This is a genomic window from Ectothiorhodospira marina (genome assembly GCF_900109495.1).
GTDB classification, from domain to species: Bacteria; Pseudomonadota; Gammaproteobacteria; order Ectothiorhodospirales; family Ectothiorhodospiraceae; genus Ectothiorhodospira; species Ectothiorhodospira marina.
In genome coordinates this window covers 1-45869 of the sequence record NZ_FOAA01000021.1, presented here as the reverse complement: position 1 = coordinate 45869, position 45869 = coordinate 1, and the positions used below count along the sequence as shown (strand labels likewise).

40 protein-coding genes are annotated in these 45869 nt (G+C 62.3%); 17 read left to right on the top strand and 23 right to left on the bottom strand.

Annotated features, from left to right (window positions below):
* Positions 1 to 181: 181 nt before the first annotated feature.
* The 12 genes from BMY52_RS14135 to BMY52_RS14080 all read right to left on the bottom strand — a co-directional run bounded on the left by BMY52_RS14135 (position 182) and on the right by BMY52_RS14080 (position 15160).
* The gene (locus tag BMY52_RS14135) at positions 182 to 556 is read right to left on the bottom strand and encodes a type IV pilin protein (protein ID WP_090255527.1); all 375 of its coding nucleotides are present in this window, start codon (positions 554 to 556) and stop codon (positions 182 to 184) included.
* 77 nt (positions 557 to 633) lie between these two features.
* Positions 634 to 4299: a pilus assembly protein gene (locus BMY52_RS14130; protein ID WP_090255515.1), complete on the bottom strand. Its 3666-nt coding sequence runs from the start codon at positions 4297 to 4299 to the stop codon at positions 634 to 636.
* Between the two features lie 63 nt (positions 4300 to 4362).
* Positions 4363 to 4911, bottom strand: a complete 549-nt coding sequence (locus BMY52_RS14125; protein ID WP_177169982.1) for a pilus assembly PilX family protein — start codon at positions 4909 to 4911, stop codon at positions 4363 to 4365.
* Between the two features lie 44 nt (positions 4912 to 4955).
* Positions 4956 to 5981: a PilW family protein gene (locus BMY52_RS14120; RefSeq protein ID WP_143050497.1), complete on the bottom strand. Its 1026-nt coding sequence runs from the start codon at positions 5979 to 5981 to the stop codon at positions 4956 to 4958.
* A complete protein-coding gene (gene pilV, locus BMY52_RS14115; RefSeq protein ID WP_090255509.1) occupies positions 5978 to 6496 on the bottom strand; it encodes a type IV pilus modification protein PilV in 519 nt (172 codons plus the stop codon). Before pilV ends, BMY52_RS14120 begins: the two co-directional genes overlap by 4 nt.
* Positions 6493 to 6975 carry a GspH/FimT family pseudopilin gene (locus BMY52_RS14110; protein ID WP_245740914.1) on the bottom strand — a complete coding sequence of 161 codons (483 nt, stop codon included), beginning with the start codon at positions 6973 to 6975 and terminating at the stop codon, positions 6493 to 6495. The genes pilV and BMY52_RS14110 overlap by 4 nt, the downstream gene beginning before the upstream one ends.
* 369 nt (positions 6976 to 7344) lie before the next feature.
* The gene (locus BMY52_RS14105) at positions 7345 to 10158 is read right to left on the bottom strand and encodes an Ig-like domain-containing protein (protein ID WP_090255507.1); all 2814 of its coding nucleotides are present in this window, start codon (positions 10156 to 10158) and stop codon (positions 7345 to 7347) included.
* A gap of 73 nt (positions 10159 to 10231) precedes the next feature.
* Complete coding sequence (locus BMY52_RS14100) at positions 10232 to 12358, bottom strand: type IV pilus secretin PilQ (protein WP_090255505.1); 2127 nt, start codon at positions 12356 to 12358, stop codon at positions 10232 to 10234.
* Positions 12359 to 12377: 19 nt separating this feature from the next.
* Positions 12378 to 12926 carry a pilus assembly protein PilP gene (locus BMY52_RS14095; RefSeq protein ID WP_090255502.1) on the bottom strand — a complete coding sequence of 183 codons (549 nt, stop codon included), beginning with the start codon at positions 12924 to 12926 and terminating at the stop codon, positions 12378 to 12380.
* The gene (locus tag BMY52_RS14090) at positions 12919 to 13530 is read right to left on the bottom strand and encodes a type IV pilus inner membrane component PilO (protein ID WP_090255500.1); all 612 of its coding nucleotides are present in this window, start codon (positions 13528 to 13530) and stop codon (positions 12919 to 12921) included. The genes BMY52_RS14095 and BMY52_RS14090 overlap by 8 nt, the downstream gene beginning before the upstream one ends.
* The gene (locus tag BMY52_RS14085; RefSeq protein WP_090255498.1) at positions 13527 to 14099 is read right to left on the bottom strand and encodes a PilN domain-containing protein; all 573 of its coding nucleotides are present in this window, start codon (positions 14097 to 14099) and stop codon (positions 13527 to 13529) included. The genes BMY52_RS14090 and BMY52_RS14085 overlap by 4 nt, the downstream gene beginning before the upstream one ends.
* Positions 14099 to 15160, bottom strand: coding sequence for a pilus assembly protein PilM (locus BMY52_RS14080; protein WP_090255495.1), 1062 nt, complete (start codon positions 15158 to 15160; stop codon positions 14099 to 14101). Before BMY52_RS14080 ends, BMY52_RS14085 begins: the two co-directional genes overlap by 1 nt.
* Before the next feature lie 187 nt (positions 15161 to 15347).
* On the opposite strand from BMY52_RS14080, the gene BMY52_RS14075 reads away from it, so the two are divergent.
* Together BMY52_RS14075 and BMY52_RS14070 are read left to right on the top strand one after the other, a co-directional pair.
* The gene (locus BMY52_RS14075) at positions 15348 to 17786 is read left to right on the top strand and encodes a penicillin-binding protein 1A (protein ID WP_090255494.1); all 2439 of its coding nucleotides are present in this window, start codon (positions 15348 to 15350) and stop codon (positions 17784 to 17786) included.
* Positions 17787 to 17956: 170 nt separating this feature from the next.
* Complete coding sequence (locus BMY52_RS14070) at positions 17957 to 18550, top strand: hypothetical protein (protein WP_090255492.1); 594 nt, start codon at positions 17957 to 17959, stop codon at positions 18548 to 18550.
* Between the two features lie 277 nt (positions 18551 to 18827).
* Here BMY52_RS14070 and hemE read toward each other — a convergent pair whose 3' ends face one another.
* From hemE to rpsU, 3 genes are all read right to left on the bottom strand, one after another.
* Positions 18828 to 19892 (bottom strand): uroporphyrinogen decarboxylase, encoded by a 1065-nt coding sequence (hemE, locus tag BMY52_RS14065; protein WP_090255490.1) that lies wholly within the window; start codon positions 19890 to 19892, stop codon positions 18828 to 18830.
* Between the two features lie 299 nt (positions 19893 to 20191).
* Positions 20192 to 20647: a GatB/YqeY domain-containing protein gene (locus BMY52_RS14060; RefSeq protein WP_090255488.1), complete on the bottom strand. Its 456-nt coding sequence runs from the start codon at positions 20645 to 20647 to the stop codon at positions 20192 to 20194.
* Positions 20648 to 20808: 161 nt separating this feature from the next.
* Positions 20809 to 21024 carry a 30S ribosomal protein S21 gene (rpsU, locus tag BMY52_RS14055; protein WP_025282869.1) on the bottom strand — a complete coding sequence of 72 codons (216 nt, stop codon included), beginning with the start codon at positions 21022 to 21024 and terminating at the stop codon, positions 20809 to 20811.
* A 157-nt stretch (positions 21025 to 21181) separates the two neighbouring features.
* Here rpsU and tsaD point away from each other — a divergent pair, with 157 nt between their 5' ends.
* Entirely contained in the window at positions 21182 to 22189 is a 1008-nt protein-coding gene (gene tsaD, locus BMY52_RS14050; RefSeq protein WP_090255522.1) for a tRNA (adenosine(37)-N6)-threonylcarbamoyltransferase complex transferase subunit TsaD, read from the top strand.
* A gap of 160 nt (positions 22190 to 22349) precedes the next feature.
* On the opposite strand, the gene plsY is transcribed toward tsaD, so the two are convergent.
* Positions 22350 to 22946, bottom strand: coding sequence for a glycerol-3-phosphate 1-O-acyltransferase PlsY (gene plsY / locus BMY52_RS14045; RefSeq protein WP_090255486.1), 597 nt, complete (start codon positions 22944 to 22946; stop codon positions 22350 to 22352).
* A gap of 162 nt (positions 22947 to 23108) precedes the next feature.
* On the opposite strand from plsY, the gene bioH reads away from it, so the two are divergent.
* The 11 genes from bioH to BMY52_RS15465 all read left to right on the top strand — a co-directional run bounded on the left by bioH (position 23109) and on the right by BMY52_RS15465 (position 33966).
* The gene (bioH, locus tag BMY52_RS14040; RefSeq protein ID WP_090255483.1) at positions 23109 to 23873 is read left to right on the top strand and encodes a pimeloyl-ACP methyl ester esterase BioH; all 765 of its coding nucleotides are present in this window, start codon (positions 23109 to 23111) and stop codon (positions 23871 to 23873) included.
* Entirely contained in the window at positions 23866 to 24726 is an 861-nt protein-coding gene (bioC, locus tag BMY52_RS14035; RefSeq protein WP_090255481.1) for a malonyl-ACP O-methyltransferase BioC, read from the top strand. Before bioH ends, bioC begins: the two co-directional genes overlap by 8 nt.
* Positions 24727 to 24990: 264 nt before the next feature.
* Positions 24991 to 26484 (top strand): cytochrome-c oxidase, cbb3-type subunit I, encoded by a 1494-nt coding sequence (gene ccoN, locus BMY52_RS14030; protein WP_090255479.1) that lies wholly within the window; start codon positions 24991 to 24993, stop codon positions 26482 to 26484.
* Between the two features lie 26 nt (positions 26485 to 26510).
* Entirely contained in the window at positions 26511 to 27245 is a 735-nt protein-coding gene (ccoO, locus tag BMY52_RS14025) for a cytochrome-c oxidase, cbb3-type subunit II (protein ID WP_090255520.1), read from the top strand.
* Between the two features lie 12 nt (positions 27246 to 27257).
* Positions 27258 to 27461 (top strand): cbb3-type cytochrome oxidase subunit 3, encoded by a 204-nt coding sequence (locus tag BMY52_RS14020; RefSeq protein ID WP_090255478.1) that lies wholly within the window; start codon positions 27258 to 27260, stop codon positions 27459 to 27461.
* Positions 27458 to 28393 carry a cytochrome-c oxidase, cbb3-type subunit III gene (gene ccoP / locus BMY52_RS14015; RefSeq protein WP_090255476.1) on the top strand — a complete coding sequence of 312 codons (936 nt, stop codon included), beginning with the start codon at positions 27458 to 27460 and terminating at the stop codon, positions 28391 to 28393. The genes BMY52_RS14020 and ccoP overlap by 4 nt, the downstream gene beginning before the upstream one ends.
* 5 nt (positions 28394 to 28398) lie before the next feature.
* A complete protein-coding gene (gene ccoG / locus BMY52_RS14010) occupies positions 28399 to 29793 on the top strand; it encodes a cytochrome c oxidase accessory protein CcoG (RefSeq protein ID WP_090255474.1) in 1395 nt (464 codons plus the stop codon).
* Between the two features lie 219 nt (positions 29794 to 30012).
* Positions 30013 to 30837 (top strand): FixH family protein, encoded by an 825-nt coding sequence (locus BMY52_RS14005; RefSeq protein WP_090255471.1) that lies wholly within the window; start codon positions 30013 to 30015, stop codon positions 30835 to 30837.
* The gene (locus BMY52_RS14000; RefSeq protein WP_090255469.1) at positions 30834 to 33617 is read left to right on the top strand and encodes a heavy metal translocating P-type ATPase; all 2784 of its coding nucleotides are present in this window, start codon (positions 30834 to 30836) and stop codon (positions 33615 to 33617) included. Before BMY52_RS14005 ends, BMY52_RS14000 begins: the two co-directional genes overlap by 4 nt.
* Positions 33614 to 33814: a cbb3-type cytochrome oxidase assembly protein CcoS gene (ccoS, locus tag BMY52_RS13995; protein WP_090255467.1), complete on the top strand. Its 201-nt coding sequence runs from the start codon at positions 33614 to 33616 to the stop codon at positions 33812 to 33814. Before BMY52_RS14000 ends, ccoS begins: the two co-directional genes overlap by 4 nt.
* Positions 33811 to 33966 carry a hypothetical protein gene (locus tag BMY52_RS15465; RefSeq protein ID WP_177169980.1) on the top strand — a complete coding sequence of 52 codons (156 nt, stop codon included), beginning with the start codon at positions 33811 to 33813 and terminating at the stop codon, positions 33964 to 33966. The genes ccoS and BMY52_RS15465 overlap by 4 nt, the downstream gene beginning before the upstream one ends.
* Positions 33967 to 34052: 86 nt before the next feature.
* On the opposite strand, the gene rpoH is transcribed toward BMY52_RS15465, so the two are convergent.
* From rpoH to ftsY, 5 genes are all read right to left on the bottom strand, one after another.
* Positions 34053 to 34910 (bottom strand): RNA polymerase sigma factor RpoH, encoded by an 858-nt coding sequence (gene rpoH / locus BMY52_RS13990; protein WP_090255466.1) that lies wholly within the window; start codon positions 34908 to 34910, stop codon positions 34053 to 34055.
* A gap of 169 nt (positions 34911 to 35079) precedes the next feature.
* Positions 35080 to 35472: a DUF6858 family protein gene (locus BMY52_RS13985; protein ID WP_090255518.1), complete on the bottom strand. Its 393-nt coding sequence runs from the start codon at positions 35470 to 35472 to the stop codon at positions 35080 to 35082.
* 255 nt (positions 35473 to 35727) lie between these two features.
* The gene (gene ftsX / locus BMY52_RS13980; protein WP_090255464.1) at positions 35728 to 36687 is read right to left on the bottom strand and encodes a permease-like cell division protein FtsX; all 960 of its coding nucleotides are present in this window, start codon (positions 36685 to 36687) and stop codon (positions 35728 to 35730) included.
* Complete coding sequence (gene ftsE / locus BMY52_RS13975) at positions 36684 to 37358, bottom strand: cell division ATP-binding protein FtsE (RefSeq protein WP_090255462.1); 675 nt, start codon at positions 37356 to 37358, stop codon at positions 36684 to 36686. The genes ftsX and ftsE overlap by 4 nt, the downstream gene beginning before the upstream one ends.
* A 27-nt stretch (positions 37359 to 37385) precedes the next feature.
* Complete coding sequence (gene ftsY / locus BMY52_RS13970; protein ID WP_425429244.1) at positions 37386 to 38642, bottom strand: signal recognition particle-docking protein FtsY; 1257 nt, start codon at positions 38640 to 38642, stop codon at positions 37386 to 37388.
* 191 nt (positions 38643 to 38833) lie between these two features.
* Here ftsY and BMY52_RS13965 point away from each other — a divergent pair, with 191 nt between their 5' ends.
* The 3 genes from BMY52_RS13965 to rsmD all read left to right on the top strand — a co-directional run bounded on the left by BMY52_RS13965 (position 38834) and on the right by rsmD (position 42368).
* Positions 38834 to 40210: a M16 family metallopeptidase gene (locus BMY52_RS13965; RefSeq protein ID WP_090255459.1), complete on the top strand. Its 1377-nt coding sequence runs from the start codon at positions 38834 to 38836 to the stop codon at positions 40208 to 40210.
* 224 nt (positions 40211 to 40434) lie between these two features.
* Positions 40435 to 41730 carry a M16 family metallopeptidase gene (locus BMY52_RS13960; protein WP_090255457.1) on the top strand — a complete coding sequence of 432 codons (1296 nt, stop codon included), beginning with the start codon at positions 40435 to 40437 and terminating at the stop codon, positions 41728 to 41730.
* Positions 41727 to 42368, top strand: a complete 642-nt coding sequence (gene rsmD, locus BMY52_RS13955; protein ID WP_245740904.1) for a 16S rRNA (guanine(966)-N(2))-methyltransferase RsmD — start codon at positions 41727 to 41729, stop codon at positions 42366 to 42368. Before BMY52_RS13960 ends, rsmD begins: the two co-directional genes overlap by 4 nt.
* Here the strand turns inward: rsmD and BMY52_RS13950 are convergent.
* A complete protein-coding gene (locus tag BMY52_RS13950; RefSeq protein ID WP_090255455.1) occupies positions 42292 to 43176 on the bottom strand; it encodes a fructosamine kinase family protein in 885 nt (294 codons plus the stop codon). The two genes, rsmD and BMY52_RS13950, sit on opposite strands and share 77 nt — an antisense overlap.
* Before the next feature lie 366 nt (positions 43177 to 43542).
* Positions 43543 to 45585: a transglycosylase SLT domain-containing protein gene (locus BMY52_RS13945; RefSeq protein ID WP_090255454.1), complete on the bottom strand. Its 2043-nt coding sequence runs from the start codon at positions 45583 to 45585 to the stop codon at positions 43543 to 43545.
* Between the last annotated feature and the right edge of the window lie 284 nt (positions 45586 to 45869).

Genomic DNA, 45869 nt, shown 5'->3' with positions numbered 1-45869 from the left:
CTGGTTGGCCACCGGTCACAGCATCCTTCGCGGGATCGCGCCCCTGCCAGGGCGGATTTCTGGCCGGGCGGGCGAGATTCGCCACGGATTCAGATCTTTTCCCTCAGGAAATGTGATTCTCCCTGTTCTTTGCACCTTTTACTATGTCACGCTGCCCCGTGCATCCTGATCGGTCCAATCCCTACCAGCAACTTCCCGGGGTACGTGCGCCTTGGTGATTGAGTGTAAGGGTGTGGCACTCAGAACTTTCCGCAGCTACTCGTCCGTCTGCGCCGGTGGCGGTGAGGGTGTAGCTAGAGGCGTCAGCCTGAGCTGAAATACTGTAATAGCCTTCGGGAGATTGGTTGGCGATCGTACAGTTGGCGTAAGTCATTTCGCTCGTGTAACAACGCTCCATGCGTTGAGCTGCCTCGGAGAGGGCCACCTTGCCGTCTGAGACCTGGGTGCGCTCCACATAGCGCGTATAGGACGGGTACGCGATGGAGGCCAGGATGCCAATGATAGCTACTGTGATCATGACCTCTATCAGGGTAAAGCCCTTGGGAGATAGATGCATCAGGTCAGACTCTCTTCTTAAAGTAAATGGTTGGCAGATGGATTTGCTGAAAGCCATGAATGGAGCAGGATTTTTTCTCATGGTGCCCGTAACTCCCGCCAAGATAGGCGGCTACCAAGCGGTTGATCAATTAACCTTCCGTCTACCTCATCCTTAACAATACGCTGGTCCTCCAAGGAGGTGAGCATCCGCGGTTCACCATCTACTCGCACGAAAACCGGTTGGGAGGGGGGCGAGTCAAAACCCACGGCATCATACCCCACCTGTTCGCCATCTGGATCGCGGAGAATAAAGAAGGGCACATCCAAAGCGGCTCCAGAGAAGGGATTGATGGCGTAAACGAACCCGCGACCAGTGGGGCGGCAGGGATCATCCGTGTTGGGCATGCGAGTCGTGCCCACCAGGGCAGGGCCAAAGATCTGGTTAGGGATGATCATACGTTCGCCATCAACAGTATTGTTGAACTTCAAGTCGATATACCAGCCATCTCGGTTACCTAGATCTCCGGCATCTCCGCGTTCCATATTGCGAACCTCACGTTCCGCATTGCCATGGGGCACTACGTTGTGTGCTCCGATACTGCGTTCGAGTAAGTCGAAGCGACCGGGAATCGTGGTTCCCTCATCAATAAGCCCGTACCAACTTTGTACTTGGGTGGTGCCAAGGTCCGTCTCATTGAGATAGCGACCCGTGCCAAAGAATACCCAGGTTTTTTCGTCAATGGCATCATAAGCTGCGATGGGTGCGGCACTGATAGGCTGAGCAACTCCATTGTCGTCTTTGGCCGTAAAAAGGAGCGTGCTGGTGCCACTATTCAGGCCAATCTTCCATAAGTTGCCCTTTAGATCTCCCCCGTAAGCGATGTCATAGTAGCCATCATTATTTGAGTCCCAGACCTCAATTCCCGTGAGTCCATTTTCGCCAGCTTCACCCAGCAATGTGGAATTGGCGGTACCATTGAAAACATCCAGCTGAATCAGGGCGGGTTCGCCGTTCTGCCCATTGGGGCCATTGGCCACAATCACTCGCCAGGTCCCATCTGCGATCGGTGCGATCATGGGCTTACCGAGAACGTTGCCTAGTGCAGATATGTCATTGGCACTCTTTTCCCACAGGAAGGAGATGTTGTCGGGATCGGTCACGTCCAGGGCGAAGATTGCGCGTCCGCCCCGACCCATAGTACCCACCAGAACACTCCGCCAGCCATTGTTCGCGTTGCTGTCGGGCACGTCTGCCACGGTAATTTCACCATCTACAAGGTAACGGTGTTCATAACTCGGCGCGGCCAGAGTTGCCATACCCTGCTCAATGGCGGCTGATGGTACAAAGGCGTAAATTTCCGTTCCGGTATCGACATCGAGGACATGAAGCATCCCGTCATTCGCCCCTACATAAAGGACTTCCCGTCGGCTCGCCAGTGATTGGGCGAAGGCTGGATGTGTATCGGCAGCTGGGAAATCTTCATCGGCGTAGAGTTCAGGGTTGGGTGGTCCCACGAATACAGGTTGCGAATGAACGATGTCCCCCAATGGGTTGACGCGGGTGCGAAGCATGCCATCCTGGCTGGCTTCGTTGCTGTTATCGCCCCGTAAGTATTCGAGAACTGCCTGGCTGCCCAAGGCCGCCTGTTGGTCAGCAGTCAGGTTGCCCCAGAGAAAATCTGTATCCGTACCGCCTGCATTGACACGGATATTACGTTCTCCGTGGTTGGGCAGGCCCAGAGAGGCATACCAGGCTGCGGCAGCTTCGGGTTCACCGGTGGAGGAGTCCAGGTCATAAGCCGCGAGTTCCCCAGACCAGCTCCCGGTGGTATAGGTTACCTGGAAAATCCGCGAACCGTCTTCGGCATCTACGGTGGCACCGTCGATAGCCAGTGCGGCGCTGGAGCCCTCCGTGTCTGCAACAATGCGCCCAAAAGCCTGCTTCAGGGCATCCACCATGGCCTCGGCATCTCCCGCCAGGAAGAAATTGTCGGGCTTCTTGAATGCTGTTTGACCCGCCCCCCTCGAGCCGAAGGGCGTGAGGGTCTCGCCGTTAGTATGCCACCACACTTCAGGCAAGATGTCTGGCAGGTTGTCGGGGTCAAAGCTTTCCGGTACCTTCATGCCGCCGTATTTGGCGGCTAGTGCAAATTGATTACGGGACATCCCTTCAAGTGACCGAGTTTCAAGAACGTCCACCCAGTAGGTCCGTGCCCGGGTTTTGCCTTCCAGGTCCGGGCGTAGGTCACGGACGTTGGCATCCCAGGCCAAGCCGGCCATATAGGCCGAGTTTTGCCGACCGGTAAAGGGTGTTCCGATATTGACTCCTTCCATGCTAGCGACCTGCTGAGTCCAGGCATGGACATCCACTGCGTCGTCGCTGCTCACTTCACTGGGAGAGGCGGGTTCGTCTCCACGGGCGGTGGTACCGGGGAGGTTCTTATCTCGGTGAGTGTAGATGTCCCCGATGCCGAGAATGGCATTTGGCTGGCACCATTGAGCTACGGGATCATCCCAGTTCTCTATGACCGGGAAGCCATCGGCCAGCTCGTATTGTGCCTCCTGGGTTCCCGAGAGGTTGCTATAAGCACTCACGTTACCTTCATTACGCAAATAGCGCAGGGCTGCATAAAAGAGCTCGCTCACTGGGTCGTGACTTTTATGCCTCTTGTCGGTCATCTGTCCGAACTTATTGAGGTAGTTGATAGCTCCGCTGTCTTCTATGTTGGCGGAACCAGCAGTGGCATCTTCGATGTCGGGATTTTGCTTGAGAATGCCCGTGATCGGATCCCACTCGCTGGCTGAATTGTTCTGCCAAGCACCTTGAACGAATTTTTGTGGACCAACCCATTTCTTGCGGGCGCGCATTACCCCGCCATCGCGGTACATGCTGTGGTCATTAAGGTAGCCGAACACTGCCACCTGCATCTTGTCCGCATATTCCTGTAGCAGGCCCTCTGGTTTCCAGTGATAACCTGTAATCTCGTCGCCGTATTGTACGCAAAAATCCTCCAGTCCTGCGTCCGGGTTGCATACCTTAACGCGGACACTCAATCTATAGCCTTGTGCATCAGTGGTTTCTGCAGAGGGATTATAGGCTTGGATGTTTTCACCAGTATTTGTGCCGTTGATGCGAAAGCGCATCTCGTTTCCAAGTCCTTGTATGCGAAACGTTGCAGAGGATCCATTCAGCGGCGTTGCACCCTGGAGGGTGTCGGAATCCAGGCTACGGTTGGGATAAATGCTGGTGGTGCCTTGGCCATCGTGACGAGCTTTCTCCAGCCAGGTTTCGTCCAGCGTGTCCTTTATCCGATAACCTCCGGTGAGCGCCAGGCGGAAAGCATCGATAGTTTGAGTGGCCACCCAGTTGAGAAAATTTCCGCTCCAGTGGGTGTTGTTGCAGTCGCGCCCTGCTGGGTTGCTTACGGGGAAGAAGTGATGCTCTGACTCATCTGTGGAATCATAGTGATAGCCATAGCACTTGTCCGCGTCAAAATAGCCTACATAGGTGGCATTCGGAGAATAGTTACCATCCACGTTAGCCACGCTGTTAATCGTAGGCCACTCCACTGAGGGAGTGAGTACCAGCAGTGGATGGACCTCGTCCACGCTGGCGATCAATGGGATAGGGGAGATATCGACTTCGGTGGCGGTGACCAGCATCGGACAGCCAAAGGTCAACGTGGCGGCTGCGAGGCCGTTGAAGACCTGGTACGGCCAGCGTGCACGGGGTGAATGACGAAGCGTCCGGGCGGGTAACATGGTTCCACTCTCCAGCGGTTCGTGTGGGTGGGCCGAGGACTATCTGGCTTGACCTCTAGGCGCTCAATTCGGTACTTGATAAGTGCTCTGCAGCACAACCAAAGAGCCATCGCTGTTGGCTGGATCATGACTGCGGGCCGTGATGCGATAGTGAGCAAAGGCGCTTTCAATAGTATTGTCACGACCCTCACTGCTGTATTGCATCGATGCGGCGCTGCGAGATCCGCGTTGCGGGTCTTTGGTCGGCAGGTCTACCTCGCCCATGTACTGGAGAGCGTATTGCGGCGTTCTCCCCGTTACCGTTTGGCTAAGAGCCTGGCCTTGGGGTACGTCTTGCCAGATGCTTGCCGTGCCCGTGTAGGTATTTTCGGGAATGGGGCCGCAGATCGTGGTGCCGCCGCAGTCCTCATAATCAGCCAGGTCATCGGGATGTGTATTGATGCCATCAAGCAAGGATTCAGCGACACGCAGCGCTGCCTCTGTATCTTGAAACGCCAGGGCTCTGTCCTGCTGATGGCCGGTGATGCGCTGTTGTAGTGTGACGTTGCCTATTCCAGAAATGGCAACAAGGGTCACCATGACCAGTATGATCAGCGAGACAACCAGCGCCATGCCAGACTGCTGGGAATGGGGGTGTTCGTGTGGCAAAGTTGCGTTCATTTCAGGCGATTTCTCAGTGCAACCACATGGGTGAGTTGGCGTCTCAATCGGCCTTCGGCAGCGTTGGTATCGGTGGACACGTTATCGGCGGCGCTGACCAGGGTAAATTGGATCTGCACAGCCTCCACTCGCTTCCAGTCAGCAGCCGAAGTGATAGCGGATGCAGTCTGCCAGGCGGCCACATCAGGGAGCTTGAAATGGACTTGCATGTCTTCCACGCCTGAGACGATCTCTTCAGTCCCGTACCTCAAACTGTAGCGATAGAGCGAGCGCCCGCCCTCATTTGCACGACCATTATGGCCGATGTACCAAAGGTGGTCCTTGAGGCGAGCGATGATTGAATTAGAGCCATATTCCCAGGGGGTGCCGTTGGTAGTGCATTCCGTGGGATAGCCCAGGCCTTTGGAGCAGTTGCCTGGGGTGACGCTGGAGCCTGTGTTATGAACCACCTCCACGTTCTGGGTGCCGGGGTTATTGGGTCCTGTGACCTGAAAGATGGAGGCGATCTCTAGATCGCAGACCATCAAAATTTCGCCCGGACGGAAATCATTGGTTTCCGAGGTCTTGAACTGTGCTGAGGTTGCTTTGTGTTCCTCAACGGACAAACCAGTCTCGTCCATCCCCTGAACGCGTAGCGCGTCGGTACCGTTGACGCGATCGCTTACGCCCGTGCCAAAGGGTGCATCAGCAGACGCTTGTCCACCATCAAAACCCTGGATGCCGATGGAATCGGTCCATGCGCGGGCGGACTTGTCGGCGAGGACATTCGCCACCTTCTCCATGCGCCCACAGGCCGAAGCACCTGCTTGTCGTACATCCATCGCGATCAGTTCAAAGGCGATGCGCGAACTCTCCTGGATCTGGGAGAGGGCCTCATTGGTACGATAGGCCTGCTGATTCGTCAGAAAGACGGTGCCTGCTCCTGCAATGACCAGCAGGCCCAGCACAATGGCGATCATGAGTTCCACCAAGCTGAAACCAGCCAATCGACAGGGAATGGGCGAAGAGTGGGATCTGTTCATGGCCGAAACTCGATGCGCATCTCTCTCATGCTCATGTCGTCTTCTTCCTCTCCTTGTTCGGCCCTGAGATCTTTCCAGCGTGTGACTATTTCGCAGGTTTGCCCATCGCAGGTGATGGAGCCTGACGCCTCAGGGCCCAGCAGGTTGGTCAGGTTGGCCCGCCATGCGGCAACAGCTGTAGCAGCATAACTGCTGCCACCGGGAGCCGCGTCTGCCATGTCCACGTTGAAATGGCCTGATTCCATGGCAGGGACGTCTGCGCGGATGGCGTCGGCGATGTCGTAGGCCTGCATCACCGCAACCCCTTGCTGGAAGGACCACTGATTTGCTTGCAGGGCGCGGGTTTGCAGGGCTGCCATCCCTAAAAGCCCCAGGGACAGGATCAAGACAGCAACCAGCACTTCGATGAGCCCCACGCCAGCTTGCCAGCGAATGGCCGAGGATGGCTGCAATGTCCCGGCGCCCTTGTGCGCGGGTGATAGACAAGAAAAGGTGAAATCGTATGCGGTGCTCATGAGCACGCTCCGCTTTGGCGCTCCACGGAAATGCGACTGCCTGCCCCCAATCGCAAACAACGGACAGGCTGGCTATTCCCCCCGTCCGCAGCGATGCTGATGTGATGACCCGTTGCCAGGCTTGAACCACTGCGCGCAAGACCATCCGGGCCCAAGGTTAGCGTGTCTGCGTTAAGGTCTGAGGAGACCGTGATCCGCCCTCCAAGGGTATCTACTTCACCAAGACGTGCCACTCCATCCGGGGTCACGACTGCCCAGTGCGTCCAGTTTGCCGAACTACCGGCACAATCTGTGCTGGTTTCAGAGGCAACACGGCAGACACGAACCCGGGCGTTACGACGAATGGCCTCCGAGCGGGCCAAGTTGATGGCCGCCACCAGTTCGTTGCTCTGGGTGGAAAGGGCGTTGCTGACGCGCAAACTCAGAAACCCCGGTATTGCCACTGTCATGAGGATGGCGGCGACCGAGAGGGTGACCATGAGCTCGACGAGTGTGAAGCCACGATTGTTCATGAGGATGAGCTTAGCCCATCTTAGGATGGGGGTATGGGGCAACTGCACGGACGGGCAATCCGGGAGGATGACTGGGAGTCTTCGTTTGATGCCCCCAAACGTTTCGAATCACATAGGCGCGATTGCTCAAGATCGAGCGAGCGGGAGAAATAAGCCTGCAGGATGCCGGAAGGCGATGTGCGCTTAGGGGGTAAGGGAAGTGGGGTGTTTGTCGAGGAAACTCAACGGATTGAGAAGCCCTTAATAACGGTAATTGGCCTGCCCGATCAAGAAGCTCGAGCAGGCCAGTTGTTGAAGTGGATTATTACACAACGATGTTCATCATCGACTTATTTCTTAGCTATCGTCAGCGCAGGTAGCTGACTGCCCAAAGGGGCTGGGATTTCCTGGGGGATTCGAGGAATCAGGGTCAACATCTTCTGCGAAGATCGGCAGCTTGAAGTAAATGGTTTCAGTCGACTCACTCCCTTCTACTGTCGCTCTTGCACGCAGTTCTACATCCACCCACTGAGCAAATTGTTGGAAGTAAACTACGTCAAAGTCGGCGAAACCGCTGCTATCAGTTGTCAGTTCTCGCATGGAGAGAGTGACTATATTGCCCGGGTCCAAGAGATCATTATTATTGGAATCTTCGCCGGGATCCAGGATGCCATCCCGATTGACATCTTCATTGGCACATGGTCCCGCCGTCGTTACCTGTTCCCAGGGAAGCGTGGGAGAAGGCTTTTGCCAGAATCCCTTGAAGTATTGGGTGGGCCAGATCTCTACGGTGACCTCGGCGTTGGGTACTGGCCCACCGGAAACATCTGTCACCAATACACCGTAGGGCTTGGCGTAACGAACCGAGTCTCGCTTTTCCATGACATTGCCAGTGCCGAGTGTAATGAAGAGGGATTTTTCGGCAGTCGTGAGTTTTACCTCCTCTTCCACGCTGGGCTTATCGTCAACCCAAGCGCGAATTACGATGCCATCTTGCTGACTCGGACTGTTACCCGCAGTGTAAGTCGTTGCTGCGCGACCAAAGGCGTCGGTTATAGCGGCAGCAGGTGAGAGCGAGCCGCCCGTGACGTCTGTCAAATTGAAGCGAATCAATTTGTTCTTCACAAGATTGCCAGCGGGATCTCGAATGATCGCTATGATCTCACTTTGTTCCGCGTCCTGATTATCGGGGTTCGTGCCGAGTACTGCGGGGCTTGCTTGTAGCATCATTTTCTCAGCTTCTGCAGCTACAAACAGGATTTCAGACGTGGCCTCAGGTCCATTGTTGGCATTTGCGGTGATGATTGAGGGGCCGGCTGTGGTGGAATCTATTTCGATTGTTGCTTCACCGTCTGCATCGGTCAGTACTTCCCCACTAGCTGGGTTAAAATTGCCTCGCGTAGCGGTGAAACGCACAGTTTGCCCATTAACTGGAGTGCCGGCGCTTTCCCACAACACGCGAATTTCCTGGGGAGTGCCCAATTCCACTTCTGCATCGGTATCCGGTTTGATGAATGCAAGGGTATCGGTAGAGACATTGAAGGTGAATTCCGAGGTGGTGCCAGCACCAGATACGGTAATAGTATCTTGTCCCCCCTGCTGGGCTGTCACGTTGACAATGGCTTGACCGTTAATGTTGGTCGTTGGAGATGGATTATCGATGCTGTTATCCCGGCTCGAGGACACAGCGAGCTCTTCATTAGGCACTCGGCGGTTTGCAGAATCTCTTAACGTAATTGTCAGAGTGAGGGTGTCACCCAGTATCATCGATGAGCTCGACCCTGCTATTGATAGTGTGGTTCCACTGATTTGAACCTGTGTATTGCCTACTCGGCCATCAGCGGTAGCGGAGGCAGTTACCGTGCGGTTAGCACGATTGTCTAATGTGTTTAGTGTTGCCTGAGCAGTACCTGTCTCGTCGGTAATATCGCGAATAACCTGAATTGCAGTTTCGCTATCGGCGGAGAACTGCACGGGAACGTCTTTCATGAGCACATTGTTGGCGTCCCTTATAAAGGCAGTCAAGGTGATGGGGCTGTCAGCAGAAGATGGCAGCTGAGGCGTCGTGCTAAGCAATGTGACGCTGTAGACGCTTGAGTCCGTTTCTTTGGCTGGCTGGGGTAGCGTGAGGGCTGCATCCCATTCGGCTGAGCCTGATATCTCAATGGTATAGTCTCCGGCTTCAAGAAATTGTGCCCAATATAAATCATCTGTGCCGGAGGCGATGGAAAGGGTGTGCACAATATTTCCATTGCTGTCCCGGATTGACGCGTTTAAAATGCCGTTGCCCTGCTGTTGAATCTCTAAAAAAATGGTTCCATTTTCTCGCACACTAAACGTCTCGGTGCCTTCTTTTGTTCCTGAGAAGAAGATTTGGGCTGGGGGATCGAAAGTTTCGTCAGTAACTTGAATCCGAGTGATGGCTGTTTGCTCCCCGGCGGTAGCTCTCACGGTAACAAATCGGTCTGTATTTTGATTGAGATTGATTATCTTGGCTTCGGCTATGCCTGATGCATTGGTTGTGGCGTGGATAATCTCAATGGCAACATCATCATCAGAGGAAGAGAATTGCACGGATGCACCTTCAATAACTGTATTGTTAGCATCCCGTGCTAGAGCGGTGAGAGTGACAGGTACTGTGCCAGATGAGTCCATCTGCTGAGCGCTACTCCTAAGTGAAAGCTGTTTAACAACCGGTGACGGTATGTCAGTACCCACATCCGGTGTGCCTTGACTTGGCGGGGTTATGATAATGCTCCAGTCACCCCCGGCTTCGATATCTAAAAGGTATGAGCCTGCATCGAGGTTTGCGACGCGCCTTACATCTACGTCACCACTATTTATAAGGAGCGACTGGAGTTGTTCGGCCTCCAAATTAAGAATGTCGACGAAAAACACACCAGTGCCAGTGTGTTGAAGGTCAAAATATACTGGCCCATCCTGCTGGGTTGAAAACTCCAGCACATCATCTCCAGAACCTTCAAGCGTAATAGGTGTAGCAGGTTGGCCTGGATTAGTTTGTTTGGTTTTAAGGTCGTCGTCATCAGGGACAAATCCGTCGTCGTCACCACCTCCGCAGGCGCTAACCGCCAAGATGAAGGTCAGTGAGATAAGCCCAAATAAAAGTCTGTGTATCAACGAAAGTTCTTTCATGTTTTTGAGCCCTTTCATCAGGGGGCGTCCTTTTATGGATTGTGTGGCCTGGCTGTTTCCAAGGGATGGCCTTTGTTCATCGGTGCCAGTCTTACTCATTCACCACCGCCTCTTCCACAATCTTGGGCGTTACAAACACCAGCAGTTCGGCCTTGGTTTCTTCGCGTGAGCGTTGCTTGAACAGGTTGCCGAGGATGGGCAGGTCACCCAGGAACGGGGTCTTGGTCAACTGCTCCAGGGTGCTGATCTCGTAGATACCCCCCAGCACCACGGTTTCGCCGTTGCGCACGAACACCTGGGTTTGCACCTCGCGGGTTTCGATGGAGGGGGTGCCAAGCACTTCTCGTGAGCCGGGATTGTCGCGGTTGACCTTGATGTTCAGGATGATGTTGCCGTTGGGTGTGATCTGCGGGGTGACTTCCGTGGAGAGTACGGCATCCACAAATTGCACGCTGGTGGCGCCGGAGGCGGTGGCTTCCTGGTAGGGGATGCTTTCGCCCTGCTTGATGATGGCGGTCTGGCCATTGGCGGTGATCACCCGTGGCGTGGAGATGATTTCGCCCCGACCTTCCACCTGGAGGGCGGTGAGTTCCAGGTCCAGCAGTACATCGGGACGCAGGATGGATACGCCAATACTGCCGGCACCGGAGTCGGTCACCGGGAGGTTGACGTTAAGGCGATCGGTGATGTCGGGGATGTTCCCGGCGAGGGCATCGGCAGCGCCGGAGAGGTTGGCGCTGGTACCGATTTGAGTGCGCCCCGTGCGATCGCGACCGGTAACGCCGAAGCGTACACCCAGGTCACGGGCGAAGTCATCGGTGGCCACCACGATGCGTGTTTCGATCAACACCTGCTGAACGGGCACATCCAGATTGGTGATGAGGCCGCGGATCTCCTGCAGTTTGGACGCGGTGTCCTGCACCAGCAGGGTGTTGGTGCGTGAATCCACCTTGATGCTGCCTCGCTCGGACAGGAAACTGATCCCATCGCTTTCGATGATATTCGCCACATCCTCCGCCCTTGCATAATTCACCTGAATGAACTCGGCTCGCAGGGGGGCCAGCTCGGCCGTTTGCTGTTGGGCTTCCATCTGCTGCCGCTCCCGCGCGGCAATCTCATCCGCCGGGGCCACGTACAGCACGTTGCCGCTCTCGCGCATGTCCAGGCCGCGGGTTTGCAGGATGATGTCCAGGGCCTGGTCCCAGGGCACGTTGCGCAGGCGCAGGGTGATGTTGCCGCCCACGGTGTCGCTGACCACCACGTTCAGGTCGGTGAAGTCGGCGATGAGCTGCAGCACGGAGCGCACTTCGATGTCCTGGAAATTCAGCGACAGGCGCTCGCCGGTGTACTGGAAGCGCTCCCGCTCCAGGGCCTCGCGTTCCTCGCGGGTGAGGGGTTTGACCTCCAGGGTGAACTGTTCGTCGGTCTGGTAGGAGAGGGCGTCGTATTCGCCCTGGGCGGCCACGGTGATGCGCACCCGGTCGCTCTCGCCCACGGCGTCGATGGTTTGCACCGGGGTGGCGAAGTCGGTGACGTCCAGGCGGCGCTCCAGTGCTTCCGGCAGGGCGGTGCGGGCAAAATTCAGTTCGATGCGGCCGTCGCGTTCGCGCACATCCACAGGGGTGTGCGGGTCGGTGAGCTGGATGATCACACGGCCTTCGCCATCGGGGCCGCGTCGGAAGTCCACGTTGGACACTTCCCGGTCGTCCGCGCCGGCGGTACGCCGTTGTTCGTCGCTGATGGGCATGGGGCGCGAGGGGGCGGCGGCCTGGGTGGGGCCGGGGGTGAGGGTGAGCACCAGGTTGTTGCCGTCCATGCGGGTGTCGAAGCGCATCATGCGCACCAGGTTGAAGACCACACGGGTGCGGTTGCGGGCCTCCACGGTGTCCACCGACTGGGTGAGGCCCACGTTGATCTCCTGGCGCCGCTCGCGCACGGCAGAGCGGGTGTTGGGGAAGTCCAGGGCCAGGCGGGCCGGGTTGTCGATGGTGAAGCTCTCCGGGGCGGGTGGCGGCTCGGAGAAGCGCATGATCACCTGCAGGCGGTCACCGGGCAGGGTGTTGTACACAATCTCCTGGAGCGCTCGGTCGGGGCTGGCGGCGGCCGCGTGCCCCCACAGGATGAGCAGGCACAGGACCAGAAAGGCCGTGATGCGCCGGTGGAGAGTCCCGGCGCCGGAAATCCGGGGCGTGGAGCGTCGCTGGGTCGCCAGTGTCATGGGGTGTGTCCTCGTTACCTTATTCTGTGAGCGCGACGGAGCCTTCCCGCTCCTGATAGCCGCCGAAGCCGTCGGGCACGATCTCGGTGATCTCGATGCGCGTGTCCGTGATCTGGTCGATGCGCCCGTGGTTCTGGCCCATGTAGTTGCCTTCCTTCACCCGCTGGATATTGCGTTCAGGGGTGCGGATCAGGGCCCATTGCACCTCGTCCTGCTCCATGGTGCCGACCATGCGCAGGCTGTCCAGGGGGAATTGTTCCAGGAATTCCGGGGGGCGGTTCGGGTCGATGGTCACATCGCTTTCCGGGCCCACATCCTCGGTCACCCGGGTGGCGATCACGGATGAATCGAAGGGATCGCGCTCGTGACCGGGGTAGGTGAAGGTCTCCTGCGGGGGGATTTCCGGGATGGGTTCGATTTCCCCGCCGGGGCGCTGCTTGATGCGCTCCGCGTAGCGTTCCAGGTCGGAGAGGTCGCCGCCGCAGCCGACCATCAACAGGGCGGCTGCCAGGGCGGCTGCCAGGGCGGCGATGAGGCGACCGGGCGCAGAGTGTGTGGGATCAGTCATCGACATCATCCAGGTACCGGTAGGTCTTGGCGGTGGCTTCCATGGTCAGCCGTGAGGTCTCCCCGTCCGGGCGCAGCGTGATGTCGTGGAGGGTGACGATCCGGGGCAGGGCGGCGACACCACTGGTGAACTCGGCCACCTGTTCGTAATCGCCCTTCATGCGCAGCCGGATGGGTTTTTCGGCATAAAAGCCGCGGCGGCGCTCATTCTCGGGGCGGAACAGGTCGATTTCCAGGCCGGCGGAGAGGCCGGTCTGGGAGACGTCCACCAGGAGGTTGGGGATTTCGGTGCGGCTGGGCAGTTGCCGCAGCATGGTGCCGAAGCTGCGTTGCATCTCTTCCAGCTGGGCCTTGTAGTCGTCCAGCAGGGCGGCGCGGCGCTGGCGGGTCTCGAACTGTTGGCGCAGTTGGTTTTCCTGGGCCTGGGTCCGTTCCAGGCGTTCCAACTGGCTCTTGGTGTCGAACCAGTAGCCAACGCCGAGGATGGCGGCGGCCAGGATCACCAGCAGGAAGATGCGCACCGCCAGGGGGGCGCTGCCGACGGTTTTCAGGTCGACGTTATTGAGTTCGTTGAGGTCCTTGAGGTCCAGGCTGCCCAGTTTCATTGCGAGGCCTCCTCGTCATTGTCCGTGTTCGGGTCACGCTGACTCACGGTGAGGCGGAAGTCGCTCAGGCGCACGCCGTCCTGGTCGCGGGTTTCGATCACCTGCAGCACCGGTTCGTTGAACCAAGGGGAGCCTTCCAGGTTACGCATGAAGGCGGACACGCGGGCGTTGGATTCGGCCCGGCCGGTGATCTCCAGGGCCATCTCGCGCTGGGTCATGCCGGTGAGGTAGGTGCCCTGGGGCAGGGTGTTGACCAGTTCGTCGAACAGGCGCACGGCCAGGGGGCGGCTGGCCTGGAGTTCCTGGATGATTTCCATGCGATCGAGCAGGGCCTGGCGGGTGGATTCCAGGTCCCGGATTTCGCGGATCTGGCGGTCCAGGATGCGGATCTCGTTCTGCAGGAAGCTGTTGCGCTGTTCCTGGGCCTGAATCTGGGTGTTGATGGCCACATGGGTGAGGAAGACGACGATCAGGCAACCCAGGCCCACCAAGGCGGCGAGGACGGTGAATTCCTTTTGCTGCTCCTTGCGCCGTTGCTCGCGCCAGGGGAGTAGGTTGATGTGGGACATCAGTCGAAGCTCCTCAAGGCGAGCCCGGCGGCGATCATGAGGGCGGGGGCGTCGTTGCCCAGGCGTTGCGGATTGATGCGGGTGTGCAGCGCCATGCGGCCGAAGGGGTTGGCGATGCTGGTGGGGGTGTTCAGCCGGCTCTCAATGAGTTCGTCCACGCCGGGGATGGCCGCGCAACCGCCGGCCAGGATGACCTGCGAGACCTGATCATGGGGGCTGGCGGCAAAGAAGAATTGCAGGAAGCGGTTTACCTGCTGTGCCATGGTCTCCTTGAAGGGCTCGAGGATTTCGGGCACGTAATTGTCGGGCAGGCCGCCTTCTTTCTTGGCCTGACCGGCCTCTTCGTAGGAGAGGCCGTAGCGGCGCATGATCTCCTCGGTGTGTTGCTTGCCCCCGAAGGACTGCTCGCGGGTGTAAATCAGGTGGTTGTGCAAAAAGATGTTGATGGAGGTCATGGTGGCGCCCACGTCCACCACGGCCACGGGGAGCTCCGTGTCCAGGTCGGGAAGCTGTTCGGTGACCAGCGGGTAACTGTGCTCGATGGCGTAGGCTTCCACGTCCATGACCTTGGGGGTGAGGCCGCCGATCTCGGCGGCGGCCACGCGCATGTCCACGTTCTCCCGGCGGGAGGCGGAAAGCAGCACCTCAACGGTCTCGGGATTCTTGGGGGTGGGGCCGACCACCTCGAAGTCCAGGTTCACTTCTTCCAGGGCGTAGGGGATGTACTGATCGGCCTCGATCTGGATCTGACCTTCCAGCTCGTCCGGTTTGAGGTTGGCCGGCATGTTGATGGTTTTGGTGATCACGGCGGAGGAGGGCACGGCCAGCGCGCAGAAGCGCGTCTTGCTGCCGGTGCGCTTGTAGGCCTTGCGGATGGCTTCGCCTACGGCCTCCACTTCCTGTATGTTCTTTTCCACCACCGCGCTGCCGGGAAGTGGTTCCACGGCGTAGGCTTCCACCCGGAGCTTGCCGGGAGAGCCCGCCAGTTCCACCAGTTTGACGGAGGTGGAGCTGATGTCGATGCCTATCAGCGCGGGGGTTTTGCGGCCGAGTCCTAACACGGTAACCCCTTATCTCATTGCGGCTCGAGGGTTGGGTAGCTTATATTTTTTACCAAATACTAGTCCCAACTCCCGGTAATTACTACCGTAGTCTTCTGCAAAACAGGCCCCCTGTCGGTAAGTGCCCGAGGGGCGGTGGTTTTAGGCGGATGACCTGCCGTCCGATTCCAAATGACGGACTTTTTTGATGAAATTTTTCCTTGTATCCCTGCGTGTTCTTGTTTCCGCCGCCCTGGCTGCGCTCACCCTGGGGGTGGTTGCGGTGGTGGGCGCCTATCTTTATGTGGCACCCCAGATGCCGGAGGTGGACACGCTGCGGGAGGTGCACTTGCAGGTGCCGCTGCGGGTGTTCACCCGCGATGGCGAGCTGATGGCCGAATACGGCGAACAACGCCGCGAGCCAGTGACAGTGGAAGAGGTGCCGGAGCTCATGCGCCTGGCCTTTCTGGCGGCCGAGGATGAGCGTTTCGAGGTGCATCCGGGCGTGGATGTCGTCGGGCTCACCCGGGCGGCGGTGAATCTGGTCACCACCGGCGAAAAGACGCAGGGTGGCAGTACCATCACCATGCAGGTGGCGCGCAATTTTTTCCTCGAGCGGGACAAGACCTATACGCGCAAGATCACGGAGATCTTCCTGGCCATGCGCATTGAGCGGGAGTTGTCCAAGGATGAAATCCTTCAGCTTTACCTGAACAAGATCTATCTGGGGCAGCGTGCTTACGGCGTGGGGGCCGCGGCGCATGTTTACTACGGCGTGGGTCTGGATGGGCTCACGCTACCGCAAATCGCGATGATCGCGGGCCTGCCGCAGGCGCCTTCCGCCGCCAATCCCATCAGCAATCCGCGTCGGGCCATGGCACGACGCAACTATGTGCTGGGGCGCATGCATGAGCTGGGCTTTATCTCCAGTGAGGATTACGAGGCTGCCCGGGAGGCGCCGATTACCGCCCTGCTGCACTCGGCCGAGGTGGAGGTGAGCGCCGGGCATGTGGCCGAGATGGTGCGCATGGAGATGGTGGCCCGTTATGGGGAATCGGCCTATACCGAGGGGTACCGGGTCTATACCACCGTGGACCGGGCCATGCAGGAGCAGGCCAATCTGGCCCTGCGGCAGGGGCTGATGGCCTATGACCAACGTCATGGTTACCGGGGGCCGGAGGCCCAGGTGGATCTGGATGATCACGCGGATGAGGCGGCCCGGGATCGCCTGCTGGCCGGGCACCCCCGTGCCGGCGGTGGGCTCTGGGCGGGTTTGGTCACTGAGGTGAGTGACCAGGCCGCCACGGTATACATGGGGCAGGGTGAGGCGATCGAGCTGGATCTGGCGGCCATGGAATGGGCTCGCCCCTACAGGGATGCTTCGCGAGTGGGCAACCCGCCGCAGCGGGTCTCGGATGTGGTGAGCCCGGGGGATGTGATCCGGGTGATGCGGGGCGATGAGGGTGGGGGCTGGGTCCTGGCCCAGGTGCCGGCGGTGGAGGGGTCCATCGTGGCCCTGGATCCAGAGGATGGGGCGGTGCGTGCTCTGGTGGGTGGGTACGATTTCTATCGCAGCAATTTCAATCGGGTGATGCGGGCCGAGCGTCAGCCGGGGTCAGCCTTCAAGCCATTCATTTATTCAGCGGGTCTGGCTCATGGCTTTTCACCGGCCTCGATATTCAATGATGCGCCGGTGGTGGTGGAGGATCTGTCCCTGGAGGGGGATTGGCGACCGCGGAACTACAGTGGCCGTTTCTATGGGCCTACCCGGTTGCGGGAGGCCCTGGCCCACTCCCGCAATCTGGTGTCCATTCGCTTGCTGGATGAGGTGGGTGTGGAGCCCACGCTGGCGTTCATTGAGCGCTTCGGTTTTGACCGTTCACGGCATCCGTCGGGGTTATCCCTGGCGCTGGGTAGTGGGTCGGTGACGCCGCTGGAGCTGACCCGGGGCTATGCGGTGTTTGCCAATGGCGGGTATCGAGTGGATCCGTGGTTTCTGGACCGGATAGAAGGCCCGTATGGGGAGGTGGTGTATCGTACGGTACCGCGCCGGGTGTGCTCGCCGCCTTGTCAGGTGCCGGCGCACCCGGATGGCGACTTGGTGGCGGTGGAGGGGGCCGCCCTGGATGGGTCGGCTCCCGATGCGCCTCGGTTCGTGCCGGCCGAGCGCACGCTGCCGGCCACCAATGCCTATCAGATGGTGAGTATGCTGCAGGAGGTGATCGCCAGCGGCACCGGTCGCCGGGCCAAGGCCCTGGGTCGGGATGATCTGGCGGGCAAGACAGGTACCACCAATGACCTGCGGGATGCCTGGTTCAGTGGCTTCAATGGGGACCTGGTGGCGTCGGTATGGGTGGGGTTTGATGACTATTCCACCTTGGGTCGTCGGGAGACGGGAGGTTCGTTGGCCCTGCCGGTGTGGGTGGATTTCATGGGCAAGGCCCTGGAAGGGCGCCCGGAGCGCCTGCCGAAGGAACCGCGGGGCATGGTCACGGTACGGATCGACGCGGAGACAGGAAAGCGGGTGACCCATCGCACGCAGCAGGCGATCTTTGAAACCTTCACCCAGGATCAGTTGCCTGATCTGGGGGCGGATGAGCGTTCCGGGCCGAGTCGGGGCGATGTGACGCCGGATCAGATTTTTTGAGGTGGGTTGTGGGTGGGTGCCCGCCGCTTTCCCCTCATCCCCGGCCCTTCTCCCCTGGGGGGAGAAGGGAGGGAGTAAAGGGGGCTGTCCCCTTGTCAGGACCCCTCTCCCGCTGGCGGGAGAGGGGTTGGGGTGAGGGCCTGTTCTTCACCGAATCCAGGAGGCCTTCCATGTCCATCAATGACGTCCGTGTACGGCAGATGATCGCCGAAGAGGCTGCGCGCATCATCCTGGATGAGGGTGTGGTGGATTACCGTCTGGCCAAGCGCAAGGCAGCCGATCGGCTGGGGGCGGGTCAAACCCGCAACCTGCCGCGCAACACCGAGATCGAGGAAGCGGTGTTTGAGCGTCAGCGGTTATTCGAGGATGACGAATCCCGGCAGCGGCTCACGCACCTGCGGCGGATGGCGGTGCAGGCCATGCAATTGCTGGAGCCATTCAACCCGCGTCTGGTGGGTCCGGTGCTGGCGGGGATCGTGAATGGGCGGGATGAGCTCACGCTGCATGTGTTCGCCGACAGCGTGGAGGAGGTGATCTTCTATCTGCAGGATCGGGGGGTGACCTGGCGCAGTGACGAGCGGCGTTTGCGGGGCGCGCAGGGGCATGTGTTTTACCCGTGTATCGAGTTTGGTGCCGAGGGGGTGGATGTGGATGCGGTGGTGTTCCCGGTGGATGGCATCCGACAGCCGCCACCGAGCCCGGTGGATGGGCGTCCCATGCGGCGGGCAGGGGTGAGGGAGGTGGAGCGGTTGCTAACGGAGTAGGGGCTCCACACCTGTAGGGGCGCTTCGAGAAGCGCCCGGCCGGAGCTTGCGGTGCCCCTCGGTGCGGTTTTGGGGCTGGTGGCTAGATCGGGGCCGCCGCGCGGGTCGTTCGCGAACGACCCGTACGGGGTCGTGGTTTGCGAATAATCCGTACGGGGTCGTGGTTTGTGGACGACCCTTGGTGGTTTGGGAGGGGCTCCACACCCGTAGGGGCGCTTCGAGAAGCGCCCGGCCGGAGCTTGCGGTGCCCCTGCCCCAAACGTTCAACCATCAAGCCTCAGTCGTGGTACTTCCGACCTTCCTCATGCACCGTTTCCACCATGGCGGCAACATGCTCGGGATTGATCTTCGGATGGATGCCGTGGCCCAGGTTGAACACGTGGCCGCTGCCCTTGCCGAAGCCGGCCAGGATCTTCTTGGTCTCTTCCCGGACCTTTTCGGGGGAGGCATACAGCACGGACGGGTCCATGTTGCCCTGCAAGGCCACGCGGTCGCCGACGCGCTGGCGGGCTTCGTTGATTTCCACTGTCCAATCCAGGCCCAGGGCGTCGCAGCCGGTGTCGGCCATGTCTTCCAGCCACTGGGCGCCGCCCTTGGTGAACAGCACCACGGGCACGCGGCGGCCGTCGGCTTCGCGGGTCAGGCCGTCGACGATGCGCTGCATGTACTGCAGGGAGAACTTGCGATAGTTCTCGGGGCTGAGGGCGCCGCCCCAGGTATCGAAGACCATCACGGCCTGGGCGCCAGCGGCAATCTGGGCGTTCAGGTAGGCGATGACGGTGTCGGCCAGCACGCCCAGCAGGTGGTGCAGGGTGTCCGGGTCATCGAACATCATGCCCTTGAGGAGGGCGAAGTCCTTGGAGGAGCTGCCTTCCACCATGTAGGTGGCCAGGGTCCAGGGGCTGCCGGAGAAGCCGATGAGCGGCACGCGACCGTCCAGTTCCTTGCGGATCAGGCGTACGGCGTCCATCACATAGCGCAGCTTGTCTTCCGGGTCGGGCACGCCCAGGGCGCGGATGGCCTTGGCGTCCTGCACCGGGCGCTCGAAGCGCGGGCCTTCGCCCTCAGCGAAGTACAGGCCCAGCCCCATGGCGTCGGGGATGGTGAGGATGTCGGAGAACAGGATGGCGGCATCCAGGGGGAAGCGATCCAGCGGCTGCATGGTGACTTCGCAGGCCAGCTCCGGGTTTTGGCACAGGTCCATGAAGCTACCGGCGCGGGCGCGGGTTTCGCGGTATTCCGGCAGGTACCGGCCAGCCTGGCGCATGATCCAGACGGGGGTGGTGTCCACCGGTTGGCGCATCAGGGCCCGGAGGAAGCGATCGTTTTTCAGTTGGCTCATGAGTTCTCAGTGCAGTGGGGTTAAACCTCCGATTATACGAAGGGTTGGCTGCATGAGTATATGGATGCGGGGTGGAATGACGATCTGGGTCAAGCGGGGTGGTTTCCGGCCCTCACCCCAACCCCTCTCCCGCCTGCGGGAGAGGGGCGTAATCACGCCTTCGTGGGTGGCCAATTCTTGTCCCCTCTCCCTCGGCGGGAGAGGGGCTATGAAAGGGGGCTGCCCCCTTTGTTGGGGGTATGCTCCCTTCTCCCCTTTGGGGAGAAGGGTTGGGGATGAGGGGGCGGAGGGCAGGTTGCTCAGGACAATCTTGCCTTCACCAGTCCACTCACGGCCCCCATGTCCGCACGCCCCTGCAGCTTGGGCTTGAGCACCCCCATCACCTTGCCCATGTCGCGCGGGGATTCGGCGCCGGTCTCGGAGATGGCGGCCTCGATGTGGTCGCGGATCTCGTCTTCGGAGAGTTGTTGGGGCAGGTAGGCCTGGATGATCTCCAGTTCGGCCTGTTCCTTGGCGGCCAGGTCTTCCCGGTTGGCGTTCTGGTACTGGCTGATGGATTCGCGGCGCTGCTTCACCATCTTGTCCAGCGCGGCCAGAATCTGGGTGTCGTCCAGGTCGCTGCGGGTGTCCACTTCCAGTTGCTTGATGGCGGCCTGCATGAGTCGCAGGGTGCCCAGGCGGGCCTTGTCGCCGCTGCGCATGGCAGCCTTGGTGTCTTCGTTGAGGCGGGTCTTGAGGGGGGCGGTTTGGGTCATGGGTGTCGGTTACCGGGGCCGGTGCTCGACCTGCCCGCCGGTTGGCGACCGCACGACCGGGGATAGGGTCAGAGGCAAGGCCCTATGAGGGATGCATTGACCGGGTCATGGAACCCCGCCCCCGTGACTGGGGGGCGGGGTTGGAATCTGTGCGGATGGCCTTAGTACAGGCGCTCGCGACGACCAATTTCCTTGGATAGACGCTTCATCTGACGCTTGACCGCGGCAGCAGCCTTGCGCTTGCGCACTTCGGTCGGCTTTTCGTAAAACTCGCGGCGACGGACTTCCGTCAGCACACCGGCCTTTTCGCAGGTGCGCTTGAAGCGGCGCAGGGCCACCTCGAAGGGTTCGTTCTCTTTTACTCGTACATGAGGCATAGGGTCACATTACCGTTGTTCGGTTCCAGAATCGGGTTCAGGGCAAAGCCTCTCCACCTCCGGCGGAGAATCCAGCATTATAGTGGCCTTCCCGTCAAAATCCAAAGCCTTGAACCATAAAATGATGTTATCCGACGAATCCGCCCCCGCCCGGGACCTGTGCGTGCTGGGCATCGAGACCTCCTGCGACGAGACGGGGGTGGCCTTGTTCCATACCCGTCGGGGCCTTTTGGCCCACGCGCTGCACAGCCAGGTGGCCATGCACGCCGAGTATGGCGGCGTGGTGCCGGAGCTGGCCTCGCGGGATCATGTGCAGCGGGTGCTGCCGTTGCTGCGTCAGGTGATGGACGAGGCGGGAGTGAGTGCATCCGACGTGGACGGGGTGGCCTACACCGCCGGTCCGGGGCTGTTGGGGGCGCTGCTGGTGGGGGCCTCGGTGGGGCGCAGTCTGGCCTGGGCCTGGGGCGTGCCGGCGGTGGGGGTGCATCACATGGAGGGGCATCTGCTGGCGCCGTTGCTGGAGGAGCCGGCGCCTGAGTTCCCGTTTGTGGCGTTGCTGGTGTCCGGTGGGCATACCATGCTGGTGGATGTGCAGGCGGTGGGTCGGTATCGCATCCTGGGGGAGAGCCTGGATGATGCCGCCGGCGAGGCCTTCGACAAGACGGCCAAGCTGCTGGGCCTGGGCTACCCCGGCGGCCCGGCACTGGCGCGGCTGGCCGAGCAGGGGGATGCGGGGCGGTTCCGGTTTCCGCGCCCCATGACGGATCGGCCGGGGCTGGATTTCAGTTTTTCGGGGCTGAAGACGCATGCCTTGACCACGCTACGGGATACGCCCCCGGATGATGCCCTGGCGGCAGATGTGTCCCGGGCCTTCGAGGATGCGGTGGTGGACACGCTGATGATCAAGTGTCGGCGGGCATTGCGGGAGACGGGTGCGGGTCGTCTGGTGGTGGCCGGCGGCGTGGGTGCCAACCGACGGCTGCGCACGGCATTGGCATCGATGGCCGAGGCCGAAGGCGGGGCGGTGTTCTATCCGCGCATCGAGTTCTGCACCGATAATGGTGCCATGATCGCCCTGGCCGGGGCGCTGCGACTGGCGGCGGGGGAGTCGGCCGGGCTGGAGATCGAGGCCCGGGCAAGGTGGTCGATCGAGGCGTTGGGCTAAAAATGGGGACAGACCCCTTTTCCTGTAAAAAAGGGGACAGACCCCTTTTCCGGTTGGCATGGTGCCGCCGTTCGTTAAAAAGGGGACAGACACCTTTTCCGCGCGCCAGCGGCGCGCTCAGAAAAGGTGTCTGTCCCCTTTTTAACGGTTCGCCCCCTTTCTAGCGTCCTTTAGCACCAATCTTCGGCTCTGTCCCTGCCAGGATCCGCTGAATATTGCCCCAATGACGCCAGTACAGCAGGATCATCATCACGCAGCCGGTCATGGTGAGCCAGAAGTCACCCAGAGTGAGGGCGATCCAGATGGGGGTCAGGGTGGCGGCCACCAGGGCGCCCATGGAGGAGATGCGGCTGATGCCGGCGGCGAGCAGCCAGGTGACCAGGGCGGCGACGCCCACTGCCCAGTGCAGACCCAGCAGGACACCCAGTCCGGTGGCCACGCCCTTGCCGCCCTTGAAGCCGTGGTAGGCGGGGAATAGATGTCCGAGGAAGGCGGCCAGGGCCACCAGTGCCAGTGCAAGGCCCGATAGTTCGAATGCTTGAGCAATCAGTACCGGCAACAACCCCTTGAGCAGATCGCCCACGAGGGTGATGATGGCCGCCTTTTTGCCGCCGGAGCGCAGTACGTTGGTGGCGCCGGGGTTGCCCGAGCCTTGAGTGCGCGGGTCGGGCAGGCCCAGGAGCTTGCAGGTGATGATGGCAGTGGAGAGGGAGCCGATCAGGTAGGCGGCGATGATCAGGATAATCTGGACGATCATGATGAAGCGGTATCCTTGCGGCCGGGATCCGGTGGGCAATCTGAGTGTGGGGGGATCATAGTGCGAACGGGGGTGTGTAAAAAGGGGACAGACCCCTTTTCCGCGCGCTGCGGCGCGCTTGAAAAGGGGTCTGTCCCCTTTTTACACACATAGATCGCTGATATGAAAAAGAAATTGATGTTGATCCATGGCTGGGGCCTCAACGCAGGCGTTTGGGACGACTTGATCCCGGCGTTGCGGGATGAGGCGAGGGTGCTGGCGGTCGATTTGCCCGGGCATGGGCGGCTGGCCGGGGAGGGGGGGCTGGGAGAACTGGATGATGCGGCCGATCGGCTGGTGGACACGTCGAGCATCCCTCAGGCGGATTCTCCCGAGTCCGATGCCCTGACCCTCGTCGGCTGGTCCCTGGGTGCCCTGGTGGCCATTCGCGCCGCGACGCGGCACCCCGGTCGTGTGGGAAAGGTGATCCTGGTGGCCGGTACACCGCGCTTTGTTCAGGGGCCTGACTGGCCCCATGCCATGCGCGTGCCGGTGCTGGATGCCTTTGCCCAGGGGTTGGCAGCCAACTATCGCACCACGCTGAACCGCTTTCTGGCCTTGCAGTTTCATGGCCTGGATAATGCTCAGGATACCTTGCGTGGACTGCGCGCCCGGTTGCTGGACAGCCCGCCGGCGGAGCAGGCCCTGCATGAGGGGCTGGTGTGGTTGCGTCATCTGGATCTGCGCGATGAACTGGCGGCCCTGGATTGCCCGGTGCATGCCATCCTGGGCGAATATGACACCCTGGTGCCGCCGGGCGTGGGTGAGTCGCTGCGAGCTTTGCGGCCCGACATGAAGACCCCGGTGATCGAGCGGGCCGGGCATGCGCCGTTCCTGTCCCGACCTGATGCTTTTGAAGAGACCCTGCGGAGCCTTTTGCATGACTGATGCTTCCTCCTATCGCCTGGACAAACGGCGGGTGCGTGCCACCTTTGACCAGGCGGCGGCCTCGTATGATGAGGCGGCGGTGTTGCAACGGGAGGTGTGTTCGCGGCTACTGGAGCGTTTGCAGTGGGTGAAGCTGGATCCGGCACGCGTGCTGGATGCCGGGGCGGGCACCGGGCAGGGGGCACGCGGCCTGCGACGGATGTACCGGGGTGGCCGGGTGGTGGCCCTGGATCTGTCGCCTGCCATGCTGCGGGCCACGGCCAGGGGGGCGGGTTGGTGGCGCAAGCCGGGGTTGGTCTGTGCCGATGTGGAATCGCTGCCCTTTGCCGAGGCCAGCTTTGATCTGATCTTTTCCAGCCTGACGGTGCAGTGGTGCAATGATCTGGACCGGGCGCTGGCGGAGTTCCGGCGGGTTTTGGCGCCCCAGGGGCTGTTGATGTTCACCACCTTGGGGCCGGATACCCTGGTGGAGTTGCGCCGCGCCTGGGAGGCGGTGGACGGTTGTGCCCATGTGAATGCCTTCATGGATATGCACGATATCGGCGATGCCCTGGTGCGGGCCGGTTTTGCCGATCCGGTGATGGATGTGGAGAGGATGACGGTGACGTATCCGGATGTGCGGGGGTTGATGCGGGATCTGAAGGCGATCGGGGCGACCAACGCCTTGTCCGGGCGGGGCAGGGGGTTGACATCGCCGGGGCGGTTGCGGGCGCTGGAGACGGCTTATGAGGAATATCGGCAGGAGGGGCTTTTGCCGGCCAGTTATGAGGTGGTGTTCGGGCACGCCTGGGTGCCGGATGCGCCAGCACCGAGTGGGCTGCCGGAGGGGGTGATTCCGATTCAGGCGGGGTGAGGTGGGTGCCCGCCGCTTCCCCCTCATCCCCGGCCCTTCTCCCCGGGGGGAGAAGGGAGCTGGAACTCAGGTAAAAAGGGGTCTGTCCCCTTTTTACATGTCCCCTTTTTACCCATTAACAGACGTTCTGCCCCCATCAATTCCCCTTGTTCGCATAAATCAATTCCTTGAATTAGAGTCAGGCTTTAGCGGCGGCCTTGATCGGTCGCAATTTTCCACGGAAAGGTCTATACCTTTTCCAAGGGAATCATAAGAGACCAGATCATGGCCCAGTCCAGTACCGCAGACGCAGGCCGGTCGAGTGCGCCGGTTGCCCCCTCCGAGCAGTACAACTACGCCATCGTCAAGAAGTTTGCCATCATGTCCATTGTCTGGGGCGTGCTGGGCATGGGCGTGGGGGTGTATATCGCCTCACAGTTGGCGTTTCCCTTCCTCAACTTCGATATTGCCCAGATCAGCTTCGGTCGCTTCCGGCCGGTGCATACCACCCTTGTGATCTTCGGATTTGGTGGTAACGCCCTGTTTGCCACCTCCTACTATGTGGTGCAGCGCACCTGCCAGACGCGGCTCTTCGGCTCGCGGCTGGCGGAGTTCACTTTCTGGGGGTGGAACCTGGCGGTGTTCCTGGGCGCGATCACCTACATGATGGGCTTTACCCAGGGCCGGGAGTATGCCGAGTTCACCTGGCAGATCGATATCCTCATCACTGTGGTGTGGGTGGCCTATTTCCTGGTCTACCTGATGACCCTGCTGCGCCGCACCCAGCCGCATATCTATGTGGCCAACTGGTTCTTCATGGCCTTCATCCTGGCCACGGCCCTCCTGCACATCTTCAATAACCTGGCGGTGCCGGTGAGCCTGTTCAGTCTGGAATCCTATGCCCTGTTCTCCGGGGTTCAGGATGCCATGACCCAGTGGTGGTACGGCCATAATGCCGTGGGCTTCTTCCTGACCGCCGCGTTCCTGGGGATGATGTATTACTTCGTGCCCAAGCAGGCGGGAAGGCCCATCTATTCGTACCGGCTGTCCATTGTGCATTTCTGGGCCCTGGTGTTTCTGTACATGTGGGTGGGGGCGCACCACCTGCACTGGACGGCCCTGCCGGACTGGGTGACCACCCTGTCGGCCACCTTCTCCATCCTGCTGCTGCTGCCCTCCTGGGGTGGCATGATCAATGGTGTGATGACCCTCTCCGGGGCGTGGGACAAGCTGCGCACCGACCCGATCATGCTGTTCATGATCACCTCCCTGTCCTTCTACGGCATGGCCACCTTCGAGGGGCCGATGATGTCCCTCAAGAGCGTGAATGCGCTGTCGCATTACACCGACTGGACGGTGGGCCACGTGCATTCCGGGGCCCTGGGCTGGGTGGCCATGATCACCTTCGGCTCCCTGTATCACCTGATCCCGAGGCTGTGGGACACCCAGCTCTACAGCATCCGTATGGTGTATGTGCACTTCTTCCTGGCCACCATCGGCATCGTGCTGTACATCACGGCCATGTGGGTGGCGGGGATCGGACAGGGGCTCATGCTGCGGGCCTTTGATGAGTTCGGCAACCTGTCCTACACCTTCATCGAGACGGTGGTGTTCCTGCATCAGCCCTACGTGGTGCGGGCCCTGGGTGGCGGGTTGTTCCTGGCCGGGATGTTGCTGATGGCCTTTAACATCTACAAGACCGTCATGCCCGTGTACCGCGCCCAGAAGGCAGCGGAGGCGCAAGTGGCCGGCGGCACCGAAGCCTCGGCCAGGGCCTGATCAGGGAGCCATGAGCAGCCATGAAGATGAAGCATGAAACCATCGAGACCAATGCCGGCCTGCTGGTCATCCTTACCCTGGTCGTGATCAGTATCGGCGGGCTGGTGGAAATCGTTCCCCTGTTCTACATCAACGATACGGTGGAAGAGGTGGATGGGGTGCGCCCCTACACGCCGCTGGAACAGCGGGGGCGGGACATCTATGTGCGCGAGGGGTGTTACAACTGCCATTCGCAGATGGTGCGCCCCTTTCGGGACGAGATGCTGCGCTACGGGCATTATTCCCTGGCGGCCGAGTCCATGTATGACCATCCCTTCCAGTGGGGGTCCAAACGCACCGGTCCGGACCTGGCCCGGGTGGGCGGCAAATATTCCAACGAGTGGCATGTGCGCCACCTGATCGAGCCCAAGTCGGTGGTGCCCGAGTCCATCATGCCGGGGTATCCATGGCTGGCCCGTCGAGGCCTGGCTTATGACGATATCGAGCAGCGCATGCGCTCATTGCGTCAGGTGGGCGTGCCGTATTCCGTCAACGAGGAGGAGTACCAGGCCAACGTGGAGCGCTTTGGTGAACAGACAGCGCGCATGTTGCACATCGATGATGCCCGGGAAAATCTGGAAGCCCAGGCGCGTCGTGGCAATTTTGATGGCGATCCGTCGCGCATCACCGAGATGGATGCGGTGGTGGCCTACCTGCAGATGCTGGGTACGCTGGTGGATTTCAGTGAGTACGACGAGGGTTACTTCGTCGAGTTTCGATGACGGGGTGTTGAGATGGCGGAGCTCTGGCTTTGGATCACGGATCTGGGCAACAGCAAGATCGTGGCGTTGCTGCTGTTTTTCGGCACCTTCGTGGGCATCATCATTTATCTGTTTTCCAGTCGCAGCCGTTCGGAGCGTCTCGAGTCCTATCGCTACATACCGTTTGACGATGAGAAGTCCGAAGCGCGCGACGAAGATAGGAAGGACCGGTCATGAGCGAATCCGGACAAAGACCTGAAGACGCCTCCGGCCAGGAGGTGAAGACCACAGGTCACACCTGGGATGGGGATCTGTGCGAGTACGACAACCCGCTGCCCCGATGGTGGCTGTGGGGCTTCTACGCCACGGTGATCTTCTCCCTGATCTACTGGCTGCTCTATCCCGCCTGGCCGGTGGCCGATACCTTCACCAAGGGGCTGAGCAGGGTGACCTTCGAAGTGGACGGTGAGGAGCGCAGCACCCACTGGAACAGCCGTGCCCTGCTGGTGCGCGAGATGCAAAACAGCGATGCCGCACAGCGTCAGCAGGAGTTCTTGCGGGTGATTGACGACAGCACCCTGGATGACGTGCTCGGCAATACCGACAAGCTGGCCTTTGTGAACTCCTATGGCCAGGGGATGTTCGGTGACTTCTGCGCTGCCTGCCATCAGACTGGCGGCGCAGGGCTCATGGGGGTCTATCCCAACCTGGCGGATGATAACTGGCACTGGGGCGGTGAGGTGGAAACCATCGCCGGAACCATCACTCAAGGTCGGTTGGGTTACATGCCCGATTTTCGGGATGCGCTGGACGCACAGCAACGGGACGCCGTGGCGGCCTATGTGCTGAGCCTGGCGGGTTACGAAGGGGATGCTGAACGGATTGCCCGGGGAGAGGAAATCTTCCAGGGCCGCGAAGGGGGCTGTTATACCTGTCATCGACCTGATGGCACGGGTTTGCGATCGCAAGGGGCCCCGGATCTCACCAACGATATCTGGTCGAATATCGACGTGGCAGGCGCCGAAGATGACGCCGCCCGTCGCGCCTTGATCAGCCAGTTGGTACATGATGGTGTGCAGCGGGAGATGCCGGCCTTTGGTGATCGTCTCTCCGATGCCGAGATCAAGGTACTGGCCACTTATGTTCACCAGTTCGGGGGTGGCCAGTAGCGCACATGGCCGATAGTCAGTACCAGGCCCGGATTCCCGTCTACCCCCGGACTGTCCGGGGGCGCTTCCGCAACCTTAAATGGGGCGTGCTTGCCCTGGCCTACGGGGTGTATTTCCTGCTCCCCTGGGTGCGCTGGGATCGTCAGCATGCTGCCAATCAGGCCGTGCTGTTCGACATCCCCGGGCGGCGTTTCTACCTCTTCGACCTGTTGGTGCACCCGCAGGATATTTTCTGGCTGGCGGCGGTGCTGATCATCCTGGCCCTGCTGCTGTTCCTGGTAACCGGCATTGCCGGACGGGTGTTCTGTGGCTATTTCTGCTTTCAGACCCTGTGGACCGATGTGTTCATGCTCATCGAGCGTTGGGTGCAAGGGGATCGGGCGGCCCGGATGCGGCTGGACCGCCAGGGGGGGGGCCGGCCCCTGGTGCTCAAGGGGATCACCCATGCGCTATGGCTGGCAGTGGCCTTCGCCACCGGGCTGACTTTTACCTTGTACTGGGCCAATGCACCGGACCTGGTCGTGGCCTTCTTCACCGGTCAGGCGGCCTTTGCCGCCTATGCCACCACCGGGTTGCTCACCCTCACCACCTACCTGCTGGCCGGTTTGCTGCGTGAGCAGGTGTGCACCTACATGTGCCCGTATGCCCGCTTTCAAAGCGTGATGTTTGATCGGGATACCCTGATCGTGTCTTATGACGCCGCCCGCGGGGAGGGCACCCAGGGCCGGGCCAAACCGATGCGGGGGCTGCGCACCCGCGAGGCGCGTCAGGCCAGGGGCGTTGGCGACTGCATCGATTGTGGTTATTGCGTGCAGGTGTGCCCGGTGGGTATCGATATCCGCCACGGGCTGCAGTACCAGTGCATCCACTGTGCTCTGTGCGTGGATGCCTGCGATACGGTGATGGATGGCCTGAAATGGCCCCGGGGGCTGGTGCGCTACACTTCGGAGAATGCCCTGGAGGGTCGGCGCACGCGGTACTTCAAGCCCAAGACCCTGGGGTATGCAGCGCCCCTGGTGTTGATCATTGTATTGCTGGTGTGGGGCATCGCCCACCAGACACCCCTGGATGCCTCGGTGAGCCAGGTGCGCCAGCCCTTGTTCGTGCAGCTCTCGGATGGCTCCATTCAGAACAGCTATGAGATCAAGGTGCACAATAAGTCCCAGCAACCGGTGGTGCTGGAGCTGAGGCTGAGCGGGCTGGATGGCGCGGAGCTGGATACGGGGCGCATCGAGCGCCTCAGCCTGATGCCGGAGCAGCGCACCACGTTGCTGGCGCGGGTGCGTCAGGATGCGCCCGCGGGGGCGCCGCGGCAGCAGGATCTGATGTTCGAGCTGGTGCCGGTGGAGCCGGAGGGGATGGCGGTGGTGCGGGTGGAGTCGCAGTTTATTTTGAGGTGAGGGGCGCGTGTTTCCCCTCACCCCAACCCCTCTCCCGCCAGCGGGAGAGGGGCTATCAACTTCCCGACCAAAGGGGAGGAGGGGCTATCAGCTTCCCGACCAAAGGGGGAGGAGGGGCTATCAACTCCCTTCTCCCCTTGGGGGAGAAGGGCCGGGGATGAGGGGGGAGGCGGGCGTTGTGTCTGAATTGATACCTACTTTCAGCAGGTCAACAACATCATGGATCCTTTAGTCCTCACCCTCAGCCTGGGCGTCCTCGCCGGCATCGTCCTGTTCTTTGTGCTCTATCGCTTCACTCGTCTGCGGGCTTACCAAACGTCGCTGACGGTGCTGGTGTTCACCCTGCTGGTGTTCATCCCCATCGCCGTGGTCTTCTGGCCCGGGGCGGATGTGTTTGCCATCCATCTGGCCTTCTACGTGATCACCCCTTACGGCCTGGGCATCATCATGAACCAGATCGAGGCCCAGAAGGGGCGGGGGGAGAAGGCGGGCAGACTGCGGGTGCACTGGGCGCCGGCTGCCATCATCGGGTTCTTTATCGTCATTGCCACGGTCAACGGCATCCTGGTGACCGTGGCTCATCAGGGCATGCCCAGCCATCTTGTGGGGCGTCTGCTGCCGGAGCCACGCAGTGGCGCCGAGCAGGTGACCTCCTTCTTCCCGGGTACGGCCGTGCACATCTCTCACAAGAATCAGGCCCTGGCCCAGGAGTACATGCAGCAGGCCCAGGTGCAGGCCCAGCGGGGCTGGCAGGTGCATCAGGGATGGCTGGAGGCGCCCCGTATGGATCGTGCCAATACCTTTCAGGTGCAGGTCACCGACCGGGACGGCGACCCGGTCACCCGGGCGCGGGTGGTGGGTGAGTTCCTGCGACCGTCCGATGAGCGCATGGATCAGGTGTTCGAGATGCGTGAGGTGGGGCCGGGTCTGTACCAGACGCAGTTGCGCTTCCCAGCCCCGGGGCGCTGGGATCTATTGCTGCAGGTATACCGTGGTGAGGATCTCCACGAACAGCGTGGTGTCACCTCCGTGAGGGAAGGGTGACCCGGGAGTCTTGTTATCACTGCGGTTTGCCAGTGCCCGAGGGCAGCGATTTTCGCCGGGAGGTACTGGGGGAGGAGCGGGCCTTTTGTTGCCCGGGCTGTCTGGCGGTGGCGGGAGCCATTGTCGAGGCCGGTCTGGAGGACTATTACCGGCACCGCACCGAGACCCCCGATGGCCCACCAGACCCGCTGGCGCCCCTGGCAGGTCTGGATCTATACGATACCGAGCAGGTACAGCGCGGCTTCGTGCATGTGGCTGAGGGGGATGTGCGCGAGGCCTCGCTGATGCTGGAGGGCATCACCTGTGCTGCGTGTGTGTGGTTGAGTGAGCGCCATGTGAAGGCCTTGCCGGGGGTGCTGGATTTCTCGGTGAACTATTCCACGCATCGGGCCCGGGTGCGCTGGGATGCCAGCCGGGTTCAGCTGAGCCGGATCCTCCAGGCCGTCCATGAGATCGGCTATCGGGCCCATCCCTTTGATCCGGGGCGTCAGGAGGCCTCGTTCAAACGGGAGCGGGACCGTGCCCTGAGGCGCCTGGCGGTGGCCGGGCTGGGCATGATGCAGGTGATGATGATCGCCGTGGCCCTGTGGCTGGGGCACGATGTCCCTGGGCAGGAAGGCATGATGCGCTTCCTGCGCTGGGTGGCCCTGTTCATCGCCACGCCGGTGGTGGTGTATGCGGGCGCCGGTTTCTTTACCTCGGCCTGGCGGGATGTGCGTCGGCGTCGGCTGGGGATGGATGTGCCGGTGGCCCTGGCCATCGGTTCCACCTATCTGGCCAGCGTCTGGGCCACCGTCACCGGGAGTCATGAGCATGTGTATTTCGAGTCGGTGACCATGTTTGTCTTCTTCCTGCTCACCGGGCGGTATCTGGAGATGTCGGCGCGTCAGCGGGCGGGGCAGGCCACGGAGGCGCTTGGGCGGTTGTTGCCCGCGGCGGCCACACGGTTGACCGAGGCGGGTGAGGAGCAAGTGTCGGTGACCGAACTCTCTCCAGGGGATCGAGTGCGTGTTCGCCCAGGAGAGGCGGTCCCCGCGGACGGTACGGTGGAATCCGGACGCTCCAGCGTGGATGAGTCGCTGCTGACGGGGGAGAGTATGCCCCGGGCGCGGGGGCGCGGTGATCGTTTGACCGGGGGGACGATGAATGTGGAGAGCCCCCTGGTGATGCAGGTGGAACGGGTGGGCGCCGATACGGTGCTTTCGGCCATTCAGCGTCTGCTGGACCGTGCGCAGACCCAGAAGCCGCGTCTGGCGGTGCTGGCGGAACGGGGTACCGGGTGGTTCGTGGGGGCCGTGCTGGTGCTCACGGCGCTGGTGGGGTTGGCTTGGTGGTGGATTGATCCGGCCCGGGCCTTCTGGGTGATGGTGGCCATGCTGGTGGTGAGTTGCCCCTGCGCCCTGGCCCTGGCCACACCCGCGGCGATCACGGCGGCCACCGGGGCCTTGACCGGGCGCGGCCTGCTGACGGCCCGAGGTGAGGCCCTGGAGGGGCTGGCCAGCGTGACCGACATGGTGTTCGACAAGACAGGCACCCTGACGGAGGGGCGGTCGAGTCTTCGGGAGGTGGTGTTGTTGGGGGCGATGGATCGCCGCGCCTGTCTGAAAATGGCAGCGGTGCTGGAGGTGGGCTCGGGGCATCCGGTGGCCCGGGCTTTGCTGGAGGCGGCGGAGGATGAGGTGAATGCCTGGGCTTGTGAGGCTTCGACATTCGCGGCCGGGGGCCGCTCCCACGGGGGCGGAGTTCTGGCCCCGGAGGCCGGTGCTGATGGGGATGGCATGTGGGAGCGGCCCTCGGCCGCAAAAGGGGAGGCACCGGACGATGACGGGCCCCGGACCTTCCCGGGCCTGGGTGTCGAGGGCTGGGTTAACGTGAAAGAACCAAGGTTCAGCTACAGGCACTCCCTTCTCCCCCTCGGGGGAGAAGGGCTGGGGATGAGGGGGAGGGGGCAGGCACTGTGCCAATCCTCGCCCCTCACCCCAACCCCTCTCCCCGCAGGGGAGAGGGGCCTGAAGCGTATCTTTAATCATTGGGGGGATTCACTACCGCGATGCATGAGCGTTAAGGGTAAGCGGGTGCGCCTCGGCAGTCCCCGGTTTGTGGCCGAACTGATTGGCGGCGAGGCAGGCAGCCACCTTCTCGAAGTGGCCCGGCAACATACTCAACATGGTACTGTCGTCGCCCTGGGTGACGAGACCGGCCCGCTGGCCCTGTTCACCCTGGAGGACCGCCTTCGATCGGATGCCTTGTCGACGGTGCAGGCACTGAGGGAACGCGGCCTGAGTCTGCATGTCTTCTCGGGTGATGACCCGGCCACCGTGAGCCGCCTGGCCCGGGGGCTGGGCATCGATGATGCCCGGGGCGGCCTCACCCCCGCCGACAAGCTGGAGGCCCTTGAAGCCCTGGAGGCGCAAGGCGCCCGGGTGGCCATGGTGGGCGATGGGGTGAACGATGCCCCGATACTCTCCCGGGCCACGGTATCCCTGGCCATGGCCGGAGGCACACAATTGGCTCAGGCCAGCGCCGACATGATCCTCTACCGGGATCAACTGGCGGTACTGCCGGCGGGTCTGGACAAGGCCCGGGAAACAGCGCGAGTGATCCGTCAGAACATCGGTTGGGCCATTGGCTACAATTCCATCGCATTACCCGTGGCGGCCCTGGGCCTGATTACACCCTGGATCGCGGCGCTGGGGATGTCCCTGAGTTCGCTGCTGGTGGTGGTCAATGCCCTGAGGTTGCGTGACCAGCGTCTGACGGGCGGGAGTGACGGCACATGAACATCCTGTATCTGCTGATCCCTCTGGGGATCATCTTCATGGCAGTGATCCTGGCGGCGTTTCTGTGGACGGTGCGTGCCGGGCAATATGACGATATGGAGGGTCCGGCTCATCGGATCCTCATGGACGACGATGACCCCCGGATCCCACGTCGGGATCCCGTATCCCGGGAGCCCCGGGAGGAGGATAAGCGATGATCAGCAAATTATCGGAATGGGCCGCCGCAGCCCGCCGCCTGCCAGTGCTCAGGCACCCCATGTTCAGTTTCGACAACGGCGCCATGACCTTTGTAGTGGCGCTGGTCATCCTGGCCTGGCTGAGCTTTTTCTCGGTGATCCTGCTGGGGTAGGGCGCAAAAAGGGGACAGACACCTTTTCCGAGCGCGCCGCTGGCGCGCGGAAAAGGTGTCTGTCCCCTTTTTGCTTTTTGCTTCCTTTACGCCGTCATTGCCTTGCGTAGCTTGCCGATGGCGTTGTTTTCCAGTTGCCGGATGCGCTCGGCGGAGACGCTGTATTCGGCGGCCAGTTCGTGCAGTGTGGCCTTGTCCTCGGCCAGCCAGCGGCGGGCAAGGATCTGGCGGCTGCGATCGTCCAGGGTCTCAAGCGCCTGTTGCAGGCGGGCGTGATGGTAGCTGTCCCAGTCGCTGCGTTCCAGGGCCTGGGCCGGGTCGTCGTTGTGGTCGGTCAGGGACGCGGAGGGGGGCAGGTAGTGGGTGTCGTCATCCTGGGGTTCCGGGTCGAAACTCATGTCCTGACCGGCCATGCGCGATTCCATCTCCATGACTTCGCGCGGGGTGACGCCCAGGTCCCGGGCCACGGTCTCCACTTCATCCTGATTGAACCAGCCCAGGCGCTGCTTGGCGCTGCGCAGGTTGAAGAACAGCTTGCGCTGAGCCTTGGTGGTGGCCACCTTGACGATACGCCAGTTGCGCAGCACGAATTCGTGGATCTCGGCCCGGATCCAGTGGACAGCGAAGGAGATCAGCCGGACGTTCATCTCCGGATCAAAGCGCTTGACCGCCTTCATCAGGCCGATATTGCCCTCCTGGATGAGGTCCCCCAGGCCCAGCCCGTAGCCGGAATACCCGCGGGCGATATGCACCACAAACCTCAGGTTGTGCATGACCAGTGTGCGGGCGGCCTCCAGGTCCTGGTGGTCGCGCAGGCGACGGGCCAGGGCCTTTTCATCTTCGGCCTCCAGCACGGGCAATTGGTTGACCGCCTGGACGTAGCTCTCCAGGTTGCCGACCGGTACGGCCAGGTTGTCTTTCGTGGCGACTAGCGCGGTGTTCATTGTTGGCGTCCTCCCCATTCCTACCGGAATACCGTGATTTTAGCAGTCTAGCCGTTGGAGTGCTAAGGGGGTGTGGAGTTCCTGGGCAAAAATGGGCAGGCCGACCAGGTCAATGGTGAGTTGTTGCAGTGCAAAAAATAAATCTGTCCCCGTTTTTGCGTTTTTGGGATTATTTGTTGCAGACTGCCTTGGTCCATTCCTCCATGGCGTTGTTGGCCAATGGCATGGGGGCCTCAAGGAAATCGATGACGAAACGATCCGCCATCTCACATACGCCGATGGATCGGGGGCGAACGGCCATGGCGCGGGGGGTGGGGAGCTTGACGCCAAAGCAGAACAGGATGTGCTGGGCGTCCAGTATCTCGGGGGCAATCTCCCCGTCCTCGAATTGCTTGGTGTGACTGTAGTGGTCGAATTCCCCGATGTATTGGGCTACCGGGTGTGCGTCCACCTTTTCCTTGAAATAGGCCAGGATCTCCGGGACCGACTGAAACGTGGTCTCGGACTTGTTCACTTCAAAGTAGAAAACCGGGTACTTTTCCTGAAACAGGGTTTGTTTCATCAGATCACTCCCAAAATGCATTCACTTGAGTTGTGCCGCTGGATCAGGTGCTGATCCAGCGGCCTCCCGATGCGGGCGGCACCAGGCAGGGGCTGGGTCGCCTCCCTCTGTGCGCCCAAGCGTTCATTATCGAATTATTATTTTCTAATATTCAACCCTCGGAGCAAAAAGAGCGAAAAGGGGACGGACACCTTTTCTGAGCGCGCCGCTGGCGCGCGGAAAAGGTGTCCGTCCCCTTTTCCCGCCCTTTTCGCTCTAGGATGGCTCGATGTCCCGCAGGTGGCGGCCTACGGTGACCCAGGAGCCGGCCAGACCGAGGGTGGCGCCGGTGGCCAGGAGGGTGAGGCTGTCGGTGGCGGTGAGGCCCTGGATGCCGAACTGGCCGCCGTAGAGGGCGGCCAGGTCCTGGACCGGGTGGGCCAGGAGGATGCGGGTGAGGGTCACAATGAGCAGGGCGGTGAGGGCGCCGCCCAGGCCCAGCCAGAAGCCGCCGTACAGGAACGGACGGCGAATGAAGGCATCGGTGGCGCCCACCAGTTTAGCCACCTCGATCTCCTCGCGCCGGTTCTGGATATCCAGGCGAATGGTATTACCCACCACCAGAATGACCCCGAGACCCAACAGCAGCGCCAGAATCTCGGTGGTGCGCTCCAGGGTGTCCATGATGGCGTACAGGCGTTGCACCCATTGCATGTCCATGTCGGCACTTTCCACCTCGGGGAGTTGGTTGAGGGAGGCCACCAGGGCTTCCAGGTCGTTTGGCGACTGGGTGTTCAGGGCCGGAGTGACCAGGATGACGGCCGGTAACGGGTTTTCCCCCAGGGCGTCCACGGCGTCGCCAAACCCGGAATGGGTGCGGAATTCCTCCAGGGCCTGCTCGCGGGTGATCCCTTCGGCTGCGGCCACGTCGGATCGTTGCGCCAGGCGGCCGGCCAGGGCAGGAACCTGGTCATCCGTCACGGAGGCTTCCAGAAAGACGGAGATCTGCGCCGTGCGGTCCCACTGGGGCGTGACCTGTTGCAGGTTACCCAGGATGAGATAGAGGAGGCTGGGCAGGGTGAGTGCGATGGCAATCACCAGCAGGGTGAGTACGCTGGAAAACGGTGCCCGATAAAGCTTGCCCAGACTCAGCACCAGGGCCCGCAGATGATTGACGCCATAGGCCTGGAAGCGGGCGTGCATGGTGGGCTGGCTGAGGCGACGGCGCGATCTCATGCGGACTCCGGCGCACGTTCGCGCTGCAGATGCCCCTCGTGCAGCCGCACCATGGGCTTGCCCAGACTGGAGATGAGTTCCAGATCGTGGCTGGCGATCATCACGGTGGTGCCTACCTGATTGAAGCGGATGAACAGCTCCATGATCTCCCGGGACAGTTCCGGGTCCAGATTGCCGGTGGGTTCGTCGGCCAGCAGGATGGCCGGTTTGTGCACCACGGCCCGGGCGATGCCCACCCGCTGTTGCTCTCCACTGGAGAGGGTGATGGGGGCGGCGCCTTCCTTGTGCAGCAGGCCCACCCGGTCCAGGGCGGCCCGGGCGCGACGGGCGATCTCGTGTTGTCGGTAGCCCTGGATGACCAGGGGCAGGGCCACATTGTCGAAGACGCTGCGATCGTGCAGCAGGTGGTGATCCTGGAAGATGATGCCGATCTGGCGGCGAAAGTAAGGGACTTGCCGGGGGGCCATCCCCGCCAGGTCCTGATCGTTGACGATCAGTCGGCCGCGGGTGGGCCGCTCGATCAGGGCGATCAGCTTGAGCAGGGTGCTCTTGCCGGCGCCGGAGTGGCCAGTGAGAAAGGCCATGGCGCCCTTGTCCAGCTTGAGATTGATGCGGGACAGGGCCTCATGGCCGGTGGGATAGCGCTTGGTGACGTTTTTCAGGTGGATCATGGATTGGGGATGGCGCGAGGGGCGCCGTCACTCCTTTTGAGCGCCATCCGACAGCAGTGCCCGGGCAAAGTCCTTGGCGTCGAACTCGCGCAGGTCCTCGATGCTCTCCCCCACGCCGATGAAGCGCACCGGGATGCCCACCTTCTGGGCCATGGCAAACAGGATGCCGCCCTTGGCGGTGCCGTCCAGCTTGGTGACGGCAATGCCGGTCACGCCCATGGCCAGGTCGAAGTCCTGGGCCTGGTTGAGGGCGTTCTGGCCGGTGCCGCCATCCACCACCAGGAGGATTTCGTGAGGGGCTTCCGGCTCCAGGCGCTGTATCACCCGTTTGACCTTCTTGAGTTCGTCCATGAGATTGCTCTGGGTGTGCAGACGGCCGGCGGTGTCGGCGATGAGCACGTCCATGCCGCGGGCCTTGGCGGCCTGCAGGCCATCGTAGATCACCGAGGCGGAGTCGGCGCCCTTGCCCTGGGAGATCACCGGGGCCTGGTTGCGTTCACCCCAGGTCTGTAGCTGCTCCACGGCGGCGGCGCGGAAGGTGTCGCCCGCGGCCAGCATCACCGACAGGCCCTGGGACCGCAGGCGGTGGGTGAGCTTGCCGATGGTGGTGGTCTTGCCCGAGCCGTTGATGCCCAGCACCAGGATGACGTAGGGCTTGTGATCACGGTCGATCTGCAGGGGTTCCTGCACGGGTTGGAGCACATCTACCATGGCGGCTTCCAGGGCCTTGACCAGGGCCTCGGCGTCCTTGAGCTCCTTGCGGGCGACACGGGAGGTCAGGTTGTCCAGGATCTCCTCGGTGGCCTCGATGCCCACATCGGCCATCAGCAGGCGGGTTTCCAGCTCTTCCAGCAGTTCATCGTCGATGGCCTTCTTGCCCATGACCAGACCGGCCATGCCATCGGTGAGGGTGGAGGAGGTCTTGGACAGGCCCTTGCGCAGGCGGGAGAAGAGGCCGGCCTTGCTGGCGGGGGGGGCTTCCTGGTCGGCAGGGGTCTTGTCGGGTTCTGGCTTCGCGGCCGAGGGCTGCTCCCACGGTTTGTCGGCCGCCGGGGGGGCCGGGGCCTTGGCTTCCGCGGGCTTGGGCTCGGGTGCCTTGTCGGGTTCTGGCTTCGCGGCCGAGGGCTGCTCCCACGGTTTGTCGGCCGCCGGGGGGGCCGGGGCCTTGGCTTCCGCGGGCTTGGGCTCGGGTGCCTTCGGGGGCTGGGGTGGTTGGACCTTGGGGGCGTCCCTGGGCGCATCCTTGGGCGCAGGGCCGGCCTTGTCCCGCCTGGGAGACCTGATACCCTCGGGGGCCTCAATGATCTCCAGAGCCTCGAAGGTCGCGTTGTCTTCCGAGGTCTTGGGGGCCTCGGAAGGCTTGGGGGCCTGGGTGGGCTCCTCGGGCTTTTTCTTCTTTCTGAAACCGAACATGGGTTGAGAAGGTCTACGGTGATCAAGTTGCCACATCCTACCACTGAGGAACGTCCGCCGAAATGAAACAGAAAGCCCTGCTGCTTTGCCTTGCATTGCTCCTGTTCGGCACCGGCCCTGCGCTGGCCGGGTCGGGGAGCGACGTCTTTGAATATGAACTGGACAACGGCATGAAGGTGCTGGTGCGCCCCGACACCCGGGCGCCCGTGGTGTCGTCCATGGTGTGGTATCGGGTGGGTGCAAGCCATGAGCATGGGGGCATCACCGGGGTCTCCCATGCCCTGGAGCACATGATGTTCAAGGGCACGGAGGCCCATCCGGCGGGAGAGTTCTCACGCATCATCGCCGAGTTGGGGGGCCGGGAGAATGCCTTTACCAGCCGCGATTACACGGCCTACTTCCAGCAACTGGCCGCCCGGCATCTGGACCGGGCCCTGGAACTGGAGGCGGACCGCATGCAGAACCTGACCCTCCCCGAGGATGCGTTCGTCCAGGAGATGCGGGTGGTGCGCGAGGAGCGCCGCCTGCGTACCGAGGACAACCCCAATGCCCTCACCCGGGAGCATTTCAATGCCACCGCCTGGCTCAACAGCCCCTATGGCATGCCGGTGATCGGCTGGATGGTGGATATCGACGAATACACCGTGGCGGATATGCGCGACTGGTACGAGCGCTGGTATGCCCCCAACAATGCCCTCCTGGTGGTGGTGGGGGACGTGGACCCGGATCACGTGCATGAGATGGCCAAGGCCCATTTCGGCGATATCCCCGCCCAGGCGTTGCCCCAGGTGAAATCCCGCACCGAGGCCCGCCAGCTGGGTGAGCGGCGCATCACCGTCAAGGCACCGGCACGGGTGCCGCAGCTGCTCATGGGCTACAAGGTGCCGGTGCTGCTCACCGCCGAGGCATCCTGGGAGCCTTATGCCCTACTGGTGGCTTCCGGCGTGCTCGACGGCGGCGAAAGTGCCCGCATCCCCCGGGAACTGGAACGGGAGCGGGAGTTGGTGGCCTCCGCCAGGGTGAGTTACACGCCGTTTTCGCGTCTGGACAACCTGTTCATGGTAAGCGCCACGCCCTCTTCCGATGCGGATCGGGACGAGGTGGAGCAGGCCCTGATTGAGGCCCTGGAACGGCTCAAGGACGAACCCGTCAGTGCGTCGGAACTGGAGCGGGTGAAGGCCCAGGTGGTGGCGCGGGATGTGTATCGCCGGGATTCCATCCAGGGGCAGGCCATGCAACTGGGCATGCTCGAAAGCGTGGGGTTGTCCTGGGAAGAGGGCGAGCGCTTCGCTGAGCGGGTGCGCGCGGTCACGGCTGAGCAGGTGCAGGAGGTGGCACGACGCTATTTCGATCCGGATCAACGTACGGTGGCCTGGCTGGACCCACAGCCCATCGATCCGGATGATCCGCCGAGCAACTTTGAAGGGCACCTGCGGTGAGGGGGTTGATGATGACTGGATTGTGGATGGTGAAGGGCAAACCGACTGTGGCTTCGATTTTCGCGGCCAAGGGCCGCTCCCACGGGAGGGGGGCATTGGCTTGGGAGGTTGAAGTGGATGGGGTTGAGTGTGGGAGCGGCGCTTTCGCCGCGAAGAGGGGGGCACTGGAGGGTGAGGGGGCTTCGATCTTCGCGGCCGAGGGCCGCTCCCACAGGTGGAAGGGGATGGTGTTGGCTCTGGTGCTGGTGTTTGGGCTGCCGGCAGGCGCCGGGGCGGGGGAGGATGACATCCAGCACTGGGAGACCGATAACGGGCTCAAGGTGTATTTCGTGCCGGCCCCCGCCCTGCCCATGGTGGACATGCGACTGGTCTTCAATGGCGGCAGTGCCCGGGACGGCGATCAGCCCGGATTGGCGCGGCTGACCAATACCCTGCTCTCCGATGGGGCTGGCGACTGGGATGCGGATGCCATCGCCGAGCGCTTTGAGGGCGTGGGGGCCCAGTTCAGCAGCGACTCGCAGCGGGACATGGCCATGGCCTCCCTGCGCACCCTCACCGAGGCGGACTGGATGGAGACGGCGGTGGAGACCTTTGTGACCACGGTGAGCCAGCCTCATTTCGAGCAGCGCGCGCTGGACCGGGCACGGCGCCAGGCCCGGGTGGCCCTGCAGGCCCAGGAGCAGAACCCGGGGGCGATCGCCCGGCGCACCTTCTATGAAGCGGTGTACGGCGATCATCCCTATGCGCGCATGCCCATTGGCACGCGGGAGGGCCTGGAATCCGTCACCACCGACGATCTGAAGGCCTTCCACGAACGCTATTATGTGGCCCGAAACGGTGTGCTGGCCCTGGTCGGTGGCCTGGATCGGGAGCAGGCCGAGGCGGTGGCCGAGCGGGTGGCCGCGGCCCTGCCTGAGGGGGAGCCGGCACCGGCCCTGCCGGAGGTGGCGGCCCTGGAGTCCGCCGAGACGGTGCGGGTGTCCTTCCCTTCCGAACAGGTACATGTGTTCATGGGGCAGCCCGGGATGGCCCGGGGGGATGAGGATTACTTCCCCCTGTATGTGGGCAACCACCGCCTGGGCGGTAGCGGGTTCACCTCCCGTCTGATGGATGAGGTGCGCACCCAGCGGGGGCTGGCCTATAGCGTGTTCAGCTATTTCTCGCCCATGTCCCAGGACGGACCCTTCATCATGGGGGTGCAGACCCAGGTGAGCCAGGCGGACGAGGCCATCGGCGTGATGCGCGCCACCCTGGAGGACTTCGTGGCCGAGGGGCTGGACAATGATGAGTTGAACGCCAGCGTGCGCAATATCGTGGGAGGCTTCCCGCTGCGCACGGCCAGCAATTCCGGGATCCTGGATCACGTGGCCATGATGGGCTTTTATGATCTGCCCCTGGATTTTCTGGACACCTTCACGGACAAGGTGGAGGCCCTGACCCCGGAGCAGGTGAACGAGGCCTTTGCGCGCCGCGTGGACCCTGATCGGATGGTGACGGTGATCGTCGGAGGCGAGGGTTGAGGGGCGCGCCGCGCCGGGGCGCCCCCGGGCGGCTGCGGATCATCGGCGGGGCCTGGCGCAGCCGTCGCTTGCCGGTGCCCCATGCGCCGGGCCTGAGGCCCACGCCGGATCGGGTGCGCGAGACCCTGTTCAACTGGCTGCAACCGATCATGCCTGGGGCCCGATGCCTGGATCTGTTCGCCGGCTCCGGGGCCCTGGGGTTTGAAGCGGCCTCGCGCGGGGCCGCGCGGGTGGTGATGGTGGAGCGTGATGCCCGGTTGGCGGGGCATCTGCGTGAGCAGGTGGCGGCCTTGGGCGCTCAGCAGATCGAGGTGCAGGCCCGGGATGGGCTGGGGTATCTCAGGCAGTGCGATGAGGGGTTTGATCTGGTGTTTCTGGATCCGCCCTATCGCACGGGGCTGCTGGTGGAGTCCATCGAGGCTCTGGAGCGCCCTGGGCTATTGCGACCGGGTGCGCGGGTGTATCTGGAATATGAGTCGGATGCGTCGGCGCCGGGATTGCCGGCGGGGTGGGAGGTGCTGCGGGAGACTCGGGCGGGGGAGGTCAGGGGGGTGCTTGTTCTTACCCCCGAACCTCCGCCAGTAGCCGCCGTGCCAACCGCTCCGACTGACCCGCATAGCCCCCACCAAACAGATTGAAGTGGTTCAGCAGGTGGTACAGGTTGTACAGGTCCTTGCGCACCCCATACCCCGGGTCCCGGGGCCACGTCGCATCGTAAGCCGCGTAAAAGTCCCGGTCGCAGCCGCCGAACAGCTCGGTCATGGCCACGTCCGTCTCCCGGTCGCCGTAGTACACCGCCGGGTCGAAGATCACCGGGTTGCCTTGCGCGTCTGAGTCGTGATTGCCGCCCCACAGGTCGCCGTGCAGGACCGAGGCCTGGGGCTGGTAGTCCTGGAAGAAGGCGGGCAGGGATTCCATCAACTCTTCCACGGCCTCCACCAGGGTTTGCCCGGCGCCCTGGCTTCGCGCACGCTCCACTTGGTAGCCCAGGCGATGCTCGCGCCAGAAATGAACCCAGTCGTTGCTCCAGGTATTGATCTGCGGCGTGCTGCCGATGGTGTTGTCCCGGTGCCAGCCATGGCGGGGCTGGGTGTGCTGGTGCAGCCGGGCCAGCTGTTCCCCGAAGACGCGGGAGTGGCGCGGACCGCCCAGGGGGATGTGTTCCATGATGAGGTAACTGCGCCCATCGGTGATGCCATGACACAAGGGTGTGGGCACGCGGATCTCCCCTGGCTCGCCCAGTGCCTGCAGGCCTTCGGCCTCGGCGGCGAACATGTCTTCCAGTTCCGGGCGGTTGAGCTTGACGAAGAAGCTGCGACCCTCCTTGCCTTCCAGCACCGCCGCCTCATTGATGCAGCCACCCCCGGCCCCCCGGTAGTTCTTGAGGGTGAAGGCCTTGCCACTGGCTTGGGTGATCTGGTGGGAGAGGTTTTGCCAGAGGGTCATGGTGGCTTGGGGGTGTGGGTGGAAGGTCAGGATGGAACGCTCTGCTGGGGGATGTAAAGGGGGTGGAGTGCCCGCCGCTTCCCCCTCATCCCCAGCCCTTCTCCCCCAGGGGAGAAGGGAGACGGGTCCCTCTGCGTTCGGGGGAGAAGGGAGACGGGGCCCTCTGCGTTCGGGGGAGAAGGGAGACGGGTCCCTCTGCGTTTGGGGGAGAAGGGAGACGGGGCCCTCTGCGCTCGGGGGAGAAGGGAGACGGGGCCCTCTGCGCTCGGGGGAGAAGGGAGACGGGGCCCTCTGCGTTCGGGGGAGAAGGGGGGTGAGCCCCTCTCCCGCTGGCGGGAGAGGGGTTGGGGTGAGGGCCTGAGCCCTTTATAGGCAAGGAGTCTCCGTATATCCCGGTGCATCGCAGATCTCTGTCAGCGGCTGGCTCAGGTGGTCATCGCCGGACCAGCGGGTTTGATGCAGGATCTGGGACTGACTCAATCGCGCGCGGGGTGTCACCGGCGGTAGCAGGCTGCTCAGGGTGGTGGGGGTCAGGCCCATGCGCACCTCGTAGATCACCTGATAGGCGAGCACACGGCGCACATAGTCGCGGGTCTCGTGGAAGGGGATCAGTTCAGCCCATACATCGGCGGGCAGCGTGTGATCGGGCAGCCAGCTGCGCACCCGGCCGGCGCCGGCGTTGTAGGCGGCGGTGGAGAGCATCGGATGCCCACCAAACCCCTCCAGATTGCGCTTGAGGTAATAGGTGCCGATGCTCACGTTGACCCGTGGATCCAGCAGTTGCAGGTTGTGGTTGATGCTCAGGCCCACGTTGGGGGCCATGGAGCGTCCGGTAGCGGGCATGATCTGCATCAGCCCCAGGGCCCCAGCGTGGGAGCGGGCATCCTCCATGAAGGCGCTTTCCTGACGGGCCACGGCCATGGCCCAGGCGGGGTTGATGCCCTGCTCCGAGGCCTTTTCAGTGATCAGCCCGGCGTGCACCAGGGGGAAACGCAGGTCGATGTCGTCATAGCGTTGGGCTCGGGCCGCCGCAAAGATGGCCCGATCGTGCCAGCCCGCGCCGCGGGCCAGGAGGGCGGCTGCCGCCAGGTCATCGCCCTCCAGTTGGTTTTGCAGGTAGAACCACTCCCGACGGGCGTCGATGTGGCGCCCCAGGGCACGCAGTTCCATGGCGCGTCGCAGGGTGTCGTGTTGGGCGATGTCTTCCAGGCGGCCGGGCTCCACCTCCAGCGGGCGATGGCCGATGCGATAGGGCGCATTGATGCGGTCGGCGGCGAGAAAGCCGTAGAAGTTGCGGCTTTCGGCAACTCGCGCGTACAGGGTGCGGGCGCTCTTGTCGTCGCCCAACTGCTCCAGGGCACGGGCATGCCAGTAGCGCCAGACATCCTCGCTACGGCTGTCAGCCGACAGGTGGGTGATGGCGCGGGCCACGGTCTCCCAGTCCTGGCCTGCCAGGGCGGCGCGGGCCTGCCATTGTCGAAGGGTATCATCGAACACAGCATGTGAAAGCGATGCCAGATGGGGCAGAGCCGCCTCGCGCTCGCGCACCGCCAGTCGCAGGGCGATGAAGCGCTGGGTGTCCAGGGCGTCCTGGCGGCTCAGTCCCCAGTCGGACTCCGCGCTTTCCCATATCTCCAGGGCCTTGCGTGGATCATCGCGGGTCAGTCGGTTGAAGGTGTGGGTGAGGAGTTCGCTGGCGTGGGGATGGGCGTCGGCTCGCCAGTGGATATCCTTGATGCCCTGGGGGTCTGCATGCAGGGAGATCCAGCGATCGGCCCAGGTGCGGTCTTCTTCCGGCATGTAGCGGCGCAGGTAGCGGGCCAAGCCGGTCTGGCCGGCCTGCATGGCGAGGCTGAAGCGATCCCAGGCGAGTCGGGGGGTCAGGCGGCCGGCGTCACGCCAGGCATCGAAGACGGGGTCGCAGGCATCGGGTTGAGATCGCCCCACCAGCCAGAGCGCTTCCACACCCTCCAGGGCCCGTTCGCGCTGGCCCGTCTTGAGCAGGGCCGTGTGGTGATGACAGGTGAGCGTGGTACCCAGCCCCTCCTGGTAGTGTTGTCGGTAGGTGCCCCAGTCTTCATCCCGGGCGAGTTGGGTGAGCCACCGGACCTGCAGGCGGCGCCCCGGCGGCGTATCGCCCCAGCGATCCAGGAATTGTTCTACCTCGCCCGAGGAGATTTGAGGGAATCGGTCGTTGAGGTCGGCATGCAGCAGGTAGGGCAGTAGCGGATACCCCTGAAGGGCCTTGACGCCCGTTTGGAAGGCCTGGCGGTCTCCGCGGTTCAGGGCCGATTCGGCGCGCTCGAAAGCATCGCGCTCGGCGGCGCTCTGGGAGGTGAGGGCCGCTGCCATTCCCGGCAGCAGGAGCAGGGCCGGAATGAGCAGGCCGGCCAGTCGGATCGATGACATGAATAAACCCCTTCCGGGTGAGTGCCCGGTGCACATCCATGGATGACTCTAAGGCCGTGACACAAGTTCCCGCAAGGGGGGCTGGTGTGGGAGCGGCCCTTGGCCGCGAAAGGGTGTGCCTCGGGCCCGGCGGTCTATCCGTGGGTTGTGATGGCCTGGGGGGTGGATAAGGGGCGGGTCAGAATGCCTGTACGCGTCCGGTAGGACCCATATAGACCCCCTCACTCCCCGCTGGCATTCTCCCCGCAGGCCTGGGTGCGCGGTTCCCAGTGATAGGGCAGCAG

Excerpts from the sequence above, each read along its gene's own strand:
- BMY52_RS14085 (WP_090255498.1), bottom strand. The coding sequence starts at position 14,099 with ATGTCCCACATCAACCTACTCCCCTGGCGCGAGCAACGGCGCAAGGAG.
- bioH (WP_090255483.1), top strand. The coding sequence starts at position 23,109 with ATGAAAAAGAAATTGATGTTGATCCATGGCTGGGGCCTCAACGCAGGC.
- hemE (WP_090255490.1), bottom strand. The coding sequence starts at position 19,892 with ATGAGCCAACTGAAAAACGATCGCTTCCTCCGGGCCCTGATGCGCCAA.
- BMY52_RS13985 (WP_090255518.1), bottom strand. The coding sequence starts at position 35,472 with ATGAAACAAACCCTGTTTCAGGAAAAGTACCCGGTTTTCTACTTTGAA.
- BMY52_RS15465 (WP_177169980.1), top strand. The coding sequence starts at position 33,811 with ATGATCAGCAAATTATCGGAATGGGCCGCCGCAGCCCGCCGCCTGCCA.
- rpsU (WP_025282869.1), bottom strand. The coding sequence starts at position 21,024 with ATGCCTCATGTACGAGTAAAAGAGAACGAACCCTTCGAGGTGGCCCTG.
- rpoH (WP_090255466.1), bottom strand. The coding sequence starts at position 34,910 with ATGAACACCGCGCTAGTCGCCACGAAAGACAACCTGGCCGTACCGGTC.
- pilV (WP_090255509.1), bottom strand. The coding sequence starts at position 6,496 with ATGAGCACCGCATACGATTTCACCTTTTCTTGTCTATCACCCGCGCAC.
- BMY52_RS14110 (WP_245740914.1), bottom strand. The coding sequence starts at position 6,975 with ATGGTCACCCTCTCGGTCGCCGCCATCCTCATGACAGTGGCAATACCG.
- BMY52_RS14090 (WP_090255500.1), bottom strand. The coding sequence starts at position 13,530 with ATGAAACTGGGCAGCCTGGACCTCAAGGACCTCAACGAACTCAATAAC.
- ccoP (WP_090255476.1), top strand. The coding sequence starts at position 27,458 with ATGAGCGAATCCGGACAAAGACCTGAAGACGCCTCCGGCCAGGAGGTG.
- BMY52_RS13945 (WP_090255454.1), bottom strand. The coding sequence starts at position 45,585 with ATGTCATCGATCCGACTGGCCGGCCTGCTCATTCCGGCCCTGCTCCTG.
- ccoN (WP_090255479.1), top strand. The coding sequence starts at position 24,991 with ATGGCCCAGTCCAGTACCGCAGACGCAGGCCGGTCGAGTGCGCCGGTT.
- BMY52_RS14060 (WP_090255488.1), bottom strand. The coding sequence starts at position 20,647 with ATGACCCAAACCGCCCCCCTCAAGACCCGCCTCAACGAAGACACCAAG.
- ftsX (WP_090255464.1), bottom strand. The coding sequence starts at position 36,687 with ATGAGATCGCGCCGTCGCCTCAGCCAGCCCACCATGCACGCCCGCTTC.
- BMY52_RS13965 (WP_090255459.1), top strand. The coding sequence starts at position 38,834 with ATGAAACAGAAAGCCCTGCTGCTTTGCCTTGCATTGCTCCTGTTCGGC.
- BMY52_RS14070 (WP_090255492.1), top strand. The coding sequence starts at position 17,957 with ATGTCCATCAATGACGTCCGTGTACGGCAGATGATCGCCGAAGAGGCT.
- BMY52_RS13950 (WP_090255455.1), bottom strand. The coding sequence starts at position 43,176 with ATGACCCTCTGGCAAAACCTCTCCCACCAGATCACCCAAGCCAGTGGC.
- BMY52_RS14130 (WP_090255515.1), bottom strand. The coding sequence starts at position 4,299 with ATGTTACCCGCCCGGACGCTTCGTCATTCACCCCGTGCACGCTGGCCG.
- BMY52_RS14105 (WP_090255507.1), bottom strand. The coding sequence starts at position 10,158 with ATGAAAGGGCTCAAAAACATGAAAGAACTTTCGTTGATACACAGACTT.
- ftsE (WP_090255462.1), bottom strand. The coding sequence starts at position 37,358 with ATGATCCACCTGAAAAACGTCACCAAGCGCTATCCCACCGGCCATGAG.
- bioC (WP_090255481.1), top strand. The coding sequence starts at position 23,866 with ATGACTGATGCTTCCTCCTATCGCCTGGACAAACGGCGGGTGCGTGCC.
- BMY52_RS14100 (WP_090255505.1), bottom strand. The coding sequence starts at position 12,358 with ATGACACTGGCGACCCAGCGACGCTCCACGCCCCGGATTTCCGGCGCC.
- BMY52_RS13960 (WP_090255457.1), top strand. The coding sequence starts at position 40,435 with ATGGTGTTGGCTCTGGTGCTGGTGTTTGGGCTGCCGGCAGGCGCCGGG.
- ccoG (WP_090255474.1), top strand. The coding sequence starts at position 28,399 with ATGGCCGATAGTCAGTACCAGGCCCGGATTCCCGTCTACCCCCGGACT.
- ccoO (WP_090255520.1), top strand. The coding sequence starts at position 26,511 with ATGAAGCATGAAACCATCGAGACCAATGCCGGCCTGCTGGTCATCCTT.
- BMY52_RS14020 (WP_090255478.1), top strand. The coding sequence starts at position 27,258 with ATGGCGGAGCTCTGGCTTTGGATCACGGATCTGGGCAACAGCAAGATC.
- BMY52_RS14075 (WP_090255494.1), top strand. The coding sequence starts at position 15,348 with ATGAAATTTTTCCTTGTATCCCTGCGTGTTCTTGTTTCCGCCGCCCTG.
- BMY52_RS14120 (WP_143050497.1), bottom strand. The coding sequence starts at position 5,981 with ATGAACAGATCCCACTCTTCGCCCATTCCCTGTCGATTGGCTGGTTTC.
- BMY52_RS14125 (WP_177169982.1), bottom strand. The coding sequence starts at position 4,911 with ATGGCGCTGGTTGTCTCGCTGATCATACTGGTCATGGTGACCCTTGTT.
- ccoS (WP_090255467.1), top strand. The coding sequence starts at position 33,614 with ATGAACATCCTGTATCTGCTGATCCCTCTGGGGATCATCTTCATGGCA.
- plsY (WP_090255486.1), bottom strand. The coding sequence starts at position 22,946 with ATGATCGTCCAGATTATCCTGATCATCGCCGCCTACCTGATCGGCTCC.
- BMY52_RS14095 (WP_090255502.1), bottom strand. The coding sequence starts at position 12,926 with ATGACTGATCCCACACACTCTGCGCCCGGTCGCCTCATCGCCGCCCTG.
- BMY52_RS14135 (WP_090255527.1), bottom strand. The coding sequence starts at position 556 with ATGCATCTATCTCCCAAGGGCTTTACCCTGATAGAGGTCATGATCACA.
- BMY52_RS14005 (WP_090255471.1), top strand. The coding sequence starts at position 30,013 with ATGGATCCTTTAGTCCTCACCCTCAGCCTGGGCGTCCTCGCCGGCATC.